Below are 56,124 nucleotides of genomic sequence, written 5' to 3'. Positions count from 1 at the left end.
AAATCATTCAGCCGCTGAACATCACCATCAATGACGGTGAATTTATGGTGATGGTCGGCCCATCCGGCTGTGGAAAATCGACGCTGCTGCGCATGGTGGCCGGGCTGGAGCGCGTCACGTCGGGCGATATCTACATCGATGATCGGCGCGTCACCGACATGGAGCCGAAAGATCGCGGCATCGCCATGGTATTCCAGAATTACGCGCTCTACCCGCACATGACGGTGGGAGAAAACATGGCTTACGGCCTGAAGATCCGCGGCATGGGCAAGGAACAGATTACCCAGCGGGTGATGGATGCGGCGCGCAGTCTGGAGCTTGATCACCTGTTGCAGCGCCGTCCGCGCGAGCTCTCCGGCGGCCAGCGTCAGCGCGTGGCCATGGGCCGCGCCATCGTGCGGGAACCGGCGGTGTTTCTGTTTGATGAGCCGCTGTCGAACCTGGATGCGCGCCTGCGCGTGCAGATGCGTCTGGAGCTGCAGCAACTGCACCGCCGGCTGAAAACCACCAGCCTGTACGTCACGCACGATCAGGTTGAAGCCATGACGCTGGCGCAGCGCGTGATGGTGATGAATAAAGGCGTGGTGGAGCAGGTGGGCACCCCGGTGGAGGTGTATGAGCGTCCGGCCAGTCAGTTTGTTGCGTCATTCATCGGCGCGCCGGCGATGAACCTGCTACCCGGTCAGATTAACAGCGATGGCTCGCGCTTTAAGCTCGACGCGCTCAACAGCCTGCCGCTCGGCGCCGGCAAAGCGCGATGGGCCAACCGTCCGCTGACGCTCGGCATTCGTCCCGAGCATATTCAGCTCAGCAGCCGTGAGGCCGGCGGTGTGCCGCTGGTGGTGGATACGCTGGAGATCCTCGGCGCGGACAATCTTGCGCATGGCCACATTGGCAACACGCGGCTGGTGGTGCGTTTGCCGCATAGCGAGCGGCCGCAGGCTGGCAGCAGCCTGTGGCTACAACTGCCGCCAGATGCGTTACACTTCTTCGATTCTACCCATGGAAAGCGTCTGGAATGAGTGTAAAAAACTGGCCCTATCCGCACATTGTTGCGCATCGCGGCGGCGGCAAGCTGGCCCCGGAAAACACCCTGGCGGCGATTGATGTCGGCGCGCACTACGGTCATACCATGATCGAATTCGACGCCAAACTGTCACAGGATAAGCAGATTTTCCTGCTGCACGATGACACGCTGGACCGCACCAGCAACGGCTGGGGCGTGGCGGGCGATCTGCCGTGGCAGCAGCTGGCGCAGCTGGATGCCGGCAGCTGGTTTAGCCGTGAATTTGACGGTGAACCGCTGGCATTGCTGAGCGAGGTGGCCGCGCGCTGCCGCCAGCATCAGATGATGGCCAACATTGAGATCAAACCCAGCAGCGGTACAGAGGTAGAGACCGGGCGCGATGTGGCGCTGGCCGCACGAACGCTGTGGCAGGGACAAACGGCACCGCTAATGTCCTCGTTCTCGTACGCGGCGCTGGAAGCGGCGATGCAGGCCGCGCCGGAGTTGCCGCGCGGCCTGCTGCTGGATGAGTGGCACGACGACTGGCAGGCGCTGACCGCCGCGCTTGACTGCGTCTCCATCCATTTAAATCATCGCTTGCTGGACGCCGGACGCACCGCCGCGCTTAAAGCCGCCGGTCTGCGTATTCTGGTGTATACCGTGAATCAGCCCGCGCGGGCGCGCGAGCTGCTGAGCTGGGGCGTGGATGCCATCTGTACCGATCGCATTGATGCTATCGGCCCGGACTTCCGTTAATTGCCGTACTGCGTTTGTGTATTGCTGTTCTGCTGGCCCGGCTGCGACTGAATCACGCGCTGCCGGGCGCTATCGCGCCGCTCCTGCAGCTTGCGCTGCATCTCCTGATTTTGCTGCTGCTGATCCTGACGCAACTGCTGCTGCTGTTGCTGCTGCTGGATCTGCATGCGCGTCTGCATCCGCTGCTGGCTTGGGTTATAGCCGGGTTGATTCGGTTGGTTAGTGTTGTTCAGCATGTTCGCCATGCCGCTCAGCGGCATCAGTGCCGCGATAACAATCAGCCATTTTTTCATGGTGTTCCTCCATCAGTGCGGCCTGCTGTGTGAGGTTGCTCGCCACCCGGCAGCAACCGCCGCAACCATAAGTTTATGCGATATCACAAACCCCAAAACCAGGAGTGCACCTAATTTGGCTTAACTGCTATCTTTTTTACAGTATTTGCAAACACTTGCAGCAATCAATAACAAATGTAAACAACTGAAAGGATGGTGGCGGGATGAGGATACATAACGGTGTGCGCCAGTTCGGCTGGGCGCTGTTAATGAGTTTTACCGTGGTGCAGGGGGCGCAAGCGGCGCCAGCCAGCGCACCGCCGGTGTCATATGGCGTCGACAGCGACACCTTTCACCCGGTGAAAGCGCAGCACGGGATGGTTGCGTCAGTGGACGCCATGGCAACCCGGGTGGGCGTCGATATCCTCAAACAGGGGGGTAACGCGGTAGATGCAGCGATTGCGGTGGGCTTTGCGCTGGCGGTCACCCACCCGCAGGCGGGCAACCTGGGCGGTGGCGGCTTTATGCTGCTGCGCACCGCTGCCGGCCGCACCACCGCCATCGATTTCCGCGAGATGGCGCCGGCGCGTGCCTCGCGCGATATGTTCCTGGATAAGCAGGGCAATGCGGATAGTAAGTTATCACTCACTTCTCATCTGGCTTCGGGCACGCCGGGAACCGTAGCCGGTTTTGCCCTGGCGGCGCAGAAGTACGGCACGCTGCCGCTCAGCACGCTGCTGGCGCCGGCGATCAAACTGGCGCGCGACGGCATCATCGTTAACGATGCGCTGGCTGACGATCTCGCTACCTACGGTAAAGAGAACCTGATCAACCACGACAACAGTCGCGCCATTTTCTACAAAGCCGACGGTCAGCCTTACCAGAAGGGCGATCGCCTGGTGCAGAAAAACCTCGCGCACAGCCTGCAGCTGATTGCCCAACAGGGGCCGGATGCTTTCTACAAAGGCAAAATTGCCGATGAGATCGCTGCCGAAATGGCGCAGCACGGTGGACTGATTGGCAAGGCGGATCTGGCGGCCTACCGCGCAGTGGAACGCAAGCCGGTAAGCGGCAGCTACCGTGGCTACGAGGTGTTCTCCATGCCGCCACCGTCGTCCGGTGGCATTCATATCGTGCAGATCCTCAATATCCTGGAAAACTTCGATCTGGCGAAATGGGGCTTCGGCAGCGCGGACGCGATGCAGGTTATGGCCGAAGCGGAAAAATATGCCTACGCCGACCGCTCCGAGTATCTCGGCGATCCCGACTTCGTTAAGGTGCCACAGCAGGCGCTGACCAGCAAAGCCTACGCCAAAACGCTGGCCCAGCAGATTGACGTCAACAAGGCGCGCCCCTCAGCGGACATCAAGCCCGGCAAGCTGGCACCGTACGAGAGCAATCAAACTACCCACTTCTCGGTGGTGGATAAAGACGGCAACGCGGTGGCGGTGACCTACACGCTGAATACCTACTTTGGCAGCGGCGTGGTGGCCGGTAACAGCGGCATTCTGATGAACAATGAAATGGATGATTTCTCCGCCAAGCCGGGCACGCCAAACGTTTATGGCCTGGTGGGCGGTGAGGCGAACGCGATTCAGCCGGCCAAACGTCCGCTGTCATCGATGTCGCCAACCATTGTGGCGAAAGACGGTAAAACCTGGCTGGTGACCGGCAGCCCTGGCGGCAGTCGGATTATCACTACCGTGCTGCAAATGGTGGTGAACAGTATCGATTTCGGCATGAACGTGGCGGAAGCCACCAATGCGCCGCGCTTCCACCACCAGTGGCTGCCGGATCAGCTGCGCGTCGAGAAGGGCTTCAGCCCGGATACGCTGCGTCTGCTGGAAGCAAAAGGTCAGCATGTGAAAGTGCTGCCGGCGATGGGCAGCACGCAGAGCATCATGATTGGCCCGGACGGCATGCGCTACGGCGCGTCCGACCCGCGCTCGGTGGATGATTTGAGTGCCGGGTATTAACGTCGCGCAATAAATTGCGCCGCTACCTCACCGTGCATTGGCCGGTAGCGGCGCGATTCATCGCGCATTCCCTTTCAGACGCGCCATGTAGTGCGTATCGATCATCTGGCCGTCGCGGACCGCGAAACCTCTGGCGGTACCTTCAATCTCAAAACCAAACTGCTGATACAAACCCATGGCCTGGTGGTTATCCGCAAACACCGTCAGTTCAATCCGCGTGACCTGCAGCCAGTTGTCGCACAGATCCACCATCGCCGCCATCAGCGCTTTACCCACGCCGCGCCGATGGAATGCCGGATCAACGCCCATGCCGATAGTGGCGCAGTGACGGCGGCGTGCCACCGCCATAACTTCCAGCGTCAGCTGACCGACAACCTGCCCGTCAATACAGGCCACCAGCATGGTGACATGGGGACGGGGATTCGCGAGCCGCTCCTGCCAGAGTGACGGTGACTGATACGGCAGATGCAGCGTGCCCGCCTGAGTTTCCGGCTGGCTATAGATACGCGTCAGAACGGCGGCATCTTCGGGCGTTGCGTGACGAACAGTAACCTGACTCATAAAGCAGCTCCTTGCAATCAGTGAATGAAATCCCCTTTAACATCAGGGAATTCGCGCGCAACGTCAACGGCAAAAAAATCGTGAAAGGGCTTTACAGACGCGAATGATAATGATTATTATTGTCAACGCGAGTCCGGCAGCGTCTCCTGACAAACCGGGTAAGCACGACATTGCTCACATTGCTTCCAGTGTTTCTTAGCCAGCTCGGGTGCTGGCTTTTTTTTTTGCCTGTGCCTCAGCCGCACCCCGTCCTCAGCACTTTATCCCTCTTCTCCTTCCGTGGCCGCAACGGCATAACATGACAAAAAAATGATAAACTCAGCGTATCTCTGACCTCAGGCGCACACGATGAAGAAGAAAAGACCGGTATTACAGGATGTTGCCGATCGCGTCGGCATCACAAAAATGACCGTCAGCCGCTATTTGCGGAACCCCGATCAGGTCTCTGCGGCGCTGCGCGACAAAATCGCCGTGGCGCTGGATGAACTCGGCTATATCCCCAACCGTGCGCCCGACATGCTCTCTAACGCCACCAGCCGCGCGATTGGCGTGTTGCTGCCCTCGCTCACCAACCAGGTGTTTGCCGACGTGCTGCGCGGCATTGAAACCGTGACCGATGAAGCGGGCTATCAGACGCTGGTGGCGCACTTCGGCTATAACCCGCACAAAGAGGAGCTGCAGCTGCGTTCGCTGCTGGGCTGGAACATTGATGGCGTGATCCTCACCGAACGTTCCCACACGCCGGGCACGCTGCGCATGCTGGAAGTGGCGGGCATTCCGGTGATCGAAATGATGGATTGCGTCACGCCGTGTCTTGATATGGCCGTGGGCTTCGACAACGTCGAGGCGGCGCGGCAGATGACGCATGCTATCCTCAGGAAAGGCCATCGTCACACCGTCTATCTGGGCGCGCGCCTCGATGAGCGTACGCTGCAAAAACAGCAGGGCTACGAACAGGCGATGCGCGAAGCCGGGCTGACGCCACACAGCGTCATGATGGAAGATGCCTCCTCCTTCAGCGCCGGTGCCCAGCTGCTGCGCGAGGCGCAGAAGCGCTATCCGCACACTGACAGCCTGTTCTGTACCAATGATGACCTGGCGGTAGGCGCGATGTTTGAGTGCCAGCGCCAGGGGTTGCGCGTGCCGGAGCAGATGGCGATCGCCGGCTTTCACGGCCACGACATCACGCAGGTGGTCAATCCGCGGCTGGCTACGGTGCTGACGCCACGCGAACGCATGGGGCGTGAATCAGCCGCCATGCTGCTGGCGCGGATTGGCGGCGATCGCAGCGTGACCGCGCCGCTGGATGTCGGTTTTGAGATTGCCGAAGGTGGCAGCATCTGATTTTGGCGATTTTTTGAGTCAGTTCACACTTTCGTGCTTTTCCGCCTGACAAGGGTTGCCAGCGTCTGAGCGCGCTCGGACAATGGCAATCAAAATTGTTATCGGTAACATTGGCAGCACCAACTGCCGGAGCGCAAAACCATGACCACGCCATCTCCATCGCACCACGTCTTTATCCTGATGGGTGTTTCCGGCAGCGGAAAGTCTGCCGTCGCCAATCAGGTGTCTCATCAGCTCAGCACCGCGTTTCTGGATGGTGATTTCCTGCATCCGCGCAGCAACATCACCAAAATGGCGGAAGGCCATCCGCTGAACGACGACGATCGCCAGCCGTGGCTGCAGGCGCTGAATGATGCGGCGTTCGCGATGCAGCGCACCCAGGCGATCTCGATTATCGTCTGTTCAGCGCTGAAAAAGTCCTATCGCGACATCCTGCGTCAGGGCAATCACAACCTGAAATTCATCTATCTGAAGGGTGATTTTGCCACCATTGAGTCTCGTCTCAAGGCGCGCAAAGGCCACTTCTTCAAACCGCAGATGCTGGTGACACAGTTTGAAACCCTGCAGGAACCGGGTGCCGACGAGCCGGATGTGCTGGTTGTCGATATCAATCACTCACTGGATGAGGTAGTTGCGGCCACGGTTGCGACCATCGAGGGCGCAATCAACAAGGGCTAGTCATGAGTACCGCAACGCTGGTGTTAACCGCAGCAGGCTCTGTCCTGCTGCTGCTGTTTTTGGTGATGAAAGCGCGTATGCACGCCTTTGTCGCTCTGATGTTAGTGTCGATGGGTGCCGGTCTGTTCTCCGGTATGCCGCTGGATAAAATTGCTGAGACCATGCAAAAAGGCATGGGCGGCACGCTCGGCTTTCTTGCCATTGTGGTGGCGCTGGGCGCCATGTTCGGCAAAATTCTGCACGAAACCGGTGCGGTCGATCAGATCGCCATTCGCATGCTGAAAACCTTTGGCGAACGGCGCGCGCACTATGCGATGGGCATTGCCGGGCTGATCTGTGCGCTGCCGCTGTTCTTTGAAGTGGCCGTAGTGTTGTTGATCAGCATCGCCTTCGCGGTGGCACGCCGCACCCACGATAATCTGGTCAAACTGGTGATCCCGCTGTTTGCCGGCGTCGCCGCCGCGGCGGCCTTTTTGCTGCCCGGACCGGCACCGATGCTGCTGGCGGCGCAGATGCACGCTGACTTTGGCTGGATGATCCTGCTGGGGCTGTGCGCCGCGATTCCCGGCATGCTGATTGCCGGTCCGCTGTTCGGCAACCTGATTGCGCGCCATGTGACGTTCAGCGCGCCGCCGGAAGATCATCAGCCGGACGTCAGCGAGGGCCAACTGCCGTCGTTTGGCTTTAGCCTGTCGCTGATTCTGTTCCCGCTGCTGCTGGTCGGGCTGAAAACCATCGGCGCGCGCTTTACCACACCGGATTCACGCCTGTATGCGTGGCTGGAGTTTATCGGCCATCCGTTTACCGCCATCCTGCTGGCGCTGCTGGTAGCGATTTACGGCCTGGCTTACCGTCAGGGCATGAATAAAGAGAAGGTGATGCAGGTATGCGGCAGCGCGCTGCAACCGGCGGGGATTATCCTGCTGGTGATTGGTGCGGGCGGCGTGTTCAAACAGGTGCTGGTGGATTCCGGCGTTGGCCCGGTGCTGGGCCACGCGCTGACCGGTGCCGGCATGCCGATTGCGCTGGCCTGTTTTATTCTCTCCGGCGCGATTCGGGTGATTCAGGGCTCGGCCACGGTGGCCTGTTTAACCACCGTCGGGCTGGTGATGCCGGTGATTGAACCGTTGCATTACAGCGGCGCGCAGCTGGCGGCGCTGTCGATCTGCATTGGCGGCGGCTCGATTATTATCAGCCACGTCAACGATGCCGGTTTCTGGCTGTTCGGCCGCTTCACCGGTGCCACCGAAGGCGAGACGCTGAAGACCTGGACGCTGATGGAGACGATTCTCGGCACCACCGGCGCCATCGTCGGGATGATCGCGTTCAGTTTGTTGTCGTAATGGCAATGCGCAATAAATTGCGCCGTTACAGATTAATGCACAGCCTGTAGCGGCGCGATTTATCGCGCGTTGTAAAAATGATTAATCCACCTCGCGCTCATCGTCCGGCTGATCCAGCACGGTGTACGCCACCGCACAGAACAGCGAATTCAGGCGCTTCATATCTCCCAGCAAACCTAAATGCAGCGAACTGGTTTCGATGCTTTGCACATTCTGCCGGTGCAGGCGCTCGACGTGGGCGTGGGAATAACGGCGAATCAGGATGCGGAAACGGTGCTTGGCACGGCGCAGGCGCTTGGCGCTGCTGACGTCGTGTGACAGAAACACCGACAGGCTCAGGCGCAGGTTGCTTAACACCTGCTCCTGCAGCGAATTCAGCTCTTCCAGCCCTTCCGGCGAAAACGCCCGGCGCGCCTGCAGCGATTTGTCCGCCACGTCGGCGCTCATGCGCTCGATAATGTCGCCTGCCTGCTCCAGATTCAGCGCCATCTCAATCACCTCGGCCCAGCGGCGTGAATCCTCTTCCGCCAGGTCCTCCTTCGGCATGCGCGCCAGATAGAGCTTAATGGCGGTGTACAGCACGTCCACATCATCATCCAGCCGCCGCACTGCGCGCTCCTCGCGCAGTTCGCCCATCACCACCTTGTTGAAGCTCTCCAGCATCTGCTCCACCACATCGCCAATGCGCAGCGTCTCCCGCGCCGCGTTGGCCAGCGCCAGCGCCGGGGTATCCAGCGCGCTGCTGTCGAGGTGCTTAGGTTTGAGATGGGTCTGGTTTTCCGCATCGTCGGCGATCATGCGGCGGCACAGGCGCGCCATCGGTTCGGCAAACGGCACCATCACCAGACAGCGTACCAGGTTGTAGAACACGTGGAAGAAGATCACCATCTCTTCATCGTTAACCGGCAGCTTATCCAGCAGATCGGCGATGTAATCGACAAACGGCAAAATAACGATGCTGCCAATCAGCTTGAACAACAGGCTGCCGAGCGCCACCCGCTTGCCGGCAGCATTGGATCCGCTGGCGTTGATCATCGCCAGCAAGCCGCTGCCGAGGTTAGCGCCAATCACCAGACACAGCGCCACTTTGAACGAGATGACGCCGGTGGCGGTCAGCGTGGCGGTAATCAGCACTGCGGCCAGGCTGGAGTAGCTGATGATAGCGAAAACCGCGCCAATCAGCGCATCCAGCATGATATCGCCGGTCAGCGTGGAGAACAGCACCTGTACGCCAGCGGCCTGCGTAATGGGTTTGGCGGCGGCGACAATCAGCTGCAGCGCCAGCAGAATCAGCCCGAGGCCGATGGCCGCGCGTCCGATCTGACCGGCGCGCGTCTGTTTGCGGCTGAGGAAAAATACCACGCCAAAAAAGATAAACAGCGGCGACAGCCAGGAGAGATCGAAGGTCAGGATACGCGCCATGATGGCGGTCCCGACGTCAGCTCCCAGCACCACCACCAGCGCGGGCGTCAGGCTGACCAGATTCTGCGCCACAAACGAGGTGACTAATAACGTGGTGGCGTTACTGCTCTGCACCAGCGCGGTAACGCCAATCCCGGCAAGAAACGCCATCGGCTTTTTTTCCACGCTGCGGCTTAACACGCGACGCAGATCGGCACCGTACACGCGCATCACGCCGGTGCGGACAATGTGGGTGCCCCATACCAGCAGGGCGACGGCGGAGAGAAGGTTAAGCAGGGTTAGCACGAATAAAGGCTCCTATGCGCCAGGCAGAAAACAGGCGGCTGCCTGCCTGGCGATAAGCACAGCCGATAAATACCTGCGTCGCGCTGCGTTGCCAATTTTTCGTTTAATTTAAGCGACCTGGCGCAACGTCGACATCTCTAACTGTAGTCCAATCTGCATGCCGGCGGGGTGTAAATCTGCCACGCTGCGGTTGAGCACATCCACCGACAACTCGACCTGATTCGCCAGCACACGATAGCGGATCACGTTCCCGAGCAGGCTATGGCTGAGAATGGTGGCCGCGATGCCTGCCTGCGGTGCGCACAGCTGGATGGATTCCGGACGAATCGCCACCTGGCTGCTGAACGGCTGACCGGTCAGCTGCGTTGCCTGTTCGGCACTCAGCAGGTTGTAGTTGCCAATAAAGCCCGCGGCGAACAGATCCACCGGCTGGGTATAGAGCGTTTCCGCGTTGCCGTTTTGCACAATGCGACCGCGATTCATCAGCACAATACGGTCCGACAGCGTCAGCGCCTCTTCCTGATCGTGGGTGACAAAAATGGTGGTCAGCTTCAGCTCCTGCTGAATGTGGCGAATCTGCTCGCGCAGATGGCGGCGAATGCGGGCGTCCAGCGCCGACAGCGGTTCATCCAGCAGCAGCAGGCGCGGCCGCGTCACCAGCGAACGCGCCAGCGCCACGCGCTGACATTGACCACCTGACAGCTGGTGCGGATAGCGGCGCGCGAAGTCGGTCAGCTCCACCAGCGCCAGCGCTTCCATCACGCGTTGCTGAATCTCGCCGGCGGCCAGTTTCTGCATCTTCAGGCCAAACGCGACATTCTTCTCCACCGTCATATTGGGAAACAACGCATAGCTCTGGAACACCATGCCAATGGTACGTTTCTGCGGCGGCAACGGCACCAGATCCTGGCCCTGCAGCAGAATGGTGCCGCTGTCGACATCGGTCAGGCCGGCGATGCAGCGCAGCAGCGTTGACTTGCCGCAGCCGCTCGGGCCGAGCAGGGTGACAAACTCACCTTCGTCGGCGCTGAAATCGATGTTTTCAAAAATGGTGGTGGGGCCATAACTTTTATTCAGTTGGGTAACGTTCAGGTAACTCATGGTCAGCCTCGTTCAGGATTGAGGGCATTGGCCAGCCAGGTGACCAGCAGGACAACCGCAAAATAAGAGATCACCAGCGCGCTGGTGAAATGCCCGCTGCCGTTGCGCATGTTGTAGAGATAAACCTGCAGCGTTTCATAGCGGGTGCCGACCAGCAGGTTAGCAAAGACAAACTCACCAATCAGAAACGAGAAGGAGAGCAGCACGGCAATAAACACCCCTTTGCGCAGATTTGGCAGCACCACAAACAGGGCTGCCTGCCAGGTGCTGGCGCCCAGCAGATGAGCCGCGTCAATCAGCTCTTTCAGGTTGATGGCCTGCATGTTGTTGGCAATGGCGCGGTAGATAAACGGCAACGCAATGGTGAAGTAACAGCCGATGAGAATCCACGGCGTGCCGGTCAGCATCAGCGGGCCCGAGGAGTAGAGCTGCAGCAGCCCGACCGACGAGACCACCGGCGGCACGGCAAACGGCATCAGAATCAGCACGTTCATCACCGCGTCCAGTTTTGGATAATAGTAAGCGATTACAAACATTGCAGGCAGCACCAGCAGCAGGGAGAACAACAGCGCACCCACGCAGATCAGCAGCGAATGACCGAGCGCGGTGAGGAAGCGCGGATCGCTCCACAGCTGCGTCAGCCACTTCAGGGTAAAGCCCTGCGGCAGAATGGTATCGCTCCACTCGCTGGAGATGCCGTACAGCAGCGTCGCCAGCAGCGGTGCGGCGAGCACGATCAGCAGCAGCCAGACAATCAGGCGATGGTAGAGTTTTTCGACGCGAGACATGTCAGGACTCCTGTACGCGGGCATGCAGATAGCTGCGACGCACCAGATACTGCTGCACCACGGTAATCAGCGCCATAATCAGCACCAGCAGCATCGCCAGCGCGCCGCCGGTATTGGGATCGAGCGAGATATCGCCTGACACCAGCGCGGCGATGCGCACCGGCACCACGTTGAAGTTGCCGGTGGTCAGCGCGTAAATGGTGGCGTAGGCGCCCAGCGCGTTGGCCAGCAAAATCACAAAGGTGCCGAGCAGCGCCGGAAACAGAATCGGCAGGCCGATGTGCCACCAGTAGCGCCAGCGGCTGGCACCAAGCAGTGCCGCCGACTCTTCCCAGTCTTTCCGCAGCCCGTCAAACGCCGGGTAGAGCAGCAGAATACCGAGCGGAATCTGGAACCAGGTGTAAACCAGCACCATGCCGTCGCGCGAAAACAGCTTAAAGCTGTCCAGCCAGCCGTAGTGGCGCAGCAGCAGCGTCAGGCAGCCGTTCAGTCCGAGCAGGATGACAAAGGCGAAGGCCAGCGGCACGCCGGCGAAGTTGCTGGTCATATTCGTGAACGACAGCAAAAAGCGCTGAAAACGCCCGGTGCCGAGCTTGTGCAGCGAATAACCGGCAAGCAGCGCGATCAGCAGGCCGTAAACGCTCGACCACAGCGAAATATCCAGCGACAGGCGAAAGGCCTGCAGGTAGAACGGTGAAGTGAGGATATCGCTGTAGTTATCGATGCCCCAGCGCTCATTGATATCGCTCCAGAAGCTGTTGATGGCAATCCACAGCAGCGGCGCGAGCTGGAAGGCGATCCAGAACAGCACGAACGGCAGCAGCAACAGTGAGGCCAGGGTTTTGCCCTTCATCAGCGCGGCTCCGCCAGCAGACCGCGACACAGCGGTTTGTCGTGCGTGACGCCGAGCAGGGTGCAGACGGTGCCGCACAGGTCGGTTTGCTGCGGTTCCAGGTCGGGCTGCAGCGAGAAGCCGCGGCCAAAAACAAACAGCGGCACCTGCGTCTCTTCCGGCAGAATACCGCCGTGCGAGCGATCGTCGTTCATGCCGTGATCGGCGGTGACAATCACCTGATAACCGGCGGCCAGCCAGCCGGGCATCCACTGCGACAGATAGCCATCCGCCATTCGTGCCCGGTTACGGTACTGCGGTGATGACAGGCTGTGCTTGTGCCCGGCATCGTCGATGTTCATTGGGTGAATCAGCAGGAAATCGGGATCGTGCTGCAGGCGCAGGCTTTCGGCATCCTCGAACAGATGCGAGTCGGGGTAACCGTCGTCCCAGTAGAAATGGCCGTACTGGATCGGCAGGTCGGGCGCGTTAGTGTGGCGATCGCGCGCGGCGTTGAACGGCGAGCGGTTATACAGTTCGCTCACCCAGTGATAAGCGGCAGCGGCGGTAGTGAGTCCGGCGTCGCGCGCATAGTGGAAGATGCTGCGCTGATTGCTCAGGCGATTGACGCCGTTGTGAATGATGCCGCTGCGCACCGGCGGAATGCCGGTCAGAATGCATTCGTACAGCGGACGTGACAGCGACGGCAGTTCGCAGGTCAGCGTGTAATAGTGGCCGTTGCCCTGTTTGCATTCGGCAAACAGATAGCCCATGGCGTGCTGCGCCACCTGATTACTCAGCCCATCGAGTACCACCAGGATTGTTTTCATCCCCGCTCCCTCAGGTGCGCATGAATGCGCACCCTGTAAAAATTGGTGATAGGTACCGGCGCAATGTATTGCGCATTGCCGGAAAACGGATGCGCGATACATCGCGCCGCTACGGTATGTGCGACTGGCAAAACGTCTGCGTTACTGCTTCATGTTAATAACCACATTCTCCTGCCACAGACGCGGCAGCAGTTTTGAGGTCTTATCCCAGGCAGCCTGATCTTTGATCGGGCGGGCATTTTTATATTCCGACTGCGGCAGCAGCTTGGCCTGCACGTCCGCCGGCAGCGTTAAATGCTCGGCGCGAATCGGGCGCGCATAGCCTTTTGCCAGGTTGATCTGGCCCTCATCCGACAGAATGTATTCACGCGCCAGCTTCGCCGCGTTCGGGTGGCGGGCGTATTTGTTGATAATGGTGGTGTAGCCAGAAGTCACGGACCCGTCCGACGGAATCACCACTTCGTAGCGATTTTTATCAATCTGGTCGCGGTAGTTCAGACCGTTGAAGTCCCACACCACGGCGACCTGAATCTCACCTTTTTCGATGTTGGCGATCACCGGATCGGTCACGCCAAGGCGGCCCTGTTTCGCCAGCTCGCCAAAGAACGCCAGCGCCGGCTTGATGTTCTTCTCGTCACCGCCCAGCGCATAGCTGGCGGCGAGGACGCCGTTTGCCGCCTGAGCAGCCGTGCCGACGTCGCCGATAGTGACCACATACTTACCTTTTTTCAGATCGGCCCAGCTGTGCGGTGCGTCTTTCACCTGCTGCTTGTCGATCAGGAAAGCGATGGTGCCGGTGTAGGCCAGCATCCAGTTGCCATCGGCGTCTTTCGCCCATGCCGGAATCTGATCCCAGTGCGTCGGTTTGTAGGGTTGCGCCACGCCTTTGGCGACGGCAATCGGACCGAAAGCGGCGCCCACGTCGCCGATATCGGCGCTGGCGTTATCCTGCTCGGCGGCAAACTTCGCCAGCTCCTGCGCCGAAGACATATCGGTATCGCTGTGCTTGAGACCGTATTTGGTGCTGAGATCGTTCCAGGTATCTTTCCAGTTGGCCCAGGTGTCAGGCATACCGACGCTGTTAACCTGGCCTTCGGCGCGCGCGGCTTTTTCCAGCGCGGCAACATCGTTATCGGCGGCATGCGCGGCGGGCAGCGCAAGCAGAACGGCACTGGCTACTACAGAAGAGATAAACGCTTTCATCTCGGTTGCTCCGGGTGTAAGTTGTGGGTCGTCGTGGTCTAGTCCAGCAAGAACCGAGCCAATGTAGCCCGGATAGATGAAGGTTTTATGACCGGGGTGTTGAAATGGGATGTGGCGCGTCGTTCCACATGCGGTTACAGCGCGCTAAAGCGTGGGATGTGCCTTGTCACATTGTAGTCATCGAACTGTCATAGTGCAGATTTGCCCCAAAATGAGGCTGAAAAAAATGTCGTCGAAAACCGCAGATGTGATCGCCGCCGCACTATGCGAACGGATTGAAAACGGAGAGTTTGTCACCAGACGATTACCGGCCGAGCGCGCGTTGAGCGAACAATATTCCACCACGCGCATCACGCTTCGTGAAGCGCTTGGCCTGCTGGAAGCGCAGGGCGTCATCTACCGTGAACTGCGGCGCGGCTGGTTTATTGCGCCGCCGCGCCTCATCTATAACCCGGCACATCACAGCCACTTTCATGCCATGGCGCTGCAGCAGGGGCGCATTGCCAGCACTGAGGTGATGGAGGCGCGCGAGGTGCCGGCGCAGCTGGCAATTGCGCGTCATCTGCAACTGCTGGAAGGCGATCAGGTGTACCGCATTCGCCGCCTGCGCCGCATTGATGGCCGCGCGGTGCTGTACGTCGAGCATTACCTCAATCCGGCCTTCTTTCCCGGTCTGTTGCGTGAAGATCTCACCCGCTCGCTGACCGATCTGTATGACCAGCGCTACGGCATTCACTACGGCGGCGCACGGTTTACCATTGTGCCCGGTCCGCTTCCGGCGCGGGCGGCGCCCGCACTGAACGTGGCGAGCGGTACGCCCGGCCTGCTGATTACGCGTATCAACCGTGACCAGCATAAGCGGGTGATTGACTGCGACTGCGAGTACTGGCGTTATGACGCGCTGTGTGTTGATGTTGAGGTGTGATGTATTGTGATTTAGATCACATTACAGCATGATAGCGCCAGAAGAATCTCGTCATCTGAGGCGCAAAATAATGACAACAAAACCAGCGGCGGGGCAGCTTATTGCTTCGGTATTACAGTGGGTATTGAACATTGGCCTGGTGATTCTGGCCGTTATCCTGGTGGTCTTTCTCGGTAAAGAGACCATTCACCTGGCGAATGTGCTGTTCAGCACCGGTGAGCAGGCGTCCTCGTATCTGCTGATCGAAGGCATTGTGATCTATTTTCTCTACTTCGAGTTTATCGCGCTGATTGTGAAGTACTTTCAGTCCGGCTATCACTTTCCGCTGCGCTACTTCGTCTATATCGGGATCACGGCGATTATTCGTCTGATCATTGTCGACCATAAAAATCCTTTCGATACGTTGTGCTACTCGGCGGCAATTTTGATTCTGGTGGTGACGCTGTGGCTGGCCAACAGTAACCGCCTGAAACGCGAGTAATTCCTCCCGCGACGCCAGCGTGGCACAAGCAGATGTGTCACGCTGAGCGCGGTGCGCTACACTAGGGCAACTTTTTTACCGGAGATGTCCTGATGTCGCATGACGCGCTGCGCCAGTTACGCGCACTGCACTGGCTGCCAGCCTCTTCCCCGTTACTTTCACCGCCGCTGCTTGACTGGCTGCTGGAAGAAGACTCAATGACGCGCCGCTTTGAGCAGCACTGCCAGCAGGTTACCGTACAACTGCTGCGGGAAGCGTTCATTACCGCCGATGAGATGCCGCAGGAAGCGGCGTTTCTGCCTGCCGACACGCGCTTCTGGCTGCGTGAAATCGTGCTGTGCGGTGACAATGAACCCTGGCTGATTGGCCGTACCGTGGTGCCGGAGAGCACGCTGAACGGCCCGGAACAGATGCTGCAAAATCTCGGCACGCGACCGCTGGGACGCTACCTGTTTTCCTCCTCGACGCTGAGCCGCGATTTTATCGATCCGGGCCAGATTGATGACCTGTGGGGACGCCGCTCGCGGCTGCGCCTGTCCGGCAAACCGCTGCTGTTAACTGAACTGTTTTTACCGGCGTCGCCGCTATACCGCGCGCTGAAGCAAGGATAACGCCCCGTGCAAAAGACTTTAACCATGAGCAAATGGCAGGCCTATAGTCGCCTGATGCGTATTGATAAACCGATTGGCACGCTGCTGCTGCTGTGGCCGACACTGTGGGCGCTGTGGCTGTCCGGCATGGCGATTCCGCCGCTGTCGGTGCTGGTGGTGTTCGTCCTCGGCGTGTTTGTGATGCGTGCGGCGGGCTGCGTGATCAACGATTATGCCGACCGTAACGTCGACGGCCACGTGAAACGCACCGCCGCGCGACCGTTAGCCAGCGGCGCGGTAACGGAGAAAGAGGCGAAGCTGCTGTTTGCCGGCCTCGGTCTGCTGGCGTTCCTGCTGGTGCTGACCATGAACCGCATGACCATTCTGCTGTCATTTGGCGGGCTGGCGCTGGCGTGGGTTTACCCCTTTATGAAGCGCTATACCCATCTGCCGCAGGTGGTGCTGGGTGCGGCGTTTGGCTGGGCGATTCCGATGGGCTGGGCGGCGGTTAGTGAGTCCTTACCCTTTGTCTGCTGGCTGGTGTTTCTTGCCAATATTTGCTGGACGGTGGCTTATGACACCCAGTACGCCATGGTTGACCGCGACGACGATCTGAAGATTGGCGTGAAATCGACGGCGATTCTGTTTGGGCGTTACGACAAGCTGATTATCGGGCTGTTACAGCTGGCCGCGCTGGGCCTGATGGCACTGGTGGGCATTTTACTGCATCTGAACGGTGCGTTTTACTGGTCGCTGCTGCTGGCGGGCGGGCTGTTTGTGCATCAGCAGAAACTGATTGCCGGGCGTGAACGTGAGCTGTGCTTCCAGGCATTCCTCAACAACAACTACGTTGGCCTGGTGCTGTTTATTGGCGTGCTGCTCAATACCCAGCCGTTTGTTGCGCTGTTCTGATGGTGGGGTGATTAACCCTGGCGGCGCGCTGGTCGCCGCAGTGGGAAGCGCGTTCTTTTCACGCCTGAATTCTGACAACGAAAACCGCGGCGCAATCTGGCGTGTGACAGATGCGCCGCGGTTTTCAGTCGCCCATTAGTCGTGCGCCACGGCACTCTCAATGGTCAGACGGACATCGCTGGTGACCAGTTCGGCCAGCATCTGCCACATCATATTGGTACGTTCAGCATCCGCATCACCGGAATCACTGATATAGCCTTCATCACGCAGCGACAGCACCAGCGCGGTAAAGACTGCCTTGTCGAAGAACTCCGGTGCATTGATACCGTGCAGCACTGACAGACGCTGAGCCAGCGTGCGGCTCTCTTTCTCCAGCGTGCCACGGTTAATGGTCGGCTTGGCGCTGAGAATGGCGAAGGTAATGGCGAAACGCTGCAGCGTTTCACGGATCCCGGCCGCCAGCAGCTGCAGCGTACGGTAACGCGCCGCACTCATTTTCAGCTGGCCTTCCTGTACGGTGATCAGTCCCTGCCGCGCCATTTCGGCGCAGAGCGCATTCAGCAGGGCCGGCAGTTCGGCACTGTCCCAGCGCAGGAACAGTTCGCTCTTCAGCATCGGATAGACCAGGCTGACCTGACGCAGCAGTTCCGCCTCGCTGATCTCCCGATGCTGCTGCACGATAGCGGCAATCAGCGACGGCATCACCAGCATATGGTGGATGTTGTTGCGATAGTAGGTCATCAGCACCGCCTGCTCGCGCGGCAGAATGATGATCTCGCCAATACTGTCCTGCTCGGTCTCGAACTTGTTCATGCCCATGGTGTGATCGAGCAGCGCTTCAGCGCTGAGATCCGGCACGGTTGACTCGGGTGAGTACGGCACATTGCGCAGCAGCTGGGTATAGCACTCCAGCTGTTCCGTCAGCTGTTCACGCGTCAGCGAACGCTGGCGCGATGCCAGCAGCGCGGTCACGCACAGGTTCATGGCGTTGGCCGCGCCGGCTTCGTTGATGCGCACCATCAGACGTGCCGCGATATCGTTCACCACCGGCGTCATCCACGCCGGACGCTGAGGATCGATAGGGTCAATCGCGTCGCGCCACTCCGGTACCTGTTTGTTGAGATAGTTAACCAGCGACAGCGGCTCACCGAAGTTCACATAGCCCTGGCCGAGGTTACGCAGCTTGCGCAGGCCGCGCACCATCTGCATGAAGCCCTCTTTCTCTTTCGCGGCACCGCGCAGCTCTTTGGCATAAGTGCCGACTTCCATCACGTGCTCATAACCGATGTAGATCGGCACAAAGGTGATAGGACGGCTGCCGCCGCGCAGCAGCGCCTGTAACGTCATCGACAGCGTGCCGGTTTTCGGGTCGAGCAGACGGCCAGTACGCGAGCGCCCGCCTTCAACAAAATACTCAACCGAATAGCCGCGGCTGAACAGCTCGCCCAGATACTCGCGGAACACCGTGGAGTAGAGCTTGTTGCCTTTAAAGGTACGACGAATAAAGAAGGCACCGAGGCGACGGAAAATCGGTCCGGCTGGCCAGAAGTTGAGATTGATACCGGCAGCAATGTGCGGCGGCACCAGGCCCTGATGATAGAGCACGTAGGACAGCAGCAGATAATCCATGTGGCTGCGGTGGCAGGGCACGTAAACAATTTCGTGACCATCCTGCGCCAGCTGGCGCACGCGTTCGCCGCCGTGCACGTTAATGCCCTGATAGAGCCGACTCCACAGCCAGCCCATTACACGGTCAGTCACGCGGATCGCTTCGTACGAGAAATCCGCCGCCACTTCTTCCATCATTTCGATGGCGTTCTGCTGCGCTTTTTCATGCGAAATTTTCTTGCTGCGCGCTTCGTCTTCAACCGCTTTCTCAATCGCTTTGGACTGCAGCAGCTTGTTGAACAGATCCTGGCGTGCCGGCAGACGCGGGCCGACGGCTGCCAGCCGCTGGCGGGCAAAATGAATGCGCGCGACACGTGCCAGCTTCTGCGCGATCGACTGATCGGTACCGTGTTCGGTGGCCATCTGACGCAGCGAAACCGTGGGCGAGAAGCGGACAAAGCTGTCGCGACCGTGCCACAGGATGGCAAAGAACTTCTGTATACCGTTAAGAATACGCAGATGTGGCGTCGGTTCGCCCTGAATTTCACGGCCTGGCGCACGGCCAAACATCACGGAAACCGGCAGCATCTGTACGTCCAGCGCCGCATTGTTGCGGTGCAGATCGAGGTAGTCATGGAACAGCTTGACCGACTCCGGGTTCGCCACGAAATAGGGGAAGACGCGCGGCCCATCGTGAATAAATACGTGGCGCGGCAGCAGGGTACCGTCAATCTCCAGCGGCGCCAGCGGATCCGGCAGATCGTGCTTCAGGCACTGTGCGCGTAGCGTGAGCAGGTCCGCCTTTGAATCATAAGGCAAAACATACATCACCGGACGGGTCGGATCGATACCGTGTTCCGAGATCGGATCGGTCGGAATGACCTTACTTTTTACCAAAATAGAGAGTGGTAAATTCAACAATTTGTAATAGAGTTTACGCCAACCTGACATAGACAACTTGAAGCCTCTTGTTAGCAAAGCGCGGCAAGCATACCAGAAAGTGCGGCGAAGATCTGTGGCTGTGCCACCTCGCGCGCCCAGACATTGACGTCAAAAACAGTTAAGGGTTCCACAACATGGCAAATAACGTCACCGGTTTCCTGAGAATCATTAAAGCCGCCGGTTATTCCTGGCAGGGGCTGCGCGCTGCCTGGCAGCATGAAGCCGCTTTTCGCCAGGAAGCGATTGCCGCACTGGTCGCGGTTGCCATTGCCTGCTGGCTGGATGTCGATGCCATCACGCGTGTGTTGCTGATTGGCTCGGTGGTGCTGGTGGTCATTGTTGAGATCCTTAATAGTGCCATCGAAGCCGTGGTGGACCGCATCGGTCAGGAGCGCCATCCGCTGGCAGGACGCGCCAAAGACATGGGCTCGGCGGCGGTACTGCTGGCTATCTTACTGGCTCTGTTTGTCTGGATCGCGCTGCTTTGGTCGCATTTGCGATAAACATTCCACATTCATCAAGCCGCTGATTTTTCCCTCTGTTTCGGTTTTCATTTCGCCAATACCTGTATATACTCACAGCGACTGTATAAACAACCAGGGGGCGGGATGAAAGCGTTAACCAGCAGGCAGCAACAGGTCTATGACCTGATTCGCGACCATATTAATCAGACCGGCATGCCGCCAACGCGTGCTGAAATTGCTTCGCAACTGGGCTTCCGCTCGCCTAACGCTGCTGAAGAGCACCTGAAAGCGCTGGCGCGTAAAGGTGTCATTGAAATCGTCTCCGGTGCATCGCGCGGTATCCGTCTGCTGATGGAAGAAGAGGCGAGTGAAGGGCTGCCACTGATCGGTCGCGTTGCCGCCGGTGAACCGCTGCTGGCGCAGGAACATATCGAAGCCCACTATCAGGTCGACGCCAACCTGTTCAAACCCTCTGCCGATTTCCTGCTGCGCGTCAGCGGTATGTCGATGAAAGATATCGGCATTATGGACGGCGATCTGCTCGCGGTGCATAAAACGCAGGAAGTGCGCAATGGCCAGGTGGTGGTTGCGCGTATCGATGATGAAGTCACGGTGAAACGCTGGAAGAAGCAGGGCGCGATTGTCCAGCTGCTGCCGGAAAACAATGATTTCCAGCCGATTGTCGTGGATACCCGTGAACAGTCACTGACCGTGGAAGGGCTGGCCGTAGGCATCGTGCGCAACGGCGAGTGGCTCTGAAACCCGGTTGATCTCCCCCGCTGCGGCGGCGCTCGCGCGCTGGCCGCAGTCTGCTTTAATCATACTTTTGTTCCCGGCCCGTAAGGCGCTCGCTCAGGCCGACCACCGTAACCCTCGGGATGGGGCTGATGCAGCTATTTTCCTCTTCTGATAAAGCGCTGTGGCGACTGGCGTTGCCAATGATCCTCTCCAATATCACCGTGCCGCTGCTCGGCGTGGTCGATACCGCCGTGATTGGCCATCTTGATAGCCCGATCTACCTCGGCGGCGTGGCCGTAGGCACCACGGCAACCAGCTTCATCTTTATGCTGCTGCTATTTCTGCGTATGAGCACCACCGGTTTAACCGCGCAGGCGTTCGGGGCCGGCGATAAACAGGCACTGGCGCGCGCACTGATGCAGCCGCTGCTGATCGCTCTGGCCGCCGGGTTGCTGCTGGCGCTGCTGCGTTCTCCTGCCAGTAGCCTGGCGGCAACGCTGATGGGCGGCAGCGCGGAAGTCCAGCAGCAGGCGCAGATCTTCATTGAAATCCGCTGGCTGAGCGCACCGGCTACGCTGGCTAACCTGGTGATTCTCGGCTGGCTGCTGGGCGTGCAGTATGCGCGTGCGCCGATGGTTCTGCTGATTGTCGGAAACCTGGTTAACATCCTGCTCGATCTGCTGCTGGTGCTGAAACTGCACTGGGGCGTTGCCGGTGCCGCCGCCGCCACGGCGCTGGCCGAATACGTGACGCTGGCGGTGGGATTATGGATGGTGGCGCGCGTGCTGAAACTGCGCGGTATCGATTTCAAGCTGCTGAAAAACAGCTGGCGCGGTGACGCGGCGCGATTATTTCGCCTTAATCGCGACATCATGCTGCGCTCGCTCATGCTGCAGATCTGCTTCGCCTCACTGACCCTGCTGGGTGCACGCATCGGACCGGATGTGGTCGCGGTTAATGCGGTGCTGTTGATGTTCCTGACGTTTACTGCCTATGCGCTGGACGGCTTTGCTTACGCGGTGGAAGCCTGCTCGGGTGAAGCGGTAGGGGCAAAAGATCGCAGCCGGCTGCTGCTGATCTGGCATGCCGCCTGTCGCCAGGCGGGTATCGTTGCGCTGCTGTTTGCGCTTATTTATGCGCTCAGCGGCCCGCATATTGTTGCGCTGCTTACCTCGCTGCAGCCGCTGCGTGAGATGGCCGATCGCTTTCTGCTGTGGCAGGTAATTTTACCGCTGGTCGGCGTCTGGTGTTATCTGCTGGACGGCATGTTCATCGGCGCGACGCGTGGTCGCGAAATGCGTAACAGCATGATCATGGCCGCAGCCGGTTTTGGCATCACTTTGCTAACGCTGCCGTGGTTAGGGAATCACGGTTTATGGCTGGCGATCACGGTGTTTCTGGCGCTGCGCGGCCTGACGCTGGGATGGATGTGGCGCCGCCACTGGCAGCGTGACAGCTGGTTCAGTCAGCCATAAGCGCAGCGCAGGCACCAGAATAATCTGTAATTCCGTGCACAATCCGAAGCGGCTACTATAATTATCTCAAACGGCGCAGATAAGCAGCGCGTTATATGGTTATTTCCGGCATTACATGAGAAATACACCATCTCACTCAGGAAGACGTGGAGGATTGTTATGAACAAAGACGAAGCGAGCGGAAACTGGAAGCAGTTTAAAGGGAAGTTTAAAGAGAAATGGGGCAAGTTAACCGATGACGATTTGACCGTGATCGAAGGGAAACGCGATCAGCTGGTGGGTAAAATCCAGGAACGTTACGGTTACGCCAAAGATGAAGCTGAACGTGAATTGAAAGACTGGGAAAGTCAAAACAAAGATTACCGCTGGTAAGTCTCCCGCTTTAAGGATGATGCTCCTACCCGCTGATCGTTACGATCGGCCTGGCACACGGACGTGCCAGTTACCCTTTACGCACCTTCTTCTTACTTTCCACTTCATGATCGTGCTGACAGCTACCCGGCTGCGTGCAGGCTGCCACTTCGGCACAGTTTTCACACAGGCCGTGCGCCTCAATAACGCTATGACGTAAGGTAAAACCTGCCTGATCGGCCAACCCTGCAATGATCTTTTCCACGCCGTGCGCGTGCTTCTCACTGACGGCGGCACAGTTGTCGCACACCAGCATCACCGAGGTGTGCGCCGGCTCGTCGAAATGGTGGCACACCACATAACTATTATTTGACTCTACCCGATGAATAAATCCCTGCTCCAGCAGGAAATCCAGCGCGCGATAAATAGTCGGTGGTTTCGCCTGGGGTTCACTGATGCGCAGCTGGTCCAGCAAATCGTAAGCGCTAATGGAACCGTTCTGCTCCGCCATCAGGCGCAACACTTCTGCGCGCTGCGTAGTGAGGCGCACGCCACGGTCAAGGCACAGAGATTCAGCCTGCGTGAGCAGTTGTTCGGGCGTGAGGTTTGGCATAAGCATTCTCCAGGTGATGGGTGATGTTATTTTATCACACAAACTTTTACGCTGCTGCCATTGCTTTTTTACCTTATATCATCCAGGAAATGTCCGGCTTTCAGCCACTTATCTGCCGCGTTACGCCCTGGTCCCTCCTTCTGTTAAGCCATGCTTTTCCTTCCTGAGTTTTTTCTCACAGGTTAACCCATCTTTTTGCTTTGCAACTCACTGACTTAGTGGCTATGGTTCAAAAGGTTTTAAGTAATTTCTGGCATCAATTTAGCTGACGTTCATATTTCTGCATAAAACAACAGCAGAATGGTGCGGGCGTGACCAATTCTGCGAATAGCAATGCTAATTCCTTTCAATTCACAGCAATAAAGCGTTAGCCAGCGTTCAGAATAGGGCTAATAAACTATTCCGTCGTAGAGACAGTCCACGACAATTAAAAGGTGATGGCAGACTCATGGTGAAGACATTATTCAGACGCAAGAAAATTGCTTATGTTGTTGGTTTTAATGCGGTATTTGTTACCACATCAGCATTTGCTGCTGGCACCTGGTACGATGCGCGTAACGATGCCATGGGGGGAACCGGTGTCGCTTCCTCAACCTGGAGCTCGGCAGTGCTGGCTAACCCGGCATTGATGACCAAAGCGCAGCCTGAAGATAACGTCAGCATCATTTTTCCTTCAGCCGGTGTGCAGATTACTGACAAAGACAAATTAGTGGATCGCGTAGACGAAATTACTGATACGGTGGACCGCTATCGTGACGTGATCAACAACATCACGCTGCCGGAGATCATCAATGGCGCGCCTCAGGTCAGAGCCGCGGCAGGTGATATGGCCAATCAGCTGCGCGATCTGCGCGGTGATAAAGCGAATGGCACCGCAGGCGTGGCGTTAGCCGTCAGCATTCCCAACGAGACCCTTCCTTTCGCCTTCATCACCAAAGCCTACGGCACGGCACACATCCGCGCTAACGTGGTACAGAGCGATATTGATTATCTGGATCAGGTCGCAAATGGACGCATTCCCTTGCCGGGCGACCAAAATAATCTGCGCTCCAGCGCCAACGGCCTGGCTGCCCTGATCACCGATTACGGCGTCGCAATGGCACATGAGTTTACCATCGCCGGTCACCCGGTCTCCGTTGGCGTCACGCCAAAGCTGCAGAAAACCTGGCTGTATAACTACACCGCCAGCGTTTATAACTACGACAAGAATGATATTAACGATAGCCGCTATCGCAGCACCGATACCGGTTTCAACGTTGATGCCGGTATCGCTACCGACTTCGCGGAGAACTGGACCTTCGGCGTGACCGGGCAGAACCTGGTATCGCGCGATATCGACACCAAAGAGGTTAACGGCTATCGCGATACGTATCAGATTCGCCCGCTGGTAACTACCGGACTGGCGTGGAATCGCGGACCCTTTACCCTGACCGGCGATGTCGATCTGACCGAAACCAAACGTTTTAAATCGCAGGAGAGCAGTCAGTACGCTGGCGTGGGTGGTGAATATCGCGTACTGGACTGGCTGGCGCTGCGTGCCGGCTATCGCGCGGATATGAAGTCGAATGACACCGATGTGTTTACGGCCGGTCTCGGCGTGTCGCCGTTCAACAATGCGGTGCATCTGGACCTGGCCGGTTCGGTCGGCAAAGACAATACCTGGGGCGCCATGGTGCAGCTCGGGTTTAACTTCTGACCACACGATGACGGGCGGCTGTGTCGCCCGTCACAGCTGTGATATCATTGCGCAGTTTCTCATCACTTAACTGCGGATTTACTGCGTTTCATGACCGATACATTCTCTTCGCAACGTTTCTCCATCGCCCCCATGCTGGACTGGACCGACCGTCACTGTCGCTATTTTCACCGTCAGCTGAGCGGCGACACGCTGCTGTACACCGAAATGGTGACCACCGGTGCCATCATCCACGGCAAAGGCGACTATCTGGCCTATAGCGAGGCGGAGCATCCGCTGGCGCTGCAGCTGGGCGGTAGCGATCCGGCCGCGCTGGCAACCTGTGCAAAGCTGGCTGAAGCGCGCGGCTACGATGAGATCAACCTGAACGTCGGTTGTCCGTCCGATCGGGTACAGAATGGCCGTTTTGGCGCGTGCCTGATGGGTGAGGCGGCACTGGTCGCGGACTGTATCAAAGCGATGCGCGATGTGGTCAGCATTCCGGTCACGGTGAAAACCCGCATCGGTATTGACGACCAGGATAGCTACGCCTTCCTGTGCGATTTTGTCGGCACCGTGGCGCAGCAGGGCGGTTGTGATACGTTCATTATTCATGCGCGTAAAGCGTGGCTGTCGGGTCTCAGCCCGAAAGAGAACCGTGAAATTCCACCGCTCGATTATCCGCGTGTTTACCAGCTGAAGCGGGATTTCCCGGCGCTGACCATAGCGATCAACGGCGGCGTTAAGACGCTTGAAGAGGCCAAAGCGCATCTGCAGCACCTGGACGGCGTGATGATGGGGCGCGAGGCCTATCAAAATCCCGGCATTCTGGCGCAGGTTGATCGCCAGCTGTTTGGCCGTGAGACACCGGTGGCCGATCCGGTCGCCGTGGTGCGTTCCATGTACCCTTACATCGAAGCCGAACTGGCCCAGGGCACTTATCTGGGACACATTACGCGCCACATGCTGGGCCTGTTCCAGGGCATTCCCGGCGCGCGCCAGTGGCGCCGTCATCTCAGCGAAAATGCCCACAAACCGGGCGCCGACGTCCGCGTGCTGGAAGCGGCGCTGGCGCTGGTCGCTGACCGCATCGTGCAGGAAGCCTGATCCCGCAAGCCGGCCTGGTCAGGCTGGCAGGACGGTTTAAGCCGCACGGTTTCATCGTGCGGTTTTTAATTCACCAGAAGTTAGTCAATTTCACCAAATCAACGTCCCCTCTGTCCTGCATCAAAGCGATAATTCAATGGCTTAGCGATCATTACGACCTGGCACGTATCTTGTAATACCTTCTGCATTACTGATACAGGAGAGCGCTCGTGGAAATATTATTCGTTATCGGCTTTTTTATGATGCTGCTGCTGACTGGCGTATCGCTGCTGGGTGTGATCGCCGCGCTGCTGGTGGCCACCGTGGTGATGTTTCTCGGCGGGCTGTTTGCGCTTGTTATAAAATTGTTGCCGTGGCTGGTGCTGGCGGTGGTCGCCGTGTGGCTGTATCGCGCATTTAGCACGCCGCAGGGAGAGGTGAAACTTAACCGGCTGAAAAGGAAAATCAGCGACTTAGAGAAGAGAAGCTGGCGCTAAATGCGGTTACGATCACAGAGTTGGTGATTGCTTAGTACGAATTCGCAATTAAACATATTTTTTACTTATGTTTTCTGTCAGGATAGGTAAAGAAATTCAGACGAATTCATCGCCGCTGTCCCTACACCAGCGCGAACTATAAAAAAGAAAGAAAAGGGCTTCCTTCGGGAAGCCCTTCATCATTTCTGCTATCAGGGAATTAACAGGCTGGAACCCTGAGTGGCACGACTCTCCAGCACCTGATGCGCACGCACTGCATCGCTCAGGGCAAATTTCTGCTGCTCCGGCACGTTAAGCTGAATAGCGCGGCTGGCGATAAGCGAAAACAGTTCGCCGCTGGCGCGATCGAGCTCTTCACGGTTGGTGATATAGCCAAACAGGGAAGGGCGGGTGACAAACAGCGAGCCTTTCTTGTTGAGAATGCCGAGGTCAACGCCGGTCACCGGGCCTGAGGCATTACCAAAGCTCACCATCAGGCCGTGGCGGCGCAGGCTGTCGAGGGAGGGTTCCCAGGTATCTTTGCCCACTGAGTCGTACACTACCGCCACTTTTTCACCGTTGGTCAGTTCGCTGACGCGCTGGGCGATATCCTCTTCGCGATAATTGATGGTGGCCCAGGCGCCGGCATCTTTGGCGATCTGCGCTTTCTCCGCAGAACCGACGGTGCCAATCAAATGCGCGCCCAGCGCTTTCGCCCACTGGCAGGCAATCAGGCCCACGCCGCCCGCGGCGGCATGAAACAGGAAAATTTCATCAGCTTTTACTTTGTACGTCTGACGCAGCAGATACTGCACCGTCAGGCCCTTGAGGAAAGAGGCCGCAGCCTGCTCAAAGCTGATGCTGTCCGGCAGAATCACCAGCCGATCTTCCGCCACATTGTGCAGCTCGCTGTAGGCACCCAGCGCGGCCTGGCAATACACCACGCGATCGCCCGGCTTGAAACGCGAAACCGCGCTGCCCACTTTTTTCACGATGCCTGCCGCTTCAGTGCCCAGGCCGGATGGCAGCGAGGAGACCGGATACAATCCGCTGCGCACGTAGGTATCGATATAGTTAATACCAATCGCCTTGTTCTCCACCTGAACTTCATGGTCGGCGGGATCGGCTGGTGTGAAATCGACCCATTGCAATACTTCCGGGCCGCCGTGCTGGTTGAACTGAATTCGCTTTGCCATTCTGACTCCTGTGATTGTTCATCCTGGGACGGTATACTTGCGCGTCCCTTTCACGATCGGTAATGCATTCACTATGGCAGGAAATAAACCCACCAACAAATCGAACGAACCCCGCGATCGGCAGCTCGAAGGCGTGAAAATGCCGCCGCACTCTCTCGAAGCGGAGCAGTCGGTGCTCGGTGGGTTGATGCTGGATAACGAACGCTGGGATAACGTCTCCGAGCGCGTGGTCGCGGAAGATTTCTTCAACCGCTCGCATCGCATGATTTTCTCCGAAATGCAGCGCCTGCTGGAAGCCGGTCAGCCTATCGATCTGATCACCCTGTCAGAGTCGCTGGAAACGCGCGGTGAGCTGGAGATGGCGGGCGGCTTTGCCTATCTGGCCGAGCTGGCAAAAAATACTCCAAGTGCGGCAAACCTCGGTGCTTATGCCGACATCGTGCGTGAACGTGCGGTAGTGCGTGAGATGATTTCGGTGGCCAATCAGATCGCTGACGCCGGTTACGATCCGCAGGGCCGCAGCAGCGAAGAGCTGCTGGATTTCGCTGAATCCAACGTCTTTAAAATTGCCGAACAGCGCGCCAATAAGGATGAAGGCCCGCAAAATATCGAGCAGATTCTCGAAGCGACGGTATCGCGCATTGAAGCGCTGGTGTCAACGCCACACGATGGCGTGACTGGCGTCGATACCGGCTATCAGGATCTCAACAAGAAAACCGCCGGTCTGCAGGGTTCAGATCTGATCATTGTCGCGGCGCGTCCGTCGATGGGTAAAACCACTTTCGCCATGAACCTGTGCGAAAACGCCGCTATGCTGACAGACAAACCGGTGCTGATTTTCAGTCTCGAGATGCCCAGCGAACAGCTGATGATGCGTATGCTGGCCTCGCTGTCGCGCGTTGATCAGACGCGTATCCGTACCGGTCAGCTGGAGGATGAAGACTGGGCGCGCATCTCGGCCACCATGGGCATCCTGTTAGAAAAGAAGAACATGTTCATTGATGACTCGTCCGGCCTGACGCCAACCGAAGTGCGTTCACGCGCGCGCCGCGTGTTCCGTGAAAACGGCGGCCTGAGCATGATCATGATCGACTACCTGCAGCTGATGCGCGTACCGGCGCTCTCCGACAACCGTACGCTGGAGATCGCCGAGATCTCACGCTCGCTTAAAGCGCTGGCGAAAGAGCTCAATGTACCGGTAGTGGCGCTGTCGCAGCTTAACCGCTCGCTGGAGCAGCGCGCCGATAAGCGTCCGGTTAACTCGGATCTGCGTGAATCGGGGTCGATCGAGCAGGATGCGGACCTGATCATGTTCATCTATCGTGACGAGGTATATCACGAAAACAGCGATCTGAAAGGCATCGCCGAGATCATTATCGGTAAACAGCGTAACGGCCCGATCGGCACAGTACGTCTGACGTTCAACGGCCAGTGGTCACGCTTTGATAACTACGCCGGACCGCAATACGACGACGAATAATCGCGCTTCCGCAGTTGCATGCACGATTTGTGCATGCATTTCACGTCATCAGAAAATAGTGTTGGACAACCTCGTCAATTATCAGGTTATCTGTAGCAAAGCGAATCCTATAACGCTGTGGACACAGAATGACTCAGGTAGACGATTACGACCTTAAGATACTGACACTACTACAATCTAACGGCCGCCTTACCAACCAGGAACTCAGTGATTTAGTCGGACTTTCGGCGTCGCAATGTTCACGCCGGCGCATTAATCTCGAACAGGCAAATCTTATTCTCGGCTATCACGCACGGCTCTCGCCGGACGCGGTAGGGCTGGGCATGGTCGGCTTGATCGAGGTGCGACTGAAAAATCACACGCCCGATTACGAAGAGAGTTTTCACCGCATGGTGGAGCAGGAAGCGGCGATTGTCGACGCGTTCAAAACCACCGGCGACGCCGACTATCTGTTAAAAGTCGCGGTGGCCGATTTAGCGGCGCTGAGCGCGCTGATCAGTCAGCTCGTCGCTGGCCATCAAAGCGTGGCGCACGTGAAAACCTCGGTGGTACTCAATCGTTTAAAAGAGAACGGTTTGATGATGATCCCCGAGCACAAAGTGCGCCAAAAGAGTGCATGATGTGCCAGTGTGGTGCAGATTTCTGCCATTTTTCGCGTAAAGCGCGCACCAGAAACCGAATTTGTGCATGAATCGATTATTTTACGGCAGATTGATGCACATAAACCTGCAATAAAGCGCCTTAGTTATCAATTGGATAATCGCTGGCACCCATCGGCGGCGACAGGAAGCCGCCGATGTGGTGCGTTTTTTGCAAATGAACGCCATCATTTGCAAAGAGATCGCGCCATGGATAACGCTGTACAACCTTCCCGCATTCCCCACACCCGTACAGAAGATGCGCTGGCTATCGTGCTTGGCACGCTGATGGTGTCGTTTGGCGTCATTTTGCTGAAACAGGCGGGCGCGCTGACCGGCGGTACGGCGGGCGTGGCTTTTCTCATCAGCTACCTGTCGCCGCTCTCGTTCGGCAGCGCCTTCTTTCTGATTAACCTGCCGTTTTACTGGCTGGCCATTCGTCGCATGGGCTGGGAATTTACCCTGAAAACCTTCTGTGCGGTGGGGCTGGTATCGCTGTTCACCCATTTGCACCCGCTGTTTATCCATTTTTCTGCGCTAAATCCGTTTTATGCGACATTGTTCGGTAACGTGGTGATGGGGATTGGGTTTATAGTGTTGTTTCGTCACAAAGCCAGCCTCGGTGGTATCAATATTCTGGCGCTCTGGCTGCAGGATCGCTCTGGTCTGCGCGCCGGCAAACTGCAAATGGCGCTGGATACCTGTGTGGTACTGGCCTCGCTTTTTGTGGTATCGCTGCCGATGCTGCTGGCCTCCATTGCCGGCGCGGTGATGCTCAATCTCATCATCGCCATGAATCACCGTCCCGGCCGCTATTTTGTTTGATGACGTCGACCCACACATTTATGAATAATCATGGAGATCTGCACCGTGTTTCAAAACGTTGATGCCTATGCTGGCGATCCGATTCTGTCGCTGATGGAAACCTTCAAACAGGACCCGCGTGACCACAAGGTGAATCTGAGCATCGGCCTCTATTACAACGAAGCCGGCATCATTCCTCAGCTGCAGGCGGTGGCCGCCGCGGAAGAGCGTTTGCAGGCGCAGCCACATCAGGCTTCGCTCTATCTGCCAATGGAAGGGCTGGGTCCGTACCGCAACGCCATTGCGCCGCTGCTGTTTGGTAAAGAGCACCCGATGCTGCAGGCGGGGCGCATTGCTTCCATCCAGACGCTGGGCGGATCCGGCGCGCTGAAAGTGGGCGCAGATTTCCTGAAGCGTTACTTCCCGGACGCCAGCGTATGGGTCAGCGATCCGACATGGGAAAACCATGTGGCGATCTTTAACGGTGCCGGTTTTAACGTTAACACCTACCCATGGTACGACGACGCCACCAACGGCGTGAAGTTCGATGCCTTCATCGCCAAACTGAAAACGCTGCCGAAGCAATCCATCGTGTTGCTGCATCCGTGCTGCCACAACCCGACCGGTGCGGATCTGACCAACGCGCAGTGGGATCAAACCGTTGAGGTCCTGAAAGCGCAGGAGCTGATCCCGTTCCTCGACATCGCCTACCAGGGCTTTGGTGCCGGTATGGAAGAGGACGCTTACGCGATTCGCGTGATTGCCGCGGCGGGCCTGCCGGCGCTGGTGAGCAACTCCTTCTCGAAAATCTTCTCGCTGTACGGTGAGCGCGTTGGCGGCCTGTCGATTGTCTGCGACAGCGCAGAAGAGTCGGCACGCGTGCTGGGTCAGCTGAAAGCGACCGTGCGTCGCAACTACTCCAGCCCGCCGAACTTCGGTGCTCAGGTGGTTTCCTGCGTGCTGAACGACGAAGCGCTGCTCAACAACTGGCTGGCGGAAGTGGAAGCGATGCGCCTGCGCATCATCGAAATGCGCCAGGTGCTGGTCAATGTGCTGAACAGTAAACTGCCCGGCAAAAACTTTGATTATCTGCTGAAGCAGCGCGGCATGTTCAGCTACACCGGCCTGAGCGCGCAGCAGGTAGATCGCCTGCGCGAAAAGTTCGGCGTGTACCTGATCGCCAGCGGCCGCATGTGTGTCGCCGGTCTCAACAGCCGCAACGTCAATCAGGTGGCTGAGGCGTTTGCTGCCGTAATGTAATTGACGCGGTGCCTGTCAGCCTGCGGCTGGCAGGCACCCGTTTCCGCCATCCACACATTGTCTGTTCCCGCTGTACCTTCTGCCGCACCCCGCTTTTCCACGCTTCTCTTTGCCGGCTATGCTGGCTGAAAGCCGCATTCCGCATGGCTATAACACCTTAATCCCGGGTAATCGGGACGGGTCTTGTGTGTTCCTGTTAATGAGGGCGCTATTTTTTGCCGGCGCGCTTTGGCGCACTGCCAGAGCGCTCGCCAATCACAATAAGGAACCGCCCATGAGCTATTTCCCTTCCGCACTGAAACCCCTCTGCATTGCCATGACGCTGGCGCTCGCACTGCCTGCTGCGGCCGTTGAGTTGACGCGTGACAACGGCGCGCCGGTCGGCGATAACCAGAATTCACAAACTGCCGGCGCTAATGGCCCGGTGCTGTTACAGGACGTGCAGCTGATTCAAAAGCTGCAGCGCTTTGATCGTGAACGTATTCCGGAACGTGTGGTGCACGCGCGTGGCACCGGCGCGCACGGTGAATTTCGCGCCAGCAAAGATATCAGCGATCTGACTATCGCTGAGGTGTTTAAACCGGGAACGGTGACGCCGGTCTTTGTGCGCTTCTCCAGCGTGGTGCACAGCAAGCATTCGCCGGAAACGCTGCGCGATCCGCGTGGTTTTGCCACCAAATTCTATACCAGCCAGGGCAACTGGGATCTGGTGGGCAACAACCTGCCGGTGTTCTTCATCCGCGATGCGATCAAGTTCCCTGATATGGTGCACGCGTTTAAACCGGATCCGCGCACTAACCTCGATAACGATGCGCGCACCTTCGATTTCTTCTCCCACGTACCGGAAGCCACGCACGCGCTCACCATGCTGTTCTCCAACATGGGCACGCCGGCGACCTATCGCGAAATGGACGGTAACAGCGTGCACGCCTACAAGTTTGTGAACAGCAAAGGCGAAGTGCACTACGTGAAGTTTCACTGGAAAACGCTGCAGGGCGAACGCAACCTCGATCCTACTGAATCGGCAGCGATCCAGGGCCGCAGCTACAGCCACATGACAGAAGATCTGGTGGCGGCGATTAACCGCAAAGCGTTTCCGAAGTGGGATCTCTACATTCAGACCATTAAAGCCAGCGAACTGGATAAGTTCGATTTCAATCCGCTCGACTCCACCAAAATCTGGCCGAACGTGCCAGAGGTGAAAATCGGGCAGATGGTGCTGAATCGCAACGTCGACAACTTCTTCCAGCAAACCGAGCAGGTGGCGATGGCGCCGTCCAATCTGGTGCCGGGCATTGAGCCGTCTGAAGATCGCCTGCTGCAGGGCCGCCTGTTCTCTTATGCTGACACCCAACTGTACCGCGTGGGCACTAACGGCCTCAGCCTGCCGGTCAACGCGCCGCGCGTCCCGGTCAGCAACGGCAATCAGGATGGCCTGATGGACAGCGGTAACGCCGATGACAAGGGCGTTAATTACCAGCCAAGCCGCATCTATCCGCGTGAAGAGCTGCAAAGCGCGCGTTACAGCCATACGCCGCTTAGCGGCAGTACGCAGCAGGCGATGATCGCCAAACCGCAGAATTTCCGCCAGGCAGGGGAGCTGTATCGTTCCTTTAACGCGAAAGAGCGGGGCGATCTGATCACCTCGCTCGGTGGCGCGCTGAAAAGCGCCGACGCGCAAAGCCGGCTGGCGATGCTCTCGTTCTTTTATAAGGCCGATAGCGAGTACGGCACGCGTCTGGCGGCGGTAACGCAGGACGATATCACCACGGTCAAAGCGCTGGCTGACAAGCTGAGCGACTGATATGCCGGCGGCAGAGCAAGCGCTCTGCCGCTTTTTCCCGCTGAAGGGTTTACCTTTCGCCGACATGCTGCACACTTAAGTAAACGGTTTAACCCAGGAATGTGGCATGTGGCAGCAACAAACTCTCACGCTGAGCGCGAAGGCGCGCGGCTTTCATCTGATCACCGACGAGATTGTCGGCCAGCTTAATGGCTTAACGGACCTGCGCATCGGCCAGCTGCATCTGCTATTGCAGCACACCTCAGCGTCGCTGACGCTCAATGAAAATTGCGATCCTACGGTGCGCAGCGACATGGAGCAGCACTTTCTGCGGCACGTTCCAGAGGATGCGCCCTATCAGCACGACTATGAAGGCGCTGACGACATGCCGGCGCACATCAAATCGTCACTGCTTGGCGTATCGCTGCTGATCCCGGTCAGCCGCGGCAAACTGCTGCTCGGCACCTGGCAGGGAATCTGGCTGGGCGAACATCGGGTACACGGCGGCGCGCGGCGCATCGTCGCCACCTTACAAGGGGAATAAAACATGAACACGTCGGATTTACTGACCTACTGCATGAGCAAACCGGGCGCTTCACAAAGTTATAAAGATGAGTGGGACGCAACCCAGGTGAAGAGCGATGGCGTGCTGTTTGCCATGGTGCATGACGTTGAAGGGCGACCGGCGTTGTCGCTGAAGACCTCGCCCGCGCTGGCGGAGTTATTGCGCGATGAACACCACGATGTGTTTCCCAGTGAACATCTCAATAAGTCGCACTGGAGCACGCTGTGGCTGGATGGATCGCTGAAGGATTCGCAGATTTACTATCTGGTTGATGCGTCATGGCAACAGGCTGACGCCACGCGCGCGGCGGGCGTCAGCCATGATGATGAGACGCGCTGATTAAGCCGCAGACTCTTCACGCAGGGTGTTGATATCAATCACGAAGCGATACTTCACGTCGCTTTTCAGCATGCGCTCGTAGGCGTCGTTGATTTGGTTCATGGCGATCAGCTCGATATCCGAAGTGATGCCGTGCTTGCCGCAGAAATCCAGCATCTCCTGGGTTTCGGCGATACCGCCAATTAGTGAACCGGCAATGCTGCGACGCTTGAGGATCAGGTTAAATACCTGTGGTGCCGGGTGATCGTGCTCCGGCGCGCCGACCAGCGTCATGTTGCCGTCGCGCTTCAGCAGGGCGATAAACGGGTTGAGATCGTGCTGCGCGGCGACGGTATTTAAGATGAAGTCGAAGCTGTTGGCGTGCTGCGCCATCTGGTCAGCCTCTTTCGAAATCACCACTTCGTCAGCGCCGAGGCGTTTGCCGTCTTCAATTTTTGACGGTGAAGTGGTGAACAGCACCACGTGCGCGCCCATCGCATGCGCGATCTTCACGCCCATATGGCCGAGGCCGCCCAGACCGACGATACCGACTTTTTTGCCGGGACCGACATTCCAGTGACGCAGCGGGGAATAGGTGGTGATACCGGCGCACAGCAGCGGCGCAACGCCCGCCAGATCGAGGTTTTCCGGTACGCGCAGCACAAAGCTTTCATCAACCACCATGCTGGTGGAGTAGCCGCCGTAGGTGATGGCGCCGGTTTCACGATCCTGGCCGTTGTAAGTGCCAACAAAGCCGTTTTCACAGTACTGCTCGAGTCCTTCCTGACAGCTTGGGCAGCTGCGGCAGGAGTCGACCATACAGCCGACGCCGACTAAATCGCCCACTTTATATTTGTGCGTGTGCGCGCCAACGGCGGTGACGCGACCCACGATTTCATGGCCTGGCACCACCGGGAATACGGTGTTGCGCCATTCGTTGCGCGCCTGGTGCAGGTCCGAGTGGCAGACGCCACAGTACAACACTTCAATCTGCACATCATGAGCGCGCAGTTCGCGCGGCGTATAATCGAACGGGGCGAGTTTGGCTTTCGCGTCCTGTGCGGCATAGGCATGCGTAATATTCATGGTGTCTCCAGTCAGATGTGTCGTGAGTATTTTTTGCGAGGGGTCCGTTCAGTGATGACACTGAAGGACAGAGGCGCGTCAGCGGCGCCAAAAGGAACGCAGTAAGAATAGTCAGCGGGACGCGATGCGTATATGCCTGAAGTTGTCTGTTTCTTGCCTGTTTCTGCATTTGCTAAGGCATTCAGACAATGGCACCGGCTGGCGAGTAACCGGAGCGGTGAGCCGTGGCGAGATCAGAAAAAACGCGCCGCAACAGCGGGTGCGGCGCGTTAAACCTACTTTTTCAGCATCGGCTTGAGGAAGCGTGCAGTATGCGATTTTTCGCACTGTGCAACGGTTTCCGGCGTGCCGGCCACCAGGATTTCACCCCCGCCGCTGCCGCCTTCCGGACCGAGATCGACAATCCAGTCAGCGGTTTTGATCACGTCAAGGTTGTGCTCAATCACCACGATGGTATTGCCCTGATCGCGCAGCTGATGCAGCACTTCCAGCAGCTGCTGGATGTCGGCAAAATGCAGGCCGGTGGTCGGTTCATCGAGAATGTACAGCGTCTGACCGGTGCCGCGCTTCGACAGCTCACGCGCCAGCTTAACGCGCTGCGCTTCACCGCCGGACAGCGTGGTTGCCGACTGGCCAAGACGAATATACGACAGGCCGACATCAATCAGCGTCTGCAGCTTACGCGCCAGCGCAGGTACCGCATCAAAGAACTCACGCGCCTCTTCGATGGTCATCTCCAGCACTTCGTGAATGCACTTGCCTTTGTATTTAATCTCCAGCGTCTCGCGGTTATAGCGTTTGCCTTTGCACTGATCGCACGGCACATAAATGTCCGGCAGGAAGTGCATTTCGACCTTAATCACGCCGTCGCCCTGACAGGCTTCACAGCGCCCGCCGCGCACGTTAAAGCTGAAGCGGCCCGGATTGTAGCCGCGCGAACGCGCTTCCGGCACGCCGGCAAACAGTTCACGCACCGGGGTAAAAATCCCGGTGTAGGTGGCCGGGTTTGAGCGCGGCGTCCGGCCGATCGGGCTCTGATCGATGTCGATCACTTTATCGAAGTGCTCCAGCCCGGCGATCTCGCGATACGGCGCAGCTTCACCGCTGGTGGCTCCATTTAGCTGGCGCTGCGCAATCGGGAACAGCGTATCGTTAATCAGCGTCGATTTACCGGAACCGGACACGCCGGTGATACAGGTAAACAGCCCAACCGGAACCGTCAGCGTGACATCCTTCAGGTTATTACCGCGCGCGCCGCTCAGTTTCAGTACTTTGGACGGATCGCCTTTCACCCGCTCTGCCGGCACCGCGATTTCACGCTTGCCGCTGAGGAACTGACCGGTGAGAGAATCTTCATGCGCCATAATGGCATGCACATCGCCCTCGGCTACCACCTGGCCGCCGTGCACGCCAGCGCCCGGACCGATATCAATAATATGGTCAGCGGCGCGAATCGCGTCTTCATCATGCTCAACTACGATCACGGTATTACCGAGATCGCGCAGGTGAATCAGCGTCGACAGCAGGCGCTCGTTGTCGCGCTGATGCAGACCGATGGACGGTTCATCCAGTACGTACATGACGCCAACCAGACCGGCACCAATCTGGCTCGCCAGACGAATACGCTGTGCTTCACCGCCGGACAGCGTTTCCGCTGAACGCGACATCGACAGATAATTCAGCCCGACGTTGACCAGGAAGCTCAGACGGTCGCCAATTTCCTTCAGCACTTTCTCGGCGATCTTGGCGCGCTGGCCGCTCAGCTTGAGATTGCGGAAGAAGTCCATAGCGTGGCCGATGCTCATATCCGAGATGGTCGGCAGGTTGGTATCTTCCACGAACACATGGCGCGCTTCACGACGCAGGCGCGTCCCTTCGCAGCTGGCGCAGGCGCGGTTGCTGATAAACTTCGCCAGCTCTTCGCGCACCGCGTTGGATTCCGTCTCTTTGTAGCGGCGCTCCATGTTATGCAGCACGCCTTCAAACGGATGACGACGCACCGAGGTATCGCCGCGATCGTTGATATATTTGAACTCAATATTCTCTTTGCCGGAGCCGTACAGAATCACTTCGCGCGCTTTGTCGCTTAGGCTATTGAACGGCGCTTCGACATCGAAATCCAGATGTTCCGCCAGCGAGCGCAGCATCTGGAAATAGTAGAAGTTACGGCGATCCCAGCCGCGAATGGCGCCACCGGCCAGCGACAGCTCCGGATTTTGAACCACGCGATCGGGATCGAAATATTGCTGAACGCCGAGGCCGTCACAGGTCGGGCAGGCACCGGCCGGGTTATTGAACGAGAACAGGCGCGGCTCCAGCTCGCGCATGCTGTAACCGCATACCGGGCAGGCAAAGTTAGCTGAGAACAGCATCTCTTCGGTATCGGGATCGTCCATATCCGCGACGATCGCCGTGCCGCCACTCAGTTCCAGCGTCGTTTCAAAGGATTCGGCCAGACGCGTCGCCAGATCGTCACGCACGCGGAAACGATCGATCACCACCTCAATGGTGTGTTTCTTCTGCAGCTCCAGCTTGGGTGGATCCGACAGATCGCACACTTCGCCATCGATACGGGCGCGGATGTAGCCCTGCGCCGCCAGATTTTCCAGCGTTTTGGTGTGCTCGCCTTTGCGATCTTTTACCACCGGCGCCAGCAGCATCAGGCGCCGACCCTCTTCCTGCGCCAGGACCTGATCGACCATCTGACTGACAGTTTGTGCCGCCAGCGTGACGTTATGATCCGGACAGCGCGGCTCACCCACGCGGGCAAACAGCAGACGCAGGTAGTCATGAATTTCAGTGATGGTGCCGACGGTCGAGCGCGGGTTGTGCGACGTCGATTTCTGCTCAATGGAAATGGCAGGCGACAGCCCCTCGATGTGGTCTACGTCCGGTTTCTCCATTAAGGAAAGAAACTGGCGCGCATAGGCAGAAAGCGATTCAACATAGCGGCGCTGGCCTTCGGCATACAGCGTATCAAACGCCAGCGAAGACTTACCGGAACCCGACAGACCGGTCACTACAATGAGCTTGTCGCGTGGGATGATCAGGTTGATATTCTTCAAATTATGGGTGCGAGCACCGCGGACTTCAATCTTATCCATTCACCTTTCCCGGATTAGGCAACGCTCGCCATGCCTTGCCAGCACGACCAGCAGAAACGCATCATTATGGCACAAAAAATAAACTGAATAAATATCCAGTGTTTTTGCTATCCTGTCACGGTCGAAAAACTGGAATCCCGCTCGAAAGTGGGAAGCGTCATTGTGACGTGATACAATTTTTCGCTTAGACTTTTAGCATCAACTCATCGGGAGACAGCAACATGGCCAGTCGTGGCGTAAACAAAGTGATTCTTGTCGGGAATCTGGGTCAGGATCCGGAAGTGCGCTACATGCCGAATGGTGGCGCGGTAGCCAACATTACGCTGGCCACGTCAGAGAGCTGGCGCGACAAGCAAACCGGTGAAAACAAAGAGATCACCGAGTGGCACCGCGTCGTGCTGTTCGGCAAGCTGGCTGAAGTCGCCGGCGAATATCTGCGTAAAGGTTCGCAGGTCTACATTGAAGGCCAGCTGCGCACCCGTAAATGGCAGGACCAGAGCGGTCAGGACAAATACACCACCGAAGTGGTGGTGAACGTGGGCGGCACCATGCAGATGCTGGGTGGTCGTCAGCAGGGCGGCAACGGCGGTGGCGCACCGATGGGCGGCCAGGGCGGCGGCAACAATAACGGCTGGGGCCAGCCGCAGCAGCCACAGGGTGGGGGCAACCAGTTCAGCGGCGGCGCGCAGCAGCGTCCACAGCAGCAGAGCGCACCGGCGAACAACGAACCACCAATGGATTTCGACGACGATATCCCGTTCTGATTGGCGTACCGATCCAAGCATTATCCAGCCCTCGCTTCTGCGAGGGTTTTTTATGTCCTGATAAGCCGGCGATCAAACATAAACGGTAACGCTTTCACACCCGGCAGATAGTCACTAAATGCAGGATGGAGAGGGTTCAGGATGGCGTTGTTTTCCATCGGGATAATCGTGGAAGGTAGCATCAGCGCGGCACCTTCAGCGGATTGCAGCCAGCCGGTGCCGAGATCCATTGTCGACAGTGGCGCTGGATCATGACGCCAGTCCGGCGGCAAAAATGCTTCAGCAAGATAGGCAACTTCTGCATCCGGGATGTCGATACTGAGTAAGGTGTACTCATCCAGCACCGACTCTCTTCCGATATGGACCAGCACTTCCAGTGCTGCGAGTGACACCGACGTGGCAACATAAACGGTGGGATAGCCTTTATGATTCCAGCGTCCACCATACTGTTTTGCCCCATAACCGGACCAGGCTTCAGCCGCATACTGGCTCTTCGTCAGCCGATAAAAAATCACGAGAAAACACCGTGCTCCAGACGGCCGATCAGATCGAGAACATCCAGCGCACCGCTCTCCGTCGTCAGTAAGGTGATGGGCGCAACATTGCCTAACCCTTTCACCGGTCGGCTCAGCCACTGGGTGGCCTCTTCTTTATTACCAGCAAAAAGCTGAACGGCGGCATCCATCACGCGGACGAAGCGGGCGACACGTTCACTCTCGTCGGGTGACAGACTTTTACCCGTGCTTTTACGACGGGCAATGTTGCGTTCATTAATCCCTGTGACCTTCATGATTTCGGCGCGCGTCATGGCCGACCAGTGACGGATATCATCAATGACGGCCACCGGCAAACCGGCTTCCAGCATACGCGTTAACTCAATACCACGTGGAGGCAGGCCTGCAACCCGCCACAGCGCGTTGTCATTGGCTCCAGGCTGAGGAATATAAGCTCGCATCTGAAAAACCCCATACAGACAAGTGTCATGCTCTATTATTGACACTTGTCAGATTATTTCAATAGCGCAACCCTTAATGCGCGCGCCACTCCCGCAGTAATTCTTCCGTGGTTTTAACCCGCACCGGATTGCCCGGCATGATCAAATCCGCCCACACTTCGTTATGCTGATTAATAAGCTGCTGCGCCGACACATAAGTGCGATCGGCGGTAGTGTGCGCGTCGGCCGCCACGGTGATGTGATAGCCAAGGCTGGCCCCGACTTTAATGGTGGTATCGACACAATAATCGGTGGCGCAGCCGCAAATGACAAAGCTTTCAATCTGATGCTGTTCAAGCTGCGCCGCGAGCCCGGTTTGCCAGAAGCTGTCGCAGGCGGTTTTGGTGATGTAAAGCGCGCCGGCGGGTTGTTCCAGTTCGGCGACTATGTGCCAGTCTGCGGAGTCGACGGCTAAATCCGGTCCGCTATGCTGAATAAAAATGACCTGATCGGCGGCCGCCATCAGCTGATTAATGCGCGCGCAGCGTCCGGCGCGGTCGTAACGCGGCGTTGCCAGCACGCCATTTTGCATATCCACTACCATTACCACCCGTTGTGCCATTGTCGCCTCCTTTATAGGTCAGGTCCCAGTGTCGCGCTGAACGGGTAGGCGCGTAAAGCGATTGGGCTTTGCTTTTTTGGTGCGCGCCGCGCATGCTTACTGCCTGATAGCGTATGGAGGTGTATGGTGACGGTGGTTCCCGAAGTCTTTCCCTGTGAGCAGGATCGTGCGCAGTTTCAGCACTTTGCTGAGCTGCCGGGCATTGAGCTTTATCAGGCGCACATCTCCCGCTACGCTTTTGAGCCCCATACCCACGAAGCCTTCGGGATTGGCACCATCGAATCCGGCGCGCAGCGCTTTCGCTACCGCGGCACCAATTATGTCGCGCCGGTGCATTCGCTGGTGATGATGAATCCCGATGAACTGCACACCGGTGAATCGGCCTGCGCCGAAGGCTGGCGTTATCGCATGATCTATATCGATCCGGCGGAGATGGATCGGCTGACCGGCGATCGCAACTGGTGGTTCAGTGATGCGCTGCGCACCGATGCGCGTCTGGCACAACCTTTCTCCCATGCGCTGGCACAGATGTGGCAGGCGCAAAGTGCGCTGGAGCGGCAGGGCGCGCTGCTGGATCTGCTCGAGTGGCTGCGTCCGCTGGCGCAGCAGGGCGTCGCGCGGCCGCGCGAAGGCGCCCACCGCTTTGATGTGGTAAAAGCCTGGCTGCGCGATAACCTGGCAGAGCCGGTGCGGCTGGAGGAGCTGGCGGCGCTGGTATCGCTGTCGCCGTGGCATTTTCTGCGCAGTTTCAAACAACACTTTCACGTCACTCCCCATCAAATGCTGATGGCCTTCCGGCTGTTCGAGGCCAAGCAGCGGCTGGCGCAGGGCGAGAGCGCCGCGAGCGTGGCGGCGGCGGTTGGGCTCACCGACCAGGCGCATCTGACGCGGGCGTTTGCCCATCGCTACGGCATCACGCCGGGACGCTACCAAAAGCAGGTGTTCAGCGGACGTTAACCGCAATCTGCTACAAGCCTTTCACCTTTTCCTGCGCCACACTGTGGCGGACTAAAGATAAAGGAAAGGTGTATGTTTGCAGGAATAGTGTTTGCCCTCGCGGCGGGGCTGATGTGGGGCATGATTTTTGTCGGGCCGCTGCTGATACCCGATTATCCGGGCACGTTGCAATCGGCGGGTCGCTATGTTGCCTTTGGTCTGGTGGTGCTGCCGCTGGCGTGGCTTAGCCGGCGCCGGCTAAAACAGCTGACGCGTCCGGACTGGACGGAGGCGGTGAAGCTGTCGCTGGTGGGCAATCTGCTCTATTACGCCTGCCTCGCCAGCGCGATTCAGCGCACCGGCGCACCGGTATCAACCATGATCATCGGCACGCTGCCGGTGGTGATCACCGTCACCGCTAACCTCTGTTACGGCCATCTCGAAGGGCGCCTGCCATGGCGCCGGCTGATGCCCGCACTGGTCATCATTGCTGCCGGTCTGGGCTGCGTTAACGCGGCGGAACTGCACGGGCAGGGGCCGGCATTTGATCTCTGGGGCTATTTGAGTGGCCTGCTGCTGGCGGTGCTGGCAGTGGTGTGCTGGACCTGGTATCCGCTGCGCAATGCGCGCTGGCTGCGCGAACATCCTCAGCACAAACCGTCGAGCTGGGCCACCGCGCAGGGGCTTGTGACATTGCCGCTGGCGCTGGTGTTCTATGGGCTGGTGAGCCTGCAGATTCACTGGCAGCAGCCCGGTTTCGCTTTGCCGTTCGGCCCGCAGCCGGCGCGCTTTATCTGGCTGATGCTGGCGATTGGTTTGTTCTGCTCATGGCTGGCGGCGCTGTGCTGGAATGCCGCCAGTCAGCGTTTGCCAACGGTAGTGATGGGGCCGCTCATCGTATTCGAGACGCTCTCTGGCCTGCTGTGGACCTTTATTTACCGCCAGAGCTGGCCACCGCTGCTCACCAGCATCGGTATCGGCTGTCTGATTGTTGGCGTGATCTATGCCATGCGCATTAAACCGCAGCGGCTGACCGCGCTTCCTTAACCCTGCCTCGCTGCTGAGTCATCCACTCAGCAGCGCTTTCCTCTGATATTTTAGGAATTTGACCAGCCGATAATCCCGCCTCAGTGACCTGATACTGGCCGCCACGCGCACGCTATATAACCGACCAGCGCTACGGCCGCCCGGTTTTCATTCTCTTCCGCTATAAAACTCCCTGCCGTCAGCACGGTAAAAGGCCGACTTTCGCTGCCTTTTAGCATTCCGGTGGGATAAAAAAAGCGCATATCGGGCAACAATTCGCCGGTTTAGCGCGTGAAAAACTCTCCGCCAGTCGGATTTTTACCCGGCTGTGGCACTGAAATACCAGCGTGAGAAGCCACCTTAGCCTTAAGCGTGACCGGCATTGTTAAGAATGATTCCCAACAGCTGCCAGAAAAAAAGATTAAAGATGACGATGGATTTAAGCGCAGTATTTACCGTGGATAACCGTTTTTCGGCTTTATAGTTTAAACATCATAACGTTTTTGAACCGGAGTATTCCTGGTGTGGTTTAAGAGTTAGCCGACTAGCGCTGATCGCCAAAGCGATCATAAACGCAGCGGCCAGATCCAGTTTAAAACTGAGCCAATGTGTGAGCGGTTACACCGTGTTGTTCATTAACGCTTAACAGAATTGTCTGTGATCAGGTCTGATTATTAGTAATCGTGAAGTAATAGACTAAGCACCAATCTCACCAAAATGAGATTGGGCTAAGTCTAAATGGCTTGAAACGCGAGGCTTTTGCTGGTGTGAATCAATTTTACCGCAAAAAAGGAAGTGATTCCGTGATGGCATTCATCAGGAAAAAGTGGTTCGAATTGTTATGTAGCGAATGCCGAATTTAATGATCTTCATCTCTTCTGGTAAGAACAAATCTCAGCATTAAGTCATATAACATCGGCCTCAATGGTATTAGCGATTATCGGAACCGGAAGGGTAATGATAAACGCTACGGCTAATATCCAGTAAACGACAGCTGCGACGGGTACCGATGTCGAAAGTGGTTTGCAGGAAGTTGACCGCCTGACGCTTTTCATTCGTAGTGAAGAAGTTTTTCAGCACGCTTTGCAGCATCTCCTTGTCGGAGCTCAGGGTCTGCAGCTCGCGCGTAAGGTTCTGCAGTTTATCCTCCAACTCCTTGATTTTTCTACCCTCCTCTGAAGAAAGCCCGGAGAACTTCTTCTTCCAGCTATAGAAGGTGGCCTCGGAAATGCCCAGCTCCTCACAAATCTCCCTGACTTTCACTCCCGTTTCAGAAGCTTTAATGGCATTTGTGATTTGCTCTTCGCTATATCGTGACTTTCTCATAAATGCTCTTACCTTTCTTATCAATTAGTGGATGAGAATTACTGTATTAATATCTGGTACTGCAAAAACGGTATTAATGCAGTATTAAAGTGCGCGATTAGAATTGCGAGGGTTAAATTAAGTTATTTAGAATAAATATCATCATGGGATAAATCTTATTTTATTCTGAATGCCATTGAACGCCTTCCTGGTGCTGGGTTTTTGATATAGATTCATTCCATCCCAAATGCAGAAAAATACGACAATCATTGGAAATTCGGCATAGCCTGCTTGCAAAAAACTCAGGATATGCCTGTGAACTTTTGTCCTGAATTCGGGTTGAAATCGTTTACATCCATCGGGCTTCGCACCAGGTTTAATCGGAATTTTCCTGAATTTAATCGCTAAACTCTGACGCGAGTCTCATTTTTCGGACCAGCCTGGTTTGAAGTTATTAAATTGTGTCAGGCCCACTGAGCGCTTGTTAATTCATTTCAAGGACGTTGTACCGAAAAGCAGTTGCTGTACGTAATACTAAGGACCAGTCAATGAAATTGAGCGTAATGTCTAATGCCGCCTGGATGATGTCTGAGAAGATCGTCTCGGTATTCGGCGTCATATTTGTGACCTCCTACGTGGCAAAATCCTTTGGCCCAACGGTGTTTGGCCAAATGGCATTTTCGACCTCGCTGTTCTCCATGGTGCAAACCGTGGCGATTTTTGGTACCGAAACCATCCTGTTCAAGCGCATCAGCAAAAGTGCGCCGAAAGGCCTGCGGCTGATGACCGTGGCACGGACCATGCGCCTGGTGCTGCTGTTGCTGACATCAATCCCGGTGTTGATTTGGGTCTGGTACAACATGCAGGAAAACTTCCTTGCGTTTGCACTGGCCTCGTTTATCTCGTCGGTGTTTGTCACCCAGGACACGTTCAGCGTTTATAACAATGCGCGGCTGGCGTCGCGGCTCAATACCATTGCCAACTCGGCCGGCTTGCTGCTGGGCTTTGCCATGAGCTTCACCATCGCCTGGCTGCACCTCAATCCACTGTGGCTCACCGCCTCGATTGTGGCCGTCACGCTGGTGCCGTACGCCATCAAGCGCGTCAATTTCTATCGCGAACATCAGGATCTGGCGCCGCCGCAGGACAAGCGCACCACCTACCTGCGCTACCTGATGTATGCCGGCCTGCCGCTGGCCATCTCCAGCATCTTTATCTCGGTGCAAGTGAAAGCCGCACAGATGTTCCTTGCGGGCATCGCCTCAGCGCGCGACCTTGGCCTGTTCGCCGCCGCGAATACCATTTCGGCTTCCTGGATTTTTATCCCGGTTGCCATCATCACTTCCTGCTTCTCGGAGATTTTCCGCGAGCGTGGAGCAGCCGCGATCAAGCTCACCGCGCGGCTGAACGGCTATGTCATGGGAGTTTCATTGCTGTTATTAGCGGTGATCGCCTTGTACGGCGAAAAAATCATCATCGCTTTATATGGTCACGAGTACACACAGTCCGGAAGTCTCATTACGTTACTGTCGTTAGCAACCTGCTTTTCGGCAATGGGGACCGTCGCTTATCGCTACATGGTGAAAGAGGGCGGGTTTAACTATCTGTTGAAGAAGATCATTTGTCTGATGGTCATCAGCCTGCCGCTGTCGTGGTGGCTGATCCAGGGCTACGGCATCATGGGTGCCGCCTGGAGCGTCTTCATCACGGAGTTACTGTCCCTGACCGTAATGAATTACTTCTTCAAAAACGGCGTCATCCAAAAAATTCAGGTTTCCTCACTCAACTACAAAACCTACAAATGAGGTCAGATATGATCAGGTTGAAAGACGAACTCAGAAGAAGCGTACAGTATTTCATCAAAAAGATGCCCTGGGCTTACCAGGATCGCATCTACTACTTTCACAAATTCCGTAAGCTGCCGAACCTGCGTCAGCCGAAGGTGTTCAACGAGAAAGTGCTGTATCGCAAATTCGTCTACGGCGACTACCAGTGCTATGGCCGCCTGTCGGACAAGTTTTCGGTGCGTGAGTACATTGCCGAAAAGGTGGGCAGTGAGTATCTGATTCCGCTGGTTTATGAGACCAGCGATCCGCACTCACTGCATACGCTGCCGAGCTGGAAGAACACGGTTATCAAGCCGAATCACGGCTCCAACATGGTTGAGATCCTGCTGGAAGAACCGGATGCGCTGAAAAAACAGCAGATTATCAGCGACTGCCAGCGCTGGCTGAAGACCGACTTCGCCAACGAGGCGCGCGAGATTCACTATCGCTATATTAAGCCGCGCATTCTGGTAGAGAAGTACATCGGCGATGGCAAAACCGCGCCGATCGATTACAAGTTTCACATGTTCAACAAGCGCGACGGCAATTTTGAGTATGTGCTGCAGGTGATCTACAACCGCTGTAATCCGCTGCTGTCGATGAACTTTTACGTCAACAATCTTAACGAGGCGTATCACAAAATCCGTGATACCGGGCTGGATGTGTCACCGCTGCTGCCACAGCTGCAGCACGCGCTGGCGCTGAGTAAAACGCTGGCCAGCGACTTCGATTATGTGCGCGTGGACTGGTATATCGATGGCGAACAGATCTACTTCGGTGAGCTGACGTTCACGCCAGGCGCCGGGCTGGTCACCGGGTTGGATCGGGGGCTCAATCAGATGATGGGTGATATGTGGATTCAGGATCGTCGCGATACGCAGAGATCGGACGTCACGGTGCCGGAAGTACCACTTCCAGCCGTATTGAAGAAAATTTGAAATCACACAGCAAAATAAAAAACCCCGCTTAGCGGGGTTTTTTATGCGCCGCGTTTACGGCATTGGCCAGTCGGCTGGTGTCTGGCTCATCACCTGAATAAACGCTTCTTTGGTGATGGACATAAAGTTATGCACGTTTTCCATGCTCAGCGTAATGCCGAGCAGACCGGTAACAAACCAGCATGACATCGCTACGCCCACGCCGCCGCACATCAGCGCCATCACGTGGTGGCTGTTCTGACGCAATTTAATTTTCATGGTGCTGGCGAAGAACATCATTACCGCGCTGAGCAGTTCCCAACGCATGACGATCAGACTGGTAGTTAACGTAGCCATCGGCGAAAAACCTCTTGAGATCAGTAATATCCCTGACATTCATCGGACATCACTGGCGGCAGAAAAGGGAGGTCAGGGAAGCCCTTCTGTCGTCTTCATACAGCTTGAATCTGTGACTTGGGTCACATTATATCACTGGATTTGAAAATTTGAACAAAATTTAGACCTGGTAAGGCAGGCAAAGAAAGGGCTGGAGGAAGGTGGAGATGAGGGGAAAGGCGCGCCCGCGTGGGGCGCACTGACTTCAGCGTACCGGGCAGCACTCGCCGGTGGTGCGCTGGGCAAAGCTGTTCATGCCTTCGCTGCAGTCAAAGTTGACCAGACGCGGACGCTGCACCATCGCCTGGCGACGCATGCTGTGACGGTAAGCGGTAGGGGTTTGCGAGAACTGACGGCGGAACACGCGCGAAAAGGTCTGCTGCGAGTCGTAGCCGTACTGCATCGCAATGTCGAATACCGGACGCTGCGTCTGACGCAAGGCTTCGGCGGCCAGCGTGAGACGGCGTTCACGAATATAACCACCCAGCGTTTGTTTCGTAACCGTACGGAACATACGCTGCAGGTGCCATTTCGAGTAACCCGATTTTGCCGCCACTTCATCAATCGACAATGTTTTATCCAGATTCTGATCGATCCAGTTAGTCAGTGAATGGATGATTTCCTGTTGCATCATAGCCTGTTCCTTCTGCAAGGTTATCGCCTGGTTTGAAATTCGCTGTTTTGCTGGGGTGCGAGTATAATTCCTCAAGTTAACTTGAGGTAAAGGCCCTAAATGAAAAAAGAACGCAATTACCCGAAACCGGTGCTGACGCCGGGCGAAGTGGCGAAACGCAGCGGCGTGGCGGTATCGGCACTGCACTTTTATGAAAGCAAAGGCTTGATCAGCAGCACGCGCAATGGCGGTAATCAGCGCCGCTACAGCCGTGATGTGCTGCGCCGCGTGGCGATCATCAAAATTGCGCAGCGCATCGGGATTCCGCTGGCGACGGTCAGCGACAGCCTGATGCATGTGCCGGCGAATAAGCGCATGTCGACGCAGGAGTGGGACGCGCTGACGCAGCACTGGCGCGAAGAGCTGGATAAACGCATCGAAACCCTGACGCGTCTGCGCAACGATCTGGACGGCTGCATTGGTTGCGGCTGCCTGTCGATGCGCGACTGCCCGCTGCGCAATCCGGGTGATCGTCTGGGACAGCAGGGCTCCGGAGCGGTGCTGCTCGATCCGCAACAGGACGAGCCGCAGCGTTAATCCGCTATACTAGATGCCAACCCTTAGCAGCAAGGAATCGCGCATGATTACCGTTCACCATCTGGAAAACTCCCGTTCTCATCGGGTGCTGTGGCTGCTGGAAGAGCTGGCGGTGCCGTATCAAATCAAACGCTATCAGCGGGAAAATACCCTGCTGGCGCCGGACGAATTAAAGAAAGTGCATCCGCTGGGTAAATCGCCGGTGATTACCGATGGCAATCGGGTGATCGCCGAATCGGGCGCCATCCTCGAATATCTGCAGCTGAAATACGACAGCGAGCATCTGCTGGCGCTGCATGAGGAAGAGGAGCAAATTCAGGCGCGTTACTGGCTGCACTATGCTGAAGGTTCGCTGATGCCGCTGCTGGTAATGAAGCTGGTGTTTGCGCAACTGGGCAAAAAGCCGGTGCCATGGCTGCTGCGCCCGGCCGGCGTGGCGCTGAGTAAAGGCATTCAGAAAGCGTGGCTGAACAAGCAGCTGGCGCTTCACGGGCGCGTGATTGAGCAGCATCTGAGCCAGCAGCGCTTTTTTGCCGGTTCACGCTTCAGTATTGCCGATGTGCAGATGAGTTTTCCGCTGCTGGCGTTGCAGATGCGTGGCGCGCTGGGTGAGATGCCCGCCACGGCGCGCTGGCTGGAGAATATGCAGCAGCGCGCCGCGTGGCAGCGCGCGCTGGAGCAGGGCGGCCCGATTCAGTTCAATAACGGTTGAGGCGCAGCGGTAACGCAACGAAACAGGACGCCGCGACGCGCTGTCGCGGCACCGCAGCAAACCATCTGAAATGCCAGCCTTTTTCCTCCATGATTTCCTGCTCCCGCTAGCGTAACGCCAGCCATAATGGCGCCAGAGCTGCGCATTATCCTGTCTGCCAGGTGATTAGCAGTTGAAAACGCCACCCCAAACGCCAGATAATCGTTTGCCTTTTTTCCGCGTCACCCCTTTTTGACCTGGAATACGCGGCCACGTAATCGTTTGCCTGCTTTTCTCTCTGAGACATCTTCACCAGGATGATGCGCAAACGCGAGCCGCGCGGTGACCTATATCTTAAAAAACACAGAGGAATAACTATGTCTGGCGAATCACGCCCGGCCAGGGGAAAACTGGACGCCTGGTTTCACATTTCAGCACGCGGCAGCAGCGTGCGGCAGGAAGTGCTGGCTGGCCTCACCACCTTTTTAGCGATGGTGTATTCGGTCATCGTGGTGCCTGGCATGCTTGGTAAAGCGGGCTTCTCACCGACGGCGGTGTTTGTCGCTACCTGTCTGGTGGCCAGCTTTGGCTCCCTCATCATGGGACTGTGGGCCAACCTGCCGATGGCGATTGGCTGTGCCATCTCCCTGACCGCCTTCACCGCGTTCAGCCTGGTACTGGGCCAGCACATTAGCGTGCCGGTGGCGCTGGGCGCGGTCTTCCTGATGGGCCTGCTGTTCACGTTGATTTCCGTGACCGGCATTCGCGCGTGGATTCTGCGTAACCTGCCGATGGGCGTGGCGCACGGCACCGGCGTCGGTATCGGCCTGTTTCTGCTGCTGATTGCCGCCGATGGCATTGGTCTGGTGGTAAAAAACCCGGCGGCAGGCCTGCCGGTGGCGCTTGGTCACTTCACCTCTTTCCCGGTGATCATGGCGCTGATCGGGCTGGCGGCGATTTTTGGTCTGGAAAAACGGCGGGTACCGGGCGGCATTCTGCTGACCATCATTGCGATTTCGCTGCTTGGGTTGATTTTCGACCCGGCGGTAAAGTGGCAGGGGCTGTTTGCCATGCCGAGCCTGCGTGATGCCAGCGGCCAGTCGGCAATGTTTAGCCTGGATATCATGGGCGCGCTGCAGCCGGTGGTGTTACCGAGCGTGCTGGCGCTGGTGATGACCGCGGTGTTTGACGCCACCGGCACCATTCGTGCGGTGGCCGGGCAGGCGAACCTGCTGGATAAAGAGGGCCAGATTATCAATGGCGGTCGCGCGCTGACCACCGACTCTATCAGCAGCCTGTTTGCCGGACTGGTGGGTGCCTCGCCCGCCGCAGTGTATATCGAGTCCGCTGCGGGTACTGCCGCCGGCGGTAAAACCGGCCTGACGGCGATTGTCGTGGGTCTGTTGTTCCTGCTGATTCTGTTTATGTCGCCGCTGGCTTATCTGGTTCCGGCCTATGCCACCGCACCCGCGCTGATGTATGTCGGCCTGCTGATGCTGAGCAACGTGGCCAAAATCGACTTCAATGATTTCGTCGATGCGATGTCTGGCCTGCTGACGGCGGTATTCATCGTACTGACCTGCAACATCGTCACCGGCATCATGCTCGGCTTTGCCGCGCTGGTGATTGGCCGCCTGTTTGCCGGCGAGTGGCGCAAGCTCAACGCTGGCACGGTGGTGATTGCTGTGGCGCTGGTGGCGTTCTACGCGGGCGGCTGGGCTATCTGACCGCAATCCGGGCGTCAGTCCGGATTATTCTCTTTATCGCACACGCCGCACATCGGGTAGCCCCGCCGGGCGGCGTTTTGTTTTACACTTTCCGACGCAACATCGCTTCGATTAATATGATTCGCCTAAGGAAAGCATGGAAATCTTCTTTACTATTCTCATCATGACGCTGGTGGTTTCGCTGTCCGGCGTTGCGGCACGTATCCTGCCGTTTCAGATCCCGCTCCCGCTGGTACAGATCGCGGCCGGCGCGCTGCTGGCCTGGCCAACCTTTGGTCTGCACGTCGATTTTGACCCCGAACTGTTCCTCGTGCTGTTTATTCCGCCGCTGCTGTTTGCCGATGGCTGGAAAACGCCGATCAACGAGTTTCTGCATCACGGCCGTGAAATTATCGGCCTGGCGCTGGTGCTGGTGCTGATTACCGTGGTCGGTATCGGCTACCTGATTTACTGGCTGGTGCCGGGCATTCCGCTGATTCCGGCGTTCGCGCTGGCGGCGGTGCTGTCTCCGACCGATGCGGTGGCGCTCTCCGGCATCGTCGGCGAAGGGCGCATCCCGAAAAAGATCATGTCGATTGTTCAGGGCGAGGCGCTGATGAATGACGCGTCGGGCCTGGTGTCACTCAAGTTTGCCGTCGCGGTGGCGATGGGCACCATGGTGTTCACCTGGGGCGGCGCCAGCGTCGAATTCCTTAAAGTGGCGATTGGCGGCCTGGTGGCCGGTGTCGCAGTTTGCTGGCTGTACGGTCGTTCGCTGCGCCTGCTCAGCCGCTGGAGCGGTGACGATCCGGCAACACAAACCGTACTGCTGCTGCTGCTGCCGTTCGCCTCTTACCTGATTGCTGAACATCTCGGCGTCTCCGGCATTCTGGCGGCGGTAGCGGCCGGTATGACCATCACCCGTTCCGGCATCATCCGTCAGGCACCGCTGGCAATGCGCCTGCGCGCCAACAGCGTATGGCAGATGCTGGAGTTTGTGTTCAACGGCATGGTGTTCCTGATGCTGGGCCTGCAGCTGCCGGACATTCTCTCCACCTCGATTGCTCAGGCGAACGCCGATCCTAACGTCGAGCTGTGGATGCTGTTCGCTGACGTCGGGCTGGTCTATGCGGCGCTGATGATCGTGCGCTTCGGCTGGCTGTGGATCATGAAGCGCACCAGCCTGCGCCTGCTGAAGAAGAAGCCGCTGGAGTTTTCCAGCTACTCGCTGCGTGAACTGCTGATCGCCTCTTTTGCCGGCGTGCGCGGTGCTATCACGCTGGCCGGTGTGCTGTCGATCCCGCTGTTCCTTAGCAACGGCGAACCTTTTCCGGCGCGCTACGAACTGGTGTTTATCGCCACCGGCGTGATTCTGTTCTCGCTTTTTGTCGGCGTGATTCTGCTGCCGATTCTGCTGCGCGGCATGGAGAGCCACGACAAAGTGGGACACCGTCGCGAAATCCAGAGCGCGCGTGCTGCGATGGCCGGCGTGGCGATCGAAAGCCTGCACAAAATGGAGCAGCGGCTGGAAAACGACGCTGAAGAGAACATCGATCCTGAGCTGCTGAAAGAGGTCAGCCTGCGGGTGATTGGTAATCTGCGTCGTCGCGTTGATGGCAAAGATGATATGGAGCAGGCGCTGTTTGCGGAAAATCTGGAGCGCCGTTTCCGCCTGACCGCGCTGCGCGCCGAACGTGCCGAGGTTTATCATCTGCGCGCCACCCAGCAGATCTCCAACGAGACCATGCAGCGCCTGCTGCGCGATCTCGACCTGCTGGAAGCGTTGCTGATAGAGAAAGAGGAATAGCCGCCGCGTTTTGCTGCTCTCCGATCCTGCGGCCGCCTGACAGACAGGGCGGCCGCTTTGTTACAGCGATAGCCGCGGCGCGTTATCCGGCCAGTGTTCGCGGCAGCAGGCTATCCACGCCTGCGCGCTGCGCGACAGATAACTGCCTTCGCGCCAGATTAGCCCCAGACGCCACTGCAGCTCCGACTCCAGCGGCAGCCACAGCAGGGCCTGTTTATCCAGCCGCTGGCAAATCGGCTCCGGCAGGATCGCCAGCCCCATATCCGCCTGCACCATCGCGGCAAGAAAATCCCATTGCGCGCTGCGCAGCGCGATATCCGGCATCACTCCCTGGCGCTGAAAGGCTTTCATCAGCTGGCGGTTAAGCGAAAACTCTTCGTTGAGGATCAGCAGGGGATGCTGAGCCAGCTCGGCCAGCGTCAGGCTGGTGCGGTTGAGCCAGCGCGCGCTGCGCGGCAGCAGCACGCACAGCGGATGGCGCATCAGTTCCAGCGTGTTCAGCGGCAGCTCCGCATCAATCGGCAGGGCGGTCAGCGCAATATCCAGCCCGCCGCTCAGCACCGCCTGCTGCACCGTCAGGCCACCAAATTCGGAGATTTTCAGCTGTACGCCGGGATAGCGGCGGCGGAACGCGGAGATCGATCCGGCAATCTGCATGCCGACCATCGGCGGAATGCCCAGCCGCAGCTCACCGGTTTTCAGCTGGTTGATATCACTGATCTGCGCCTCCAGCTGATGAAACTCCTGCAAAATCGCCAGGCCACGCTGATACACCGCCTGGCCGCTGTCGGTGAGATGCAGCTTGCGTCCCTCGCGCAGCAACAGCGTGCAGCCCAGCTCTTCTTCCAGCTGGCGCAGCATTTTGCTGATGGTGGGTTGCGTCACGAACAGCTTCTCCGCCGCGCGGGTAAAGCTCTGCTGACGTACCACTTCGGTGAAGTAACGCAGGGCACGCACGTCCATAAACATTCCTTTTTGGCATAGTTTGAATAATTTTAATTCATTTCTTTCACACTCTGGCGCGGATTTATACTGCAACCCTGAATTTTAAGGGGGGAAGAGAGAAATGGCGTCCGCGCTTCGTCCGCGCACCACGGATATCCTGCAACGCGTCACGGTGCCGCTGCAGCTGGTGCTGTATATCGCCCTGTTCGTTGCCAGTGGTCAGCTGGTGAGCTGGCTGCATCTGCCGTTACCGGCCAACGTCGTGGGTATGGTGTTGCTGTTACTGTTGATCGTCAGCGGTATCGTGCCGCTGCGCTGGGTTAAAGCCGGGGCCAACTGGCTGCTGGCCGAAATGCTGCTGTTTTTTATTCCGGCGGTGGTGGCGGTGGTGAATTACAGCGACCTGCTGCGCAGTGAAGGCTGGCGCATCTGTGTGGTGATCGCCGTCAGTACGCTGATGGTGCTGGCGGCCACCTCGCTGGTGGTCGATCGCTTATACCGCTTCGAACTGGCGCGCGCGGCGCGTAAGCAGGGCGATCGTGACTGACTTTATCGTTAGCCTGCTATGTCTGGCGCTGACGCTGCTGGTTTACTACCTCAACAAACGCCTGTACCGGCGCAGGCCCACACTGCTGCTGATGCCGCTGGTGTTAACGCCGCTGGTGCTGGTGGCGCTGCTGCTGCTGACGCACGTCAGCTGGCAGGATTACATCGCTGAAAGCCACTGGCTGCTGTGGCTGCTGGGGCCGGCGACGCTGGCTTTTGCGGTGCCGGTTTACGAAAACCTGCACATTATCCGCCGCCACTGGCTGTCGCTGAGCGTGGGCGTGATCACCGCCACGCTGGTGGCCGTGTGCAGTTCGGTATGGCTGGCACGGCTGCTGACGCTACCGGAGAGCATCCAGCGCAGCCTGGCGGTGCGCTCCATCACCACGCCTTTTGCGCTGGCAGCGGCCCAGCCGATTGGCGGCCAGCCCGATTTGGTCGCGCTGTTCGTGGTGATTACCGGCGTGTTTGGCATGGCGGTGGGCGACGTGCTGTTTTTACGCATCGCGATTAAGCAGGGCGTGGCGAAGGGCGCCGGCTTTGGCGCCGCCTCGCACGGAGCCGGCACGGCACGCGCTTATCAGCTCGGCCAGCAGGAGGGCGTGGTCTCCAGCCTGGTGATGATGCTCTCCGGCGTGCTCACGGTGTTGCTGGCGCCGCTGCTGGGACAGCTGTTGTGGCATGCCTGACGGGCAAATCTGCGCCCGCATCGCTCTGGGTGTTGGCGGATGCGGTCAGTTTCTGCCCGCTGTAACCCATTTTTACGTAAAGCTTTCCAAATAAAGTTGTGTCACGTCGCCGCGCTGTTTACCCTTTGCGCCGAATTATGTGTCCTTCATGGAGTGGATTGTTATGTTTAAGCAACTTGTTACGGGAAGCGTTTTAGGTCTGGCACTGTTGAGCGGCGGCGCGCAGGCGATTGAGGGCAGTGTTGACGTGGGTGAGCACAGCACCAACCTGAACCTTGGCCTCGGCACCGCTTCACCGGGTCTGTTTCTGAAAGGCAACTGGCTGCGCAGCGATCACGACGGCAGCACCTACGGCCTTGGTATGGGTTATAACCTGGATCTGGGTGATTTCCGCGTGGCACCGACGGCGAAAGCGCTGTTCACCCATCCGGAAGATGGCCGTGATGGCTTCACCGTGGCGCTGGGTGCCGGTGCGCAGTATAACTTCAACAGCATGTGGGGCTTGTACGGCGAATATTACTATGCGCCGGAAGCGTTCTCCGATCGTCTGGACAGCTATAAAGAAGCCTCAGGCGGCCTGAGCTTTACGCCGATTTCGCTGCTGAACCTGCGCGTTGGCTATCAGTACATTGAGCTGAACAACAAAGGCGACCGCAAAGATAACGTGCTGGTCGACGGCCCGTACGTCGGTGCGTCGCTGCGTTTCTGATGACGGGACCAGGTGCGCATGAAGGTACAAACCGAGCACATGGGTAACACTTTAGACCGGGCACATGGGTAACAGTTATAAACGGCATAGCAGAGGAGACTCACTATGCCCTGGACTGAGACTGTTAC

56 protein-coding genes (1 of these 56 only partly in view) are annotated in these 56,124 nt (G+C 57.5%); 36 read left to right on the top strand and 20 right to left on the bottom strand.

Annotation, left to right across the window (positions count from 1 at the left end):
* Both CBW22_RS00295 and ugpQ read left to right on the top strand, forming a co-directional pair.
* Window positions 1–1,022, top strand: partial view of a sn-glycerol-3-phosphate import ATP-binding protein UgpC gene (locus tag CBW22_RS00295; protein ID WP_088515730.1) — the 3' portion only. Its footprint begins 52 nt before the window's first position; the window shows 1,022 of its 1,074 coding nt (coding positions 53–1,074); its start codon lies off the left edge, out of view; its stop codon occupies window positions 1,020–1,022.
* Window positions 1,019–1,762, top strand: a complete 744-nt coding sequence (ugpQ, locus tag CBW22_RS00290) for a glycerophosphodiester phosphodiesterase (protein ID WP_088515729.1) — start codon at window positions 1,019–1,021, stop codon at window positions 1,760–1,762. The genes CBW22_RS00295 and ugpQ overlap by 4 nt, the downstream gene beginning before the upstream one ends.
* Here the strand turns inward: ugpQ and CBW22_RS00285 are convergent.
* Window positions 1,759–2,055, bottom strand: a complete 297-nt coding sequence (locus CBW22_RS00285; protein WP_021507999.1) for a DUF2756 domain-containing protein — start codon at window positions 2,053–2,055, stop codon at window positions 1,759–1,761. The genes ugpQ and CBW22_RS00285 overlap by 4 nt on opposite strands.
* A 203-nt stretch (window positions 2,056–2,258) precedes the next feature.
* On the opposite strand from CBW22_RS00285, the gene ggt reads away from it, so the two are divergent.
* Window positions 2,259–4,010, top strand: coding sequence for a gamma-glutamyltransferase (ggt, locus tag CBW22_RS00280; protein ID WP_021507998.1), 1,752 nt, complete (start codon window positions 2,259–2,261; stop codon window positions 4,008–4,010).
* Between the two features lie 57 nt (window positions 4,011–4,067).
* Here the strand turns inward: ggt and CBW22_RS00275 are convergent, their stop codons facing one another.
* Window positions 4,068–4,571, bottom strand: coding sequence for a GNAT family N-acetyltransferase (locus CBW22_RS00275; protein WP_058770006.1), 504 nt, complete (start codon window positions 4,569–4,571; stop codon window positions 4,068–4,070).
* Window positions 4,572–4,919: 348 nt separating this feature from the next.
* Here CBW22_RS00275 and gntR point away from each other — a divergent pair, with 348 nt between their 5' ends.
* From gntR to gntU, 3 genes are all read left to right on the top strand, one after another.
* Window positions 4,920–5,915, top strand: a complete 996-nt coding sequence (gntR, locus tag CBW22_RS00270) for a gluconate operon transcriptional repressor GntR (RefSeq protein WP_021507996.1) — start codon at window positions 4,920–4,922, stop codon at window positions 5,913–5,915.
* Between the two features lie 141 nt (window positions 5,916–6,056).
* Entirely contained in the window at window positions 6,057–6,593 is a 537-nt protein-coding gene (gntK, locus tag CBW22_RS00265; protein WP_010615889.1) for a gluconokinase, read from the top strand.
* Between the two features lie 2 nt (window positions 6,594–6,595).
* Window positions 6,596–7,936, top strand: coding sequence for a gluconate transporter (gene gntU, locus CBW22_RS00260; protein ID WP_088515728.1), 1,341 nt, complete (start codon window positions 6,596–6,598; stop codon window positions 7,934–7,936).
* Window positions 7,937–8,017: 81 nt separating this feature from the next.
* On the opposite strand, the gene CBW22_RS00255 is transcribed toward gntU, so the two are convergent.
* From CBW22_RS00255 to CBW22_RS00230, 6 genes are all read right to left on the bottom strand, one after another.
* Complete coding sequence (locus CBW22_RS00255) at window positions 8,018–9,643, bottom strand: Na/Pi cotransporter family protein (RefSeq protein ID WP_058757573.1); 1,626 nt, start codon at window positions 9,641–9,643, stop codon at window positions 8,018–8,020.
* Window positions 9,644–9,751: 108 nt separating this feature from the next.
* Window positions 9,752–10,744 carry an ABC transporter ATP-binding protein gene (locus CBW22_RS00250; protein ID WP_058770007.1) on the bottom strand — a complete coding sequence of 331 codons (993 nt, stop codon included), beginning with the start codon at window positions 10,742–10,744 and terminating at the stop codon, window positions 9,752–9,754.
* Between the two features lie 2 nt (window positions 10,745–10,746).
* Entirely contained in the window at window positions 10,747–11,532 is a 786-nt protein-coding gene (locus CBW22_RS00245) for an ABC transporter permease (RefSeq protein WP_058757571.1), read from the bottom strand.
* Between the two features lies 1 nt (window position 11,533).
* Window positions 11,534–12,385: an ABC transporter permease gene (locus tag CBW22_RS00240; RefSeq protein WP_021507865.1), complete on the bottom strand. Its 852-nt coding sequence runs from the start codon at window positions 12,383–12,385 to the stop codon at window positions 11,534–11,536.
* The gene (locus CBW22_RS00235; RefSeq protein WP_088515727.1) at window positions 12,385–13,194 is read right to left on the bottom strand and encodes an alkaline phosphatase family protein; all 810 of its coding nucleotides are present in this window, start codon (window positions 13,192–13,194) and stop codon (window positions 12,385–12,387) included. The genes CBW22_RS00240 and CBW22_RS00235 overlap by 1 nt, the downstream gene beginning before the upstream one ends.
* Window positions 13,195–13,335: 141 nt before the next feature.
* Window positions 13,336–14,397: an ABC transporter substrate-binding protein gene (locus CBW22_RS00230; protein ID WP_058770009.1), complete on the bottom strand. Its 1,062-nt coding sequence runs from the start codon at window positions 14,395–14,397 to the stop codon at window positions 13,336–13,338.
* A gap of 226 nt (window positions 14,398–14,623) precedes the next feature.
* Between CBW22_RS00230 and CBW22_RS00225 the strand changes: the two genes are divergently transcribed.
* From CBW22_RS00225 to ubiA, 4 genes are all read left to right on the top strand, one after another.
* Entirely contained in the window at window positions 14,624–15,322 is a 699-nt protein-coding gene (locus CBW22_RS00225; protein ID WP_021507862.1) for a UTRA domain-containing protein, read from the top strand.
* A gap of 70 nt (window positions 15,323–15,392) precedes the next feature.
* Entirely contained in the window at window positions 15,393–15,803 is a 411-nt protein-coding gene (gene psiE, locus CBW22_RS00220; protein ID WP_010616618.1) for a phosphate-starvation-inducible protein PsiE, read from the top strand.
* Between the two features lie 92 nt (window positions 15,804–15,895).
* Entirely contained in the window at window positions 15,896–16,414 is a 519-nt protein-coding gene (ubiC, locus tag CBW22_RS00215) for a chorismate lyase (protein WP_010616617.1), read from the top strand.
* Window positions 16,415–16,438: 24 nt separating this feature from the next.
* Window positions 16,439–17,305 carry a 4-hydroxybenzoate octaprenyltransferase gene (gene ubiA, locus CBW22_RS00210; protein WP_176428066.1) on the top strand — a complete coding sequence of 289 codons (867 nt, stop codon included), beginning with the start codon at window positions 16,439–16,441 and terminating at the stop codon, window positions 17,303–17,305.
* Between the two features lie 135 nt (window positions 17,306–17,440).
* Here the strand turns inward: ubiA and plsB are convergent, their stop codons facing one another.
* Window positions 17,441–19,864 (bottom strand): glycerol-3-phosphate 1-O-acyltransferase PlsB, encoded by a 2,424-nt coding sequence (plsB, locus tag CBW22_RS00205; protein WP_088515726.1) that lies wholly within the window; start codon window positions 19,862–19,864, stop codon window positions 17,441–17,443.
* Between the two features lie 125 nt (window positions 19,865–19,989).
* Between plsB and CBW22_RS00200 the strand changes: the two genes are divergently transcribed.
* The 4 genes from CBW22_RS00200 to CBW22_RS00185 all read left to right on the top strand — a co-directional run bounded on the left by CBW22_RS00200 (window position 19,990) and on the right by CBW22_RS00185 (window position 22,904).
* Window positions 19,990–20,358 carry a diacylglycerol kinase gene (locus CBW22_RS00200; protein WP_021507859.1) on the top strand — a complete coding sequence of 123 codons (369 nt, stop codon included), beginning with the start codon at window positions 19,990–19,992 and terminating at the stop codon, window positions 20,356–20,358.
* A gap of 105 nt (window positions 20,359–20,463) precedes the next feature.
* The gene (gene lexA / locus CBW22_RS00195; RefSeq protein WP_031279762.1) at window positions 20,464–21,078 is read left to right on the top strand and encodes a transcriptional repressor LexA; all 615 of its coding nucleotides are present in this window, start codon (window positions 20,464–20,466) and stop codon (window positions 21,076–21,078) included.
* A gap of 128 nt (window positions 21,079–21,206) precedes the next feature.
* On the top strand, window positions 21,207–22,532 hold the full coding sequence (gene dinF, locus CBW22_RS00190; protein WP_088515746.1) for an MATE family efflux transporter DinF: 1,326 nt from the start codon (window positions 21,207–21,209) through the stop codon (window positions 22,530–22,532).
* 159 nt (window positions 22,533–22,691) lie between these two features.
* The gene (locus tag CBW22_RS00185) at window positions 22,692–22,904 is read left to right on the top strand and encodes a CsbD family protein (RefSeq protein WP_021507857.1); all 213 of its coding nucleotides are present in this window, start codon (window positions 22,692–22,694) and stop codon (window positions 22,902–22,904) included.
* A gap of 70 nt (window positions 22,905–22,974) precedes the next feature.
* Here the strand turns inward: CBW22_RS00185 and zur are convergent, their stop codons facing one another.
* Complete coding sequence (gene zur / locus CBW22_RS00180) at window positions 22,975–23,496, bottom strand: zinc uptake transcriptional repressor Zur (RefSeq protein WP_088515725.1); 522 nt, start codon at window positions 23,494–23,496, stop codon at window positions 22,975–22,977.
* Between the two features lie 448 nt (window positions 23,497–23,944).
* On the opposite strand from zur, the gene traF reads away from it, so the two are divergent.
* The 3 genes from traF (at window position 23,945) to pspG (ending at window position 26,754) form a co-directional block, all read left to right on the top strand.
* Window positions 23,945–25,192, top strand: a complete 1,248-nt coding sequence (gene traF, locus CBW22_RS00175) for a conjugal transfer protein TraF (RefSeq protein WP_088515724.1) — start codon at window positions 23,945–23,947, stop codon at window positions 25,190–25,192.
* 90 nt (window positions 25,193–25,282) lie between these two features.
* Window positions 25,283–26,278 carry a tRNA dihydrouridine(20/20a) synthase DusA gene (gene dusA, locus CBW22_RS00170; protein WP_088515723.1) on the top strand — a complete coding sequence of 332 codons (996 nt, stop codon included), beginning with the start codon at window positions 25,283–25,285 and terminating at the stop codon, window positions 26,276–26,278.
* A gap of 209 nt (window positions 26,279–26,487) precedes the next feature.
* On the top strand, window positions 26,488–26,754 hold the full coding sequence (pspG, locus tag CBW22_RS00165; RefSeq protein ID WP_088515722.1) for an envelope stress response protein PspG: 267 nt from the start codon (window positions 26,488–26,490) through the stop codon (window positions 26,752–26,754).
* Between the two features lie 191 nt (window positions 26,755–26,945).
* Here the strand turns inward: pspG and CBW22_RS00160 are convergent, their stop codons facing one another.
* Window positions 26,946–27,929, bottom strand: a complete 984-nt coding sequence (locus tag CBW22_RS00160) for a quinone oxidoreductase (protein WP_088515721.1) — start codon at window positions 27,927–27,929, stop codon at window positions 26,946–26,948.
* A gap of 73 nt (window positions 27,930–28,002) precedes the next feature.
* Between CBW22_RS00160 and dnaB the strand changes: the two genes are divergently transcribed.
* The 7 genes from dnaB to CBW22_RS00125 all read left to right on the top strand — a co-directional run bounded on the left by dnaB (window position 28,003) and on the right by CBW22_RS00125 (window position 34,798).
* Window positions 28,003–29,409 carry a replicative DNA helicase gene (gene dnaB, locus CBW22_RS00155; protein ID WP_021507851.1) on the top strand — a complete coding sequence of 469 codons (1,407 nt, stop codon included), beginning with the start codon at window positions 28,003–28,005 and terminating at the stop codon, window positions 29,407–29,409.
* A gap of 128 nt (window positions 29,410–29,537) precedes the next feature.
* Window positions 29,538–30,029 carry an Lrp/AsnC family transcriptional regulator gene (locus tag CBW22_RS00150; protein WP_058757562.1) on the top strand — a complete coding sequence of 164 codons (492 nt, stop codon included), beginning with the start codon at window positions 29,538–29,540 and terminating at the stop codon, window positions 30,027–30,029.
* A gap of 228 nt (window positions 30,030–30,257) precedes the next feature.
* Window positions 30,258–30,872 carry a YitT family protein gene (locus tag CBW22_RS00145; RefSeq protein ID WP_021507849.1) on the top strand — a complete coding sequence of 205 codons (615 nt, stop codon included), beginning with the start codon at window positions 30,258–30,260 and terminating at the stop codon, window positions 30,870–30,872.
* 45 nt (window positions 30,873–30,917) lie between these two features.
* Complete coding sequence (locus tag CBW22_RS00140; protein WP_088515745.1) at window positions 30,918–32,111, top strand: amino acid aminotransferase; 1,194 nt, start codon at window positions 30,918–30,920, stop codon at window positions 32,109–32,111.
* A 316-nt stretch (window positions 32,112–32,427) separates the two neighbouring features.
* Window positions 32,428–33,915 (top strand): catalase, encoded by a 1,488-nt coding sequence (locus CBW22_RS00135; protein ID WP_394802595.1) that lies wholly within the window; start codon window positions 32,428–32,430, stop codon window positions 33,913–33,915.
* A 106-nt stretch (window positions 33,916–34,021) separates the two neighbouring features.
* Window positions 34,022–34,438 (top strand): secondary thiamine-phosphate synthase enzyme YjbQ, encoded by a 417-nt coding sequence (locus CBW22_RS00130; protein WP_021507846.1) that lies wholly within the window; start codon window positions 34,022–34,024, stop codon window positions 34,436–34,438.
* 3 nt (window positions 34,439–34,441) lie between these two features.
* A complete protein-coding gene (locus CBW22_RS00125) occupies window positions 34,442–34,798 on the top strand; it encodes an MmcQ/YjbR family DNA-binding protein (RefSeq protein ID WP_021507845.1) in 357 nt (118 codons plus the stop codon).
* On the opposite strand, the gene CBW22_RS00120 is transcribed toward CBW22_RS00125, so the two are convergent.
* Both CBW22_RS00120 and uvrA read right to left on the bottom strand, forming a co-directional pair.
* Window positions 34,799–35,863: an NAD(P)-dependent alcohol dehydrogenase gene (locus CBW22_RS00120; protein WP_088515719.1), complete on the bottom strand. Its 1,065-nt coding sequence runs from the start codon at window positions 35,861–35,863 to the stop codon at window positions 34,799–34,801.
* 275 nt (window positions 35,864–36,138) lie between these two features.
* Window positions 36,139–38,967 (bottom strand): excinuclease ABC subunit UvrA, encoded by a 2,829-nt coding sequence (gene uvrA, locus CBW22_RS00115; protein WP_088515718.1) that lies wholly within the window; start codon window positions 38,965–38,967, stop codon window positions 36,139–36,141.
* Window positions 38,968–39,188: 221 nt separating this feature from the next.
* Between uvrA and ssb1 the strand changes: the two genes are divergently transcribed.
* A complete protein-coding gene (ssb1, locus tag CBW22_RS00110) occupies window positions 39,189–39,731 on the top strand; it encodes a single-stranded DNA-binding protein SSB1 (RefSeq protein ID WP_021507842.1) in 543 nt (180 codons plus the stop codon).
* Between the two features lie 50 nt (window positions 39,732–39,781).
* Here ssb1 and CBW22_RS00105 read toward each other — a convergent pair whose 3' ends face one another.
* The 3 genes from CBW22_RS00105 to CBW22_RS00095 form a co-directional block, all read right to left on the bottom strand.
* Window positions 39,782–40,246 (bottom strand): RES family NAD+ phosphorylase, encoded by a 465-nt coding sequence (locus CBW22_RS00105; protein ID WP_088515717.1) that lies wholly within the window; start codon window positions 40,244–40,246, stop codon window positions 39,782–39,784.
* Window positions 40,243–40,686: a type II RES/Xre toxin-antitoxin system antitoxin gene (gene parS / locus CBW22_RS00100; RefSeq protein ID WP_058757556.1), complete on the bottom strand. Its 444-nt coding sequence runs from the start codon at window positions 40,684–40,686 to the stop codon at window positions 40,243–40,245. Before parS ends, CBW22_RS00105 begins: the two co-directional genes overlap by 4 nt.
* A gap of 73 nt (window positions 40,687–40,759) precedes the next feature.
* Complete coding sequence (locus CBW22_RS00095; protein ID WP_088515716.1) at window positions 40,760–41,287, bottom strand: isochorismatase family protein; 528 nt, start codon at window positions 41,285–41,287, stop codon at window positions 40,760–40,762.
* A gap of 123 nt (window positions 41,288–41,410) precedes the next feature.
* Here CBW22_RS00095 and CBW22_RS00090 point away from each other — a divergent pair, with 123 nt between their 5' ends.
* Both CBW22_RS00090 and CBW22_RS00085 read left to right on the top strand, forming a co-directional pair.
* On the top strand, window positions 41,411–42,244 hold the full coding sequence (locus CBW22_RS00090; RefSeq protein WP_441339097.1) for an AraC family ligand binding domain-containing protein: 834 nt from the start codon (window positions 41,411–41,413) through the stop codon (window positions 42,242–42,244).
* A 72-nt stretch (window positions 42,245–42,316) separates the two neighbouring features.
* Window positions 42,317–43,270 carry a DMT family transporter gene (locus CBW22_RS00085; RefSeq protein ID WP_088515715.1) on the top strand — a complete coding sequence of 318 codons (954 nt, stop codon included), beginning with the start codon at window positions 42,317–42,319 and terminating at the stop codon, window positions 43,268–43,270.
* A 909-nt stretch (window positions 43,271–44,179) separates the two neighbouring features.
* On the opposite strand, the gene CBW22_RS00080 is transcribed toward CBW22_RS00085, so the two are convergent.
* The gene (locus CBW22_RS00080; protein ID WP_031279757.1) at window positions 44,180–44,575 is read right to left on the bottom strand and encodes a transposase; all 396 of its coding nucleotides are present in this window, start codon (window positions 44,573–44,575) and stop codon (window positions 44,180–44,182) included.
* Between the two features lie 527 nt (window positions 44,576–45,102).
* Here CBW22_RS00080 and CBW22_RS00075 point away from each other — a divergent pair.
* Both CBW22_RS00075 and CBW22_RS00070 read left to right on the top strand, forming a co-directional pair.
* Complete coding sequence (locus CBW22_RS00075; RefSeq protein WP_021507835.1) at window positions 45,103–46,359, top strand: oligosaccharide flippase family protein; 1,257 nt, start codon at window positions 45,103–45,105, stop codon at window positions 46,357–46,359.
* 8 nt (window positions 46,360–46,367) lie between these two features.
* On the top strand, window positions 46,368–47,318 hold the full coding sequence (locus CBW22_RS00070; RefSeq protein WP_031279756.1) for an ATP-grasp fold amidoligase family protein: 951 nt from the start codon (window positions 46,368–46,370) through the stop codon (window positions 47,316–47,318).
* A gap of 54 nt (window positions 47,319–47,372) precedes the next feature.
* Here CBW22_RS00070 and CBW22_RS00065 read toward each other — a convergent pair whose 3' ends face one another.
* On the bottom strand, window positions 47,373–47,654 hold the full coding sequence (locus CBW22_RS00065; protein WP_010618515.1) for a YjcB family protein: 282 nt from the start codon (window positions 47,652–47,654) through the stop codon (window positions 47,373–47,375).
* 244 nt (window positions 47,655–47,898) lie between these two features.
* Window positions 47,899–48,327: a superoxide response transcriptional regulator SoxS gene (gene soxS, locus CBW22_RS00060; protein ID WP_058757551.1), complete on the bottom strand. Its 429-nt coding sequence runs from the start codon at window positions 48,325–48,327 to the stop codon at window positions 47,899–47,901.
* 99 nt (window positions 48,328–48,426) lie between these two features.
* On the opposite strand from soxS, the gene soxR reads away from it, so the two are divergent.
* From soxR to CBW22_RS00040, 4 genes are all read left to right on the top strand, one after another.
* Window positions 48,427–48,903 carry a redox-sensitive transcriptional activator SoxR gene (gene soxR, locus CBW22_RS00055; protein ID WP_021507832.1) on the top strand — a complete coding sequence of 159 codons (477 nt, stop codon included), beginning with the start codon at window positions 48,427–48,429 and terminating at the stop codon, window positions 48,901–48,903.
* A 43-nt stretch (window positions 48,904–48,946) separates the two neighbouring features.
* Window positions 48,947–49,615 (top strand): glutathione S-transferase family protein, encoded by a 669-nt coding sequence (locus CBW22_RS00050; RefSeq protein ID WP_021507831.1) that lies wholly within the window; start codon window positions 48,947–48,949, stop codon window positions 49,613–49,615.
* 356 nt (window positions 49,616–49,971) lie between these two features.
* Window positions 49,972–51,321, top strand: a complete 1,350-nt coding sequence (locus CBW22_RS00045) for an NCS2 family permease (protein ID WP_058757550.1) — start codon at window positions 49,972–49,974, stop codon at window positions 51,319–51,321.
* A 136-nt stretch (window positions 51,322–51,457) separates the two neighbouring features.
* Window positions 51,458–53,107 carry a Na+/H+ antiporter gene (locus tag CBW22_RS00040; protein WP_021507828.1) on the top strand — a complete coding sequence of 550 codons (1,650 nt, stop codon included), beginning with the start codon at window positions 51,458–51,460 and terminating at the stop codon, window positions 53,105–53,107.
* Between the two features lie 60 nt (window positions 53,108–53,167).
* Here the strand turns inward: CBW22_RS00040 and CBW22_RS00035 are convergent, their stop codons facing one another.
* Window positions 53,168–54,070: a LysR family transcriptional regulator gene (locus CBW22_RS00035; RefSeq protein ID WP_021507827.1), complete on the bottom strand. Its 903-nt coding sequence runs from the start codon at window positions 54,068–54,070 to the stop codon at window positions 53,168–53,170.
* 103 nt (window positions 54,071–54,173) lie between these two features.
* Between CBW22_RS00035 and CBW22_RS00030 the strand changes: the two genes are divergently transcribed.
* The 3 genes from CBW22_RS00030 (at window position 54,174) to CBW22_RS00020 (ending at window position 55,996) form a co-directional block, all read left to right on the top strand.
* Entirely contained in the window at window positions 54,174–54,599 is a 426-nt protein-coding gene (locus CBW22_RS00030; protein ID WP_021507826.1) for a CidA/LrgA family protein, read from the top strand.
* Window positions 54,592–55,287 (top strand): LrgB family protein, encoded by a 696-nt coding sequence (locus CBW22_RS00025; protein ID WP_088515714.1) that lies wholly within the window; start codon window positions 54,592–54,594, stop codon window positions 55,285–55,287. The genes CBW22_RS00030 and CBW22_RS00025 overlap by 8 nt, the downstream gene beginning before the upstream one ends.
* A 163-nt stretch (window positions 55,288–55,450) precedes the next feature.
* Window positions 55,451–55,996, top strand: a complete 546-nt coding sequence (locus tag CBW22_RS00020; protein WP_088515713.1) for a YfaZ family outer membrane protein — start codon at window positions 55,451–55,453, stop codon at window positions 55,994–55,996.
* The last annotated feature ends 128 nt before the right edge of the window (window positions 55,997–56,124 follow it).

Origin of the sequence: Pantoea sp. VS1 (assembly GCF_002207995.1) — a bacterium.
GTDB classification, from domain to species: domain Bacteria; phylum Pseudomonadota; class Gammaproteobacteria; order Enterobacterales; family Enterobacteriaceae; genus Pantoea; species Pantoea dispersa.
Note: the sequence above shows the minus strand (reverse complement) of the source record. Positions and strands in the feature narration are given on the sequence as shown.

Coding starts and splice junctions, on each gene's coding strand:
- gntR (WP_021507996.1), top strand. CDS start 4,920: ATGAAGAAGAAAAGACCGGTATTACAGGATGTTGCCGATCGCGTCGGC.
- psiE (WP_010616618.1), top strand. CDS start 15,393: ATGACAACAAAACCAGCGGCGGGGCAGCTTATTGCTTCGGTATTACAG.
- CBW22_RS00120 (WP_088515719.1), bottom strand. CDS start 35,863: ATGAATATTACGCATGCCTATGCCGCACAGGACGCGAAAGCCAAACTC.
- ssb1 (WP_021507842.1), top strand. CDS start 39,189: ATGGCCAGTCGTGGCGTAAACAAAGTGATTCTTGTCGGGAATCTGGGT.
- CBW22_RS00020 (WP_088515713.1), top strand. CDS start 55,451: ATGTTTAAGCAACTTGTTACGGGAAGCGTTTTAGGTCTGGCACTGTTG.
- CBW22_RS00070 (WP_031279756.1), top strand. CDS start 46,368: ATGATCAGGTTGAAAGACGAACTCAGAAGAAGCGTACAGTATTTCATC.
- CBW22_RS00285 (WP_021507999.1), bottom strand. CDS start 2,055: ATGAAAAAATGGCTGATTGTTATCGCGGCACTGATGCCGCTGAGCGGC.
- ubiA (WP_176428066.1), top strand. CDS start 16,439: ATGAGCAAATGGCAGGCCTATAGTCGCCTGATGCGTATTGATAAACCG.
- CBW22_RS00045 (WP_058757550.1), top strand. CDS start 49,972: ATGTCTGGCGAATCACGCCCGGCCAGGGGAAAACTGGACGCCTGGTTT.
- lexA (WP_031279762.1), top strand. CDS start 20,464: ATGAAAGCGTTAACCAGCAGGCAGCAACAGGTCTATGACCTGATTCGC.
- CBW22_RS00080 (WP_031279757.1), bottom strand. CDS start 44,575: ATGAGAAAGTCACGATATAGCGAAGAGCAAATCACAAATGCCATTAAA.
- CBW22_RS00040 (WP_021507828.1), top strand. CDS start 51,458: ATGGAAATCTTCTTTACTATTCTCATCATGACGCTGGTGGTTTCGCTG.
- CBW22_RS00145 (WP_021507849.1), top strand. CDS start 30,258: ATGGATAACGCTGTACAACCTTCCCGCATTCCCCACACCCGTACAGAA.
- ugpQ (WP_088515729.1), top strand. CDS start 1,019: ATGAGTGTAAAAAACTGGCCCTATCCGCACATTGTTGCGCATCGCGGC.
- CBW22_RS00275 (WP_058770006.1), bottom strand. CDS start 4,571: ATGAGTCAGGTTACTGTTCGTCACGCAACGCCCGAAGATGCCGCCGTT.
- gntU (WP_088515728.1), top strand. CDS start 6,596: ATGAGTACCGCAACGCTGGTGTTAACCGCAGCAGGCTCTGTCCTGCTG.
- CBW22_RS00075 (WP_021507835.1), top strand. CDS start 45,103: ATGAAATTGAGCGTAATGTCTAATGCCGCCTGGATGATGTCTGAGAAG.
- gntK (WP_010615889.1), top strand. CDS start 6,057: ATGACCACGCCATCTCCATCGCACCACGTCTTTATCCTGATGGGTGTT.
- dusA (WP_088515723.1), top strand. CDS start 25,283: ATGACCGATACATTCTCTTCGCAACGTTTCTCCATCGCCCCCATGCTG.
- CBW22_RS00035 (WP_021507827.1), bottom strand. CDS start 54,070: ATGGACGTGCGTGCCCTGCGTTACTTCACCGAAGTGGTACGTCAGCAG.
- CBW22_RS00200 (WP_021507859.1), top strand. CDS start 19,990: ATGGCAAATAACGTCACCGGTTTCCTGAGAATCATTAAAGCCGCCGGT.
- plsB (WP_088515726.1), bottom strand. CDS start 19,864: ATGTCAGGTTGGCGTAAACTCTATTACAAATTGTTGAATTTACCACTC.
- traF (WP_088515724.1), top strand. CDS start 23,945: ATGGTGAAGACATTATTCAGACGCAAGAAAATTGCTTATGTTGTTGGT.
- ubiC (WP_010616617.1), top strand. CDS start 15,896: ATGTCGCATGACGCGCTGCGCCAGTTACGCGCACTGCACTGGCTGCCA.
- CBW22_RS00160 (WP_088515721.1), bottom strand. CDS start 27,929: ATGGCAAAGCGAATTCAGTTCAACCAGCACGGCGGCCCGGAAGTATTG.
- CBW22_RS00185 (WP_021507857.1), top strand. CDS start 22,692: ATGAACAAAGACGAAGCGAGCGGAAACTGGAAGCAGTTTAAAGGGAAG.
- CBW22_RS00085 (WP_088515715.1), top strand. CDS start 42,317: ATGTTTGCAGGAATAGTGTTTGCCCTCGCGGCGGGGCTGATGTGGGGC.
- CBW22_RS00095 (WP_088515716.1), bottom strand. CDS start 41,287: ATGGCACAACGGGTGGTAATGGTAGTGGATATGCAAAATGGCGTGCTG.
- CBW22_RS00245 (WP_058757571.1), bottom strand. CDS start 11,532: ATGTCTCGCGTCGAAAAACTCTACCATCGCCTGATTGTCTGGCTGCTG.
- ggt (WP_021507998.1), top strand. CDS start 2,259: ATGAGGATACATAACGGTGTGCGCCAGTTCGGCTGGGCGCTGTTAATG.
- CBW22_RS00130 (WP_021507846.1), top strand. CDS start 34,022: ATGTGGCAGCAACAAACTCTCACGCTGAGCGCGAAGGCGCGCGGCTTT.
- dinF (WP_088515746.1), top strand. CDS start 21,207: ATGCAGCTATTTTCCTCTTCTGATAAAGCGCTGTGGCGACTGGCGTTG.
- CBW22_RS00230 (WP_058770009.1), bottom strand. CDS start 14,397: ATGAAAGCGTTTATCTCTTCTGTAGTAGCCAGTGCCGTTCTGCTTGCG.
- soxS (WP_058757551.1), bottom strand. CDS start 48,327: ATGATGCAACAGGAAATCATCCATTCACTGACTAACTGGATCGATCAG.
- CBW22_RS00050 (WP_021507831.1), top strand. CDS start 48,947: ATGATTACCGTTCACCATCTGGAAAACTCCCGTTCTCATCGGGTGCTG.
- CBW22_RS00090 (WP_441339097.1), top strand. CDS start 41,411: ATGGTGACGGTGGTTCCCGAAGTCTTTCCCTGTGAGCAGGATCGTGCG.
- zur (WP_088515725.1), bottom strand. CDS start 23,496: ATGCCAAACCTCACGCCCGAACAACTGCTCACGCAGGCTGAATCTCTG.
- CBW22_RS00065 (WP_010618515.1), bottom strand. CDS start 47,654: ATGGCTACGTTAACTACCAGTCTGATCGTCATGCGTTGGGAACTGCTC.
- soxR (WP_021507832.1), top strand. CDS start 48,427: ATGAAAAAAGAACGCAATTACCCGAAACCGGTGCTGACGCCGGGCGAA.
- CBW22_RS00125 (WP_021507845.1), top strand. CDS start 34,442: ATGAACACGTCGGATTTACTGACCTACTGCATGAGCAAACCGGGCGCT.
- CBW22_RS00240 (WP_021507865.1), bottom strand. CDS start 12,385: ATGAAGGGCAAAACCCTGGCCTCACTGTTGCTGCTGCCGTTCGTGCTG.
- CBW22_RS00250 (WP_058770007.1), bottom strand. CDS start 10,744: ATGAGTTACCTGAACGTTACCCAACTGAATAAAAGTTATGGCCCCACC.
- CBW22_RS00150 (WP_058757562.1), top strand. CDS start 29,538: ATGACTCAGGTAGACGATTACGACCTTAAGATACTGACACTACTACAA.
- parS (WP_058757556.1), bottom strand. CDS start 40,686: ATGCGAGCTTATATTCCTCAGCCTGGAGCCAATGACAACGCGCTGTGG.
- CBW22_RS00235 (WP_088515727.1), bottom strand. CDS start 13,194: ATGAAAACAATCCTGGTGGTACTCGATGGGCTGAGTAATCAGGTGGCG.
- CBW22_RS00135 (WP_394802595.1), top strand. CDS start 32,428: ATGACGCTGGCGCTCGCACTGCCTGCTGCGGCCGTTGAGTTGACGCGT.
- dnaB (WP_021507851.1), top strand. CDS start 28,003: ATGGCAGGAAATAAACCCACCAACAAATCGAACGAACCCCGCGATCGG.
- CBW22_RS00030 (WP_021507826.1), top strand. CDS start 54,174: ATGGCGTCCGCGCTTCGTCCGCGCACCACGGATATCCTGCAACGCGTC.
- uvrA (WP_088515718.1), bottom strand. CDS start 38,967: ATGGATAAGATTGAAGTCCGCGGTGCTCGCACCCATAATTTGAAGAAT.
- CBW22_RS00225 (WP_021507862.1), top strand. CDS start 14,624: ATGTCGTCGAAAACCGCAGATGTGATCGCCGCCGCACTATGCGAACGG.